49 protein-coding genes (2 of these 49 cut by a window edge) are annotated in these 57479 nt (G+C 63.4%); 29 read left to right on the top strand and 20 right to left on the bottom strand.

Annotated features, from left to right (window positions below; genetic code table 11):
• Positions 1-471, bottom strand: partial view of an efflux RND transporter periplasmic adaptor subunit gene (locus ACS5Q0_RS12330; RefSeq protein WP_473126927.1) — the 5' portion only. 663 nt of this gene lie to the left of the window's left edge; the window shows 471 of its 1134 coding nt (coding positions 1-471); it begins with the start codon at positions 469-471; its stop codon lies off the left edge, out of view.
• Between the two features lie 142 nt (positions 472-613).
• Between ACS5Q0_RS12330 and ACS5Q0_RS12325 the strand changes: the two genes are divergently transcribed.
• Positions 614-1183: a TetR/AcrR family transcriptional regulator gene (locus ACS5Q0_RS12325; protein ID WP_473126926.1), complete on the top strand. Its 570-nt coding sequence runs from the start codon at positions 614-616 to the stop codon at positions 1181-1183.
• Positions 1184-1271: 88 nt separating this feature from the next.
• On the opposite strand, the gene ACS5Q0_RS12320 is transcribed toward ACS5Q0_RS12325, so the two are convergent.
• The 3 genes from ACS5Q0_RS12320 to ACS5Q0_RS12310 all read right to left on the bottom strand — a co-directional run bounded on the left by ACS5Q0_RS12320 (position 1272) and on the right by ACS5Q0_RS12310 (position 4549).
• Positions 1272-2444 (bottom strand): CaiB/BaiF CoA transferase family protein, encoded by a 1173-nt coding sequence (locus ACS5Q0_RS12320; protein WP_473126925.1) that lies wholly within the window; start codon positions 2442-2444, stop codon positions 1272-1274.
• A 5-nt stretch (positions 2445-2449) separates the two neighbouring features.
• Complete coding sequence (gene dapB, locus ACS5Q0_RS12315) at positions 2450-3256, bottom strand: 4-hydroxy-tetrahydrodipicolinate reductase (protein WP_473126924.1); 807 nt, start codon at positions 3254-3256, stop codon at positions 2450-2452.
• Positions 3257-3349: 93 nt separating this feature from the next.
• On the bottom strand, positions 3350-4549 hold the full coding sequence (locus ACS5Q0_RS12310) for an acyl-CoA dehydrogenase (protein WP_473126923.1): 1200 nt from the start codon (positions 4547-4549) through the stop codon (positions 3350-3352).
• Between the two features lie 144 nt (positions 4550-4693).
• Here ACS5Q0_RS12310 and ACS5Q0_RS12305 point away from each other — a divergent pair, with 144 nt between their 5' ends.
• Entirely contained in the window at positions 4694-5590 is an 897-nt protein-coding gene (locus ACS5Q0_RS12305; protein WP_473126922.1) for a LysR family transcriptional regulator, read from the top strand.
• Here ACS5Q0_RS12305 and ACS5Q0_RS12300 read toward each other — a convergent pair.
• Entirely contained in the window at positions 5581-6768 is a 1188-nt protein-coding gene (locus tag ACS5Q0_RS12300) for a multidrug effflux MFS transporter (protein WP_473126921.1), read from the bottom strand. The genes ACS5Q0_RS12305 and ACS5Q0_RS12300 overlap by 10 nt on opposite strands.
• 343 nt (positions 6769-7111) lie before the next feature.
• Between ACS5Q0_RS12300 and bcsN the strand changes: the two genes are divergently transcribed.
• The 10 genes from bcsN (at position 7112) to ACS5Q0_RS12250 (ending at position 22185) form a co-directional block, all read left to right on the top strand.
• Positions 7112-8071, top strand: a complete 960-nt coding sequence (gene bcsN / locus ACS5Q0_RS12295) for a cellulose biosynthesis protein BcsN (protein WP_473126920.1) — start codon at positions 7112-7114, stop codon at positions 8069-8071.
• A gap of 172 nt (positions 8072-8243) precedes the next feature.
• On the top strand, positions 8244-10439 hold the full coding sequence (gene bcsA / locus ACS5Q0_RS12290) for a UDP-forming cellulose synthase catalytic subunit (RefSeq protein ID WP_473126919.1): 2196 nt from the start codon (positions 8244-8246) through the stop codon (positions 10437-10439).
• A gap of 9 nt (positions 10440-10448) precedes the next feature.
• On the top strand, positions 10449-12989 hold the full coding sequence (locus ACS5Q0_RS12285) for a cellulose biosynthesis cyclic di-GMP-binding regulatory protein BcsB (protein WP_473126918.1): 2541 nt from the start codon (positions 10449-10451) through the stop codon (positions 12987-12989).
• The gene (locus ACS5Q0_RS12280; protein WP_473126917.1) at positions 12986-14083 is read left to right on the top strand and encodes a family 8 glycosyl hydrolase; all 1098 of its coding nucleotides are present in this window, start codon (positions 12986-12988) and stop codon (positions 14081-14083) included. Before ACS5Q0_RS12285 ends, ACS5Q0_RS12280 begins: the two co-directional genes overlap by 4 nt.
• Positions 14074-16170: a tetratricopeptide repeat protein gene (locus tag ACS5Q0_RS12275; protein WP_473126916.1), complete on the top strand. Its 2097-nt coding sequence runs from the start codon at positions 14074-14076 to the stop codon at positions 16168-16170. The genes ACS5Q0_RS12280 and ACS5Q0_RS12275 overlap by 10 nt, the downstream gene beginning before the upstream one ends.
• A 431-nt stretch (positions 16171-16601) precedes the next feature.
• Positions 16602-18203, top strand: a complete 1602-nt coding sequence (locus ACS5Q0_RS12270) for an ABC transporter substrate-binding protein (RefSeq protein WP_473126915.1) — start codon at positions 16602-16604, stop codon at positions 18201-18203.
• 64 nt (positions 18204-18267) lie between these two features.
• Complete coding sequence (locus tag ACS5Q0_RS12265) at positions 18268-19278, top strand: ABC transporter permease subunit (RefSeq protein ID WP_473126914.1); 1011 nt, start codon at positions 18268-18270, stop codon at positions 19276-19278.
• On the top strand, positions 19275-20186 hold the full coding sequence (locus ACS5Q0_RS12260; RefSeq protein ID WP_473126913.1) for an ABC transporter permease subunit: 912 nt from the start codon (positions 19275-19277) through the stop codon (positions 20184-20186). The genes ACS5Q0_RS12265 and ACS5Q0_RS12260 overlap by 4 nt, the downstream gene beginning before the upstream one ends.
• Before the next feature lie 2 nt (positions 20187-20188).
• Positions 20189-21205 (top strand): ABC transporter ATP-binding protein, encoded by a 1017-nt coding sequence (locus ACS5Q0_RS12255; protein WP_473126912.1) that lies wholly within the window; start codon positions 20189-20191, stop codon positions 21203-21205.
• Complete coding sequence (locus ACS5Q0_RS12250; protein WP_473126911.1) at positions 21202-22185, top strand: peptide ABC transporter ATP-binding protein; 984 nt, start codon at positions 21202-21204, stop codon at positions 22183-22185. The genes ACS5Q0_RS12255 and ACS5Q0_RS12250 overlap by 4 nt, the downstream gene beginning before the upstream one ends.
• Before the next feature lie 2 nt (positions 22186-22187).
• Here ACS5Q0_RS12250 and ACS5Q0_RS12245 read toward each other — a convergent pair whose 3' ends face one another.
• Positions 22188-24209, bottom strand: coding sequence for an AI-2E family transporter (locus ACS5Q0_RS12245; RefSeq protein ID WP_473126910.1), 2022 nt, complete (start codon positions 24207-24209; stop codon positions 22188-22190).
• 285 nt (positions 24210-24494) lie between these two features.
• Between ACS5Q0_RS12245 and ACS5Q0_RS12240 the strand changes: the two genes are divergently transcribed.
• Positions 24495-25187, top strand: coding sequence for a dienelactone hydrolase family protein (locus tag ACS5Q0_RS12240; protein WP_473126909.1), 693 nt, complete (start codon positions 24495-24497; stop codon positions 25185-25187).
• 48 nt (positions 25188-25235) lie between these two features.
• Positions 25236-27296 (top strand): M3 family metallopeptidase, encoded by a 2061-nt coding sequence (locus tag ACS5Q0_RS12235; protein ID WP_473126908.1) that lies wholly within the window; start codon positions 25236-25238, stop codon positions 27294-27296.
• A gap of 312 nt (positions 27297-27608) precedes the next feature.
• Here the strand turns inward: ACS5Q0_RS12235 and ACS5Q0_RS12230 are convergent, their stop codons facing one another.
• The 3 genes from ACS5Q0_RS12230 to ACS5Q0_RS12220 are packed head-to-tail and all read right to left on the bottom strand — an operon-like array spanning position 27609 to position 30816.
• Positions 27609-28622 (bottom strand): aldose epimerase family protein, encoded by a 1014-nt coding sequence (locus ACS5Q0_RS12230; protein ID WP_473126907.1) that lies wholly within the window; start codon positions 28620-28622, stop codon positions 27609-27611.
• A gap of 4 nt (positions 28623-28626) precedes the next feature.
• Positions 28627-29508: an SMP-30/gluconolactonase/LRE family protein gene (locus ACS5Q0_RS12225; protein ID WP_473126906.1), complete on the bottom strand. Its 882-nt coding sequence runs from the start codon at positions 29506-29508 to the stop codon at positions 28627-28629.
• A gap of 57 nt (positions 29509-29565) precedes the next feature.
• Positions 29566-30816: an amidase gene (locus ACS5Q0_RS12220; RefSeq protein WP_473126905.1), complete on the bottom strand. Its 1251-nt coding sequence runs from the start codon at positions 30814-30816 to the stop codon at positions 29566-29568.
• Positions 30817-30910: 94 nt separating this feature from the next.
• On the opposite strand from ACS5Q0_RS12220, the gene ACS5Q0_RS12215 reads away from it, so the two are divergent.
• From ACS5Q0_RS12215 to ACS5Q0_RS12180, 8 genes are all read left to right on the top strand, one after another.
• Entirely contained in the window at positions 30911-32116 is a 1206-nt protein-coding gene (locus ACS5Q0_RS12215; protein WP_473126904.1) for an ABC transporter substrate-binding protein, read from the top strand.
• Positions 32117-32164: 48 nt separating this feature from the next.
• Positions 32165-34012 (top strand): ABC transporter permease, encoded by a 1848-nt coding sequence (locus tag ACS5Q0_RS12210; RefSeq protein WP_473126903.1) that lies wholly within the window; start codon positions 32165-32167, stop codon positions 34010-34012.
• Positions 34009-34785 carry an ABC transporter ATP-binding protein gene (locus ACS5Q0_RS12205; protein WP_473126902.1) on the top strand — a complete coding sequence of 259 codons (777 nt, stop codon included), beginning with the start codon at positions 34009-34011 and terminating at the stop codon, positions 34783-34785. The genes ACS5Q0_RS12210 and ACS5Q0_RS12205 overlap by 4 nt, the downstream gene beginning before the upstream one ends.
• Entirely contained in the window at positions 34782-35495 is a 714-nt protein-coding gene (locus tag ACS5Q0_RS12200) for an ABC transporter ATP-binding protein (RefSeq protein WP_473126901.1), read from the top strand. The genes ACS5Q0_RS12205 and ACS5Q0_RS12200 overlap by 4 nt, the downstream gene beginning before the upstream one ends.
• A 132-nt stretch (positions 35496-35627) precedes the next feature.
• Positions 35628-35942 (top strand): 2Fe-2S iron-sulfur cluster-binding protein, encoded by a 315-nt coding sequence (locus ACS5Q0_RS12195; RefSeq protein WP_473126900.1) that lies wholly within the window; start codon positions 35628-35630, stop codon positions 35940-35942.
• 73 nt (positions 35943-36015) lie between these two features.
• Entirely contained in the window at positions 36016-37059 is a 1044-nt protein-coding gene (locus tag ACS5Q0_RS12190; RefSeq protein ID WP_473126899.1) for an NAD(P)/FAD-dependent oxidoreductase, read from the top strand.
• Between the two features lie 85 nt (positions 37060-37144).
• Positions 37145-38383, top strand: coding sequence for an allantoate amidohydrolase (locus ACS5Q0_RS12185; RefSeq protein ID WP_473126898.1), 1239 nt, complete (start codon positions 37145-37147; stop codon positions 38381-38383).
• Positions 38380-38823 (top strand): GNAT family N-acetyltransferase, encoded by a 444-nt coding sequence (locus ACS5Q0_RS12180; protein ID WP_473126897.1) that lies wholly within the window; start codon positions 38380-38382, stop codon positions 38821-38823. Before ACS5Q0_RS12185 ends, ACS5Q0_RS12180 begins: the two co-directional genes overlap by 4 nt.
• A 7-nt stretch (positions 38824-38830) precedes the next feature.
• Here the strand turns inward: ACS5Q0_RS12180 and ACS5Q0_RS12175 are convergent, their stop codons facing one another.
• On the bottom strand, positions 38831-39346 hold the full coding sequence (locus ACS5Q0_RS12175; RefSeq protein ID WP_473126896.1) for a GNAT family N-acetyltransferase: 516 nt from the start codon (positions 39344-39346) through the stop codon (positions 38831-38833).
• A gap of 74 nt (positions 39347-39420) precedes the next feature.
• Between ACS5Q0_RS12175 and ACS5Q0_RS12170 the strand changes: the two genes are divergently transcribed.
• Positions 39421-39726 carry a hypothetical protein gene (locus ACS5Q0_RS12170; RefSeq protein ID WP_473126895.1) on the top strand — a complete coding sequence of 102 codons (306 nt, stop codon included), beginning with the start codon at positions 39421-39423 and terminating at the stop codon, positions 39724-39726.
• 50 nt (positions 39727-39776) lie between these two features.
• Here ACS5Q0_RS12170 and ACS5Q0_RS12165 read toward each other — a convergent pair whose 3' ends face one another.
• The 5 genes from ACS5Q0_RS12165 to ugpB form a co-directional block, all read right to left on the bottom strand.
• A complete protein-coding gene (locus tag ACS5Q0_RS12165) occupies positions 39777-41408 on the bottom strand; it encodes an HAL/PAL/TAL family ammonia-lyase (RefSeq protein WP_473126894.1) in 1632 nt (543 codons plus the stop codon).
• A gap of 114 nt (positions 41409-41522) precedes the next feature.
• On the bottom strand, positions 41523-42593 hold the full coding sequence (locus ACS5Q0_RS12160; protein WP_473126893.1) for a sn-glycerol-3-phosphate import ATP-binding protein UgpC: 1071 nt from the start codon (positions 42591-42593) through the stop codon (positions 41523-41525).
• 117 nt (positions 42594-42710) lie between these two features.
• Entirely contained in the window at positions 42711-43556 is an 846-nt protein-coding gene (gene ugpE, locus ACS5Q0_RS12155; protein ID WP_473126892.1) for a sn-glycerol-3-phosphate ABC transporter permease UgpE, read from the bottom strand.
• The gene (gene ugpA / locus ACS5Q0_RS12150) at positions 43556-44437 is read right to left on the bottom strand and encodes a sn-glycerol-3-phosphate ABC transporter permease UgpA (RefSeq protein ID WP_473126891.1); all 882 of its coding nucleotides are present in this window, start codon (positions 44435-44437) and stop codon (positions 43556-43558) included. The genes ugpE and ugpA overlap by 1 nt, the downstream gene beginning before the upstream one ends.
• Positions 44438-44561: 124 nt before the next feature.
• Positions 44562-45869 carry a sn-glycerol-3-phosphate ABC transporter substrate-binding protein UgpB gene (ugpB, locus tag ACS5Q0_RS12145; RefSeq protein ID WP_473126890.1) on the bottom strand — a complete coding sequence of 436 codons (1308 nt, stop codon included), beginning with the start codon at positions 45867-45869 and terminating at the stop codon, positions 44562-44564.
• Between the two features lie 209 nt (positions 45870-46078).
• On the opposite strand from ugpB, the gene ACS5Q0_RS12140 reads away from it, so the two are divergent.
• Entirely contained in the window at positions 46079-46801 is a 723-nt protein-coding gene (locus ACS5Q0_RS12140) for a hypothetical protein (RefSeq protein ID WP_473126889.1), read from the top strand.
• A 24-nt stretch (positions 46802-46825) separates the two neighbouring features.
• Here ACS5Q0_RS12140 and ACS5Q0_RS12135 read toward each other — a convergent pair whose 3' ends face one another.
• Both ACS5Q0_RS12135 and ACS5Q0_RS12130 read right to left on the bottom strand, forming a co-directional pair.
• Positions 46826-48034 (bottom strand): NAD(P)/FAD-dependent oxidoreductase, encoded by a 1209-nt coding sequence (locus tag ACS5Q0_RS12135; RefSeq protein WP_473126888.1) that lies wholly within the window; start codon positions 48032-48034, stop codon positions 46826-46828.
• On the bottom strand, positions 48031-48459 hold the full coding sequence (locus ACS5Q0_RS12130; RefSeq protein WP_473126887.1) for an Lrp/AsnC family transcriptional regulator: 429 nt from the start codon (positions 48457-48459) through the stop codon (positions 48031-48033). The genes ACS5Q0_RS12135 and ACS5Q0_RS12130 overlap by 4 nt, the downstream gene beginning before the upstream one ends.
• A 117-nt stretch (positions 48460-48576) precedes the next feature.
• Between ACS5Q0_RS12130 and ACS5Q0_RS12125 the strand changes: the two genes are divergently transcribed.
• The 3 genes from ACS5Q0_RS12125 (at position 48577) to ACS5Q0_RS12115 (ending at position 53227) form a co-directional block, all read left to right on the top strand.
• Positions 48577-49710 carry a saccharopine dehydrogenase family protein gene (locus ACS5Q0_RS12125; RefSeq protein ID WP_473126886.1) on the top strand — a complete coding sequence of 378 codons (1134 nt, stop codon included), beginning with the start codon at positions 48577-48579 and terminating at the stop codon, positions 49708-49710.
• A 210-nt stretch (positions 49711-49920) separates the two neighbouring features.
• Entirely contained in the window at positions 49921-51468 is a 1548-nt protein-coding gene (amaB, locus tag ACS5Q0_RS12120) for an L-piperidine-6-carboxylate dehydrogenase (protein WP_473126885.1), read from the top strand.
• Between the two features lie 79 nt (positions 51469-51547).
• Positions 51548-53227 (top strand): thiamine pyrophosphate-binding protein, encoded by a 1680-nt coding sequence (locus tag ACS5Q0_RS12115; RefSeq protein WP_473126884.1) that lies wholly within the window; start codon positions 51548-51550, stop codon positions 53225-53227.
• A 67-nt stretch (positions 53228-53294) separates the two neighbouring features.
• On the opposite strand, the gene ACS5Q0_RS12110 is transcribed toward ACS5Q0_RS12115, so the two are convergent.
• Positions 53295-54824: an integrase catalytic domain-containing protein gene (locus tag ACS5Q0_RS12110; RefSeq protein WP_473126883.1), complete on the bottom strand. Its 1530-nt coding sequence runs from the start codon at positions 54822-54824 to the stop codon at positions 53295-53297.
• A 256-nt stretch (positions 54825-55080) separates the two neighbouring features.
• On the opposite strand from ACS5Q0_RS12110, the gene ACS5Q0_RS12105 reads away from it, so the two are divergent.
• A complete protein-coding gene (locus tag ACS5Q0_RS12105; RefSeq protein WP_473126882.1) occupies positions 55081-55338 on the top strand; it encodes a YjhX family toxin in 258 nt (85 codons plus the stop codon).
• Between the two features lie 71 nt (positions 55339-55409).
• Here ACS5Q0_RS12105 and tal read toward each other — a convergent pair whose 3' ends face one another.
• The gene (gene tal / locus ACS5Q0_RS12100; RefSeq protein WP_473126881.1) at positions 55410-56381 is read right to left on the bottom strand and encodes a transaldolase; all 972 of its coding nucleotides are present in this window, start codon (positions 56379-56381) and stop codon (positions 55410-55412) included.
• 69 nt (positions 56382-56450) lie between these two features.
• Complete coding sequence (locus tag ACS5Q0_RS12095) at positions 56451-57341, bottom strand: LysR family transcriptional regulator (protein WP_473126880.1); 891 nt, start codon at positions 57339-57341, stop codon at positions 56451-56453.
• Between the two features lie 112 nt (positions 57342-57453).
• Between ACS5Q0_RS12095 and ACS5Q0_RS12090 the strand changes: the two genes are divergently transcribed.
• Positions 57454-57479 carry the 5' end (the start) of a CoA-acylating methylmalonate-semialdehyde dehydrogenase gene (locus ACS5Q0_RS12090; RefSeq protein ID WP_473126879.1) on the top strand. It continues 1471 nt past the right edge of the window, so 26 of the gene's 1497 nt are visible here — the first part of the coding sequence; the start codon lies at positions 57454-57456; its stop codon lies off the right edge, out of view.

Genomic DNA, 57479 nt, shown 5'->3' with positions numbered 1-57479 from the left:
TGCAAGGCGGGAGCGTGCGGCTGCGAGCAGGGCACTCGCCTGATCGAGGTTGGCCTCCGTACCATAGCCGCGCGCGGACAGGGTCTTGGCGCGCTCGAAGGCGCTCTCCGCGGTCTTCACCGCTGCCTGGACGTCCTGAATGTCCGCGCGCTCGACGGTATCGTCGAGCTGAACGAGAACGTCGCCTTCACGGATGCTCTGGTTCGCTTTGAACTTGATCTCCTTGACGATGCCCGGCGTCTCAAAGGCGAGTTCGACACCATTCGCCGCCCGAGCCGTGCCGATGGCGCTGATGCTCGGCGTCCAGGTCTTGGCCTCGACCTTGGCAGCGGTCACGGCCTGCGGCGGCTGCTGCATGTTGGCGAAGAACTGGGTGATCATCTTGTCCCGGAAGATGTTGAACCCCACCAGGCCGGCACAGAGCAAGATCGCAAAAATGAAGACGAGACTAACGATGATGCGCCGTTTCATAGGCTTCTTCCAGGAGTTACAGGCCCGCCGAGCGGGTTTAAAGATGAAGATGGGGGTGCGGCATTAGCTCAACTTGCCCTTGACGCCAATGCTGCGGCAGCATTTATATACCGACTGGACGGTTTAGTTGCAAGAGTAGCGAATGTTCGAGAATGTTCGAGGCCGCAAGAGTTCCCGCGAGAAGATTCTCGACGCGGCCGCGGAACTTGTCGCTGAAATCGGGGCCGGTCGCCTTACGCTCGACGCAGTGGCCGAAAGGGCCGGCCTCAGCAAGGGGGGGCTTCTCTACAACTTCCCGAGCAAGGACGCGCTGTTGCAGGCGATGATCCAGCGCATGATCGATCAGGTCTCGGAGGCCAAGGAGGCTCTGCGCGACCAGATGGAGCCCGGGCCCAACCTGGAAGCCCGCGTAGCCACCACGAGCCTGCTGAACATGTGCTGTGGTGGCACGATGCAGGAGATCGCCACCGGCATGATGGCCGCCGCCGCCGAAAACCCTCGCCTGCTCGACCCGGTGCGTCAGGTGATCGCCGCAACAGTGGAACAATTGAAGACACGGTCGGACGATGTCGAGGCGGCCCTCCTCGGCTGGCTTGCTGTCGAGGGCCTCAGCAATCTGGAAATGCACAGGCTCAGCCCGTTCTCGGATCAGGACCGGGAGCGGATTGTCGGCATGATCAACCGCCTGCTCACCAAGGGCATTGCGCCATAGAACTGTTCCCTTTCGTAGAAACAGCTCCTTTTCTTCCGCTTGGCCGCATTTCTTGGCAGCGAACCGGATCTCCTTCGCCGAAAGTCCTCTAAGCCATCCAGCCCGGATCGCTCAGCACCTCTTCTGTATGCTCTCCGAGGCGCGGCGAGGGACGCGCGGCCGCCATGGGTTCGCCATTCATGACGATCGGCGAACGCACGGACGGGATCGCACCACCCTTCGCAACGGCAGAAGGAAGGTCGATCTTCATGCCCCGTGCGATCACCTGAGGATCGGCGAACACATCCTCCACGGTGTTGATGGGCCCCGCCGGAACGCCTTGCTTTTCAAGCGCCGCCAGCAGAGCCTCGCGCGTAGTCTGAAGCGTGAGCTTGGTGAGGATCGGCACGAGTTCGGCACGGTGACGCACACGTCCCGCATTGGTGGCGAAACGTTCGTCCTGCACGAGCTCGGGCTGCCCCAGGACGGCGGCGAAACGGGAGAACTGCCCATCGTTGCCCACCGCTACGATGACATGGCCATTGGATACCGGAAACACCTGATAGGGCACGATGTTGGGATGCGCATTGCCCATGCGGCGGGGCGACTTGCCGGAGGCCAGGTAATTCATGGCCTGATTGGCCAGTACGCTCGTCTGCACGTCGAGAAGCGCCATATCGAGATGGGCCCCCTCTCCCGTCTGATCGCGACGGCGCAGGGCCGCGAGAATACCGACGACGGAGTAGACGCCCGTGAAGATATCGACATAGGCCACGCCGATCTTCTGCGGCTCGCCCTCCGGGTCGCCGGTGAGATCCATGATCCCGCCGAGGCCCTGGATCATGAAGTCGTAGCCAGCGCGCGACGCATAGGGTCCGCTCTGACCGAAGCCCGTGATGGAGCAATAGACGAGGCGCGGATTGACGCTTTTGAGGCTTTCGTAATCGAGTCCGTATTTCTTCAGCCCGCCGACCTTGAAGTTCTCGATCACCACATCGGCATGGGCCGCGAGCTTGCGCACGAGCGCCTGCCCCTCCGCGTTCTCGAAGTCGACCGCGATGGAGCGCTTGCCCCGATTACAGGAATGGAAATACGCCGCCGACAGGTCGCCGCCATCGGCGGCCTCCACGAAAGGAGGTCCCCACCCGCGCGTGTCGTCGCCCGCGCCGGGGCGCTCCACCTTCACCACGTCCGCGCCGAGATCGGCGAGCATCTGACCAACCCAGGGGCCGGCGAGAATGCGGGCAAGTTCGAGGACCTTGAGACCTGCAAGCGGCTTCATGAAAATCAATCCATCACGGCATCGAGGCCGCGCTTCAATCCGATGAACGAGGAGACACGGCGTGCCGCCAGCAATGTGCCGGCGACGTAGGGAGCGGCAGACGATCCGGCATCGTGGCGGATCACGAGGCGTTCGTTGTTCGCACCGAAAACGGCCTCGCAGGACAGAACGAAGGACGGCATGCGCAGAGAATGGACCTGCACCGGCTCCTTAGCGCCGAGAGCGCCACCGCGCGTTTCACGCACACCGGCCAGCTCGCCGACCGGTTTCGATGTCGCAGGCTGGCGCATGTCGCTCAAGAGTTCGGCGAGTTCGCGCGCCGTGCCGGAAGGTGTATCGGGTTTCGTGGCGGATGCGTAGTCGATCACCTCCACGTCCGGCACATAGCGGGCGGCCTCCAACGCGAAACGGCGCAGCAGCGTCGCCGTGATCGAGAAGTTGCCCGCTGCGAGCACGCCCCGCTCGGCATCGATGGCATGACGGTCGATCTCCGCATAATCACCGGCGGAGAGGCCCGACGTGCCGATCACGACGGAACGGCCATGAGCCAGCGCAGTCAGAGCATGCCCTTTGACGGCGTCGGGCTTGGTGTAGTCGATCACTACGTCGGATGGTGCTTCCAGGGCCTCTTCGAGCGTCGCGCTGACCTTAACGCCGAGCCGGGCGAGGCCAGCGGCTTCGCCGGCATCCTGCCCCGCCGCGCTGCGACTGACCGCGCCGACGAGTTCCAGATCGTCGGCGGCGACGATCGCCTCCACCAGCGCCCTGCCGACCCAGCCCGTCGATCCTGCCAGAGTGATCCGAAGAGACATGTGGCTCACCATTTCCTTTCACGACGAAGCGAAGAGGGCTCCTCGATGTCCCCTCCCCACGAGGGGGAGGAGAGGTTTCGGCGCAGACTTGTTTTAGAAGAACGCCTGCAGGCCCGTCTGCGCGCGGCCAAGGATGAGAGCGTGCACGTCGTGCGTGCCCTCATAGGTGTTCACCGTCTCCAGGTTCTGCGCGTGGCGCATCACATGGTACTCTTCCTGAATGCCATTGCCGCCGTGCATGTCGCGGGCCGCCCGGGCGATCTCGAGAGCCTTGCCGCAGTTATTGCGCTTGACGAGCGAGATCATCTCCGGAGCCATGCGGCCTTCGTCGAAGAGACGACCGACGCGAAGGGACGCATGGAGGCCGAGGGTGATCTCGGTCATCATGTCCGCGAGCTTCTTCTGCACGAGCTGAGTGGCCGCGAGCGGCTTGTCGAACTGCCTGCGGTCGAGCGTGTATTGGCGCGCCCGGTGCCAGCAATCTTCCGCCGCCCCCATGGCGCCCCAGGAAATGCCATAGCGCGCGCGGTTGAGGCAGCCGAACGGACCTTTGAGGCCGGAGACGTTTGGCAGCAGCGCATCCTCGCCGACCTCGACCCCGTCCATGACGATCTCGCCGGTAATGGAGGCGCGTAGCGAGAGCTTGCCGCCGATCTTGGGCGCGGAGAGGCCCTTCATCCCCTTCTCCAGCACGAAGCCGCGGATCTGGTTGTCATGAGCTTCCGACTTCGCCCACACCACGAACACGTCCGCGATGGGAGAGTTCGAAATCCACATCTTCGAACCCTTCAGGCGATAGCCGCCGTCGATCTTCTCGGCGCGGGTCTTCATGCCGGCCGGGTCAGAGCCTGCGTCCGGCTCGGTCAGACCGAAGCAGCCCACAAACTCGCCCGAGGCGAGCTTGGGCAGGTACTTCCGGCGCTGTTCTTCGGAGCCATATGCATAGATGGGATACATGACGAGGGACGACTGCACGCTCATCATGGAGCGATAACCGGAATCGACGCGCTCCACCTCACGGGCGACAAGGCCGTAAGAGACATAGGAAGCGCCTGCGCAGCCATATTCCTCCGGCAGGGTCACGCCCAGGAGGCCGAGCTCGCCCATCTCGTTAAAGATCTCGCGATCCGTACGCTCCTCGCGATAGGCCTCGATCACGCGCGGCAGGAGCTTGTCCTGAGCGTAGGCGCGGGCCGTGTCGCGGATCATGCGCTCGTCATCGGTGAGCAGATCGTCAAGGAGAAGCGGATCGTCCCACTTGAGCTTCGCGATTTCCTGGTGTGCACCTGCCATGATGAGCAATCCTCTTACGTGTAGCGCGGGAGGTTATTCCGGAACCCGGTCAAACCTATTGAATTTTGCCGGAAAAATCGCGCTGGACAGAGGAGAAGTAAAGCGACATCTTCGCAGCAGGTTATTCGAAAACGGAATGAACTGGTGCTCCGTCGCGGCTTTCTGCCCAATATCGGCAATCTCCTCGCCTTCGAGGCCACGGCCCGTCATGGCAGCGTCTCCCGCGCGGCGGAGGAGCTGAACCTCACTCAGAGCGCTGTCTCCCGGCAGATCCAGCAGCTCGAAGACTCCCTTGGCGTGTCTCTGTTCAGCCGCTCCCGCCAGCGGGTAGTACTGACGGATGTCGGCCGTCTCTATGCGTCGCAGGTCCGCAACACCCTTACGGAGCTCTCAGATGCCACTCACCAGGCTATCGCGCTTTCGGGCACGAGCGGGGTCCTGAACCTCGCAACGCTGCCGACATTCGGCACCCGCTGGCTTATTCCCCGCATTTCGCACTTTCTGGCCAAGCACCCGAGCGCAACCGTGAATTTCGGCGTGCGCCTCGTTCCGTTCGACTTCTCTGCAGAGCCCTTCGATGCGGCGATTCATTTCGGCGAGCCTCATTGGCCCGGCGCGGTTTGCGACCTGTTGCGGAGGGAGGAAGCCGTTCCCGTCTGCAGCCCGGCTTACCGGGAGCGGGAGAAGATCGGCTCCCCGCAGGACCTTTCCCGGGCGACCCTGCTGCAGCAGAGCACCCGACCGACCGCCTGGGCGGAATGGTTCGCGAGCGTGAGCGTGGATGCCGGCAACCCCATGCGCGGTCCTCGATTCGAACAATTCGCGATGGTCGCGCAGGCTGCCGCCGCGGGGTTGGGGGTCGGCCTGATCCCCCATTTCCTGATTGCGGACGAGCTCGCCGCAGGACGTCTCGAGATTCTTTTCCCGCAAAGCATCCTGAGCGTCGGAGCCTATTATCTCGTCTACCCGGAGCACAAGGCAGAGGCCCCCCTGGTGCGCTCCTTCCGCGATTGGATCCTCGCGGAAAGCGGTCAGGGATAGGCGCGCTGCGGCTTCAGGATGCGCATGCTCAGGGTGAAGGCCACCCAGCCGCAGACGGCGATGCCGCCGACCATCGACAGCGACGTGCCGTCGTAGAGGACGCTGACCAGCGCGATCAGGACCGCACCGGTGCTGAGCTGCAGAGTGCCCATGAGCGCGGATGCCGTTCCTGCAATCGGTCCGTGCTCCTCCAGAGCCAACACCGCCGTCGACGGGATGACGTAGCCGAGGCAGCCAAACGAGAGGAACAGGAGCCCCCACAGCATGTAGGCGTTGTCCGCACCTGCGAGGGTCAGGGCGAGCAGCAGGCTCACCAGAGCAGCGAAAGCAGAAATGGCGATTCGCACCACCCGCTCGGCGCCGAAACGGCGCATGAACACGCTGTTGAACTGTGCGCTGCCGATGAAGGCGATCGCATTGGACGCGAAGATCATGCTGTAATGCGACGGGGACAGGCCGAAATGCTCGATGAAAATCACGGAGGAGCCCGCGAGATAGGCAAAGAAGCTCGCCTGGCTGAATCCGCCGATGAGGGCGAGCCCCCGAAAGCGCTGATCCTTGAGAAGCCTCCTGTAAGCGGTAAACGTCTGGGTCAGGCTCTGCCGGCCTGCATCGGCGGGCCTCGTTTCAGGAAGCAGGAATAGAAGAACCGCCAATCCTCCAAGGCCGATCGCCGCGATGGCCCAGAAGATGAAGCGCCAGCTGAAAAACTCGGTCAGGGTGCTGCCGGCGAGCGGAGCAAGGATCGGCGATACGCTGAAGACCAGCATCATGGTCGCCATCAGGCGCGCCGCCTCATGGCCCGTATGCAGATCGCGAATGATCGCCCGCGGGATCACCATGGCCGCGCACGAGCCGACTCCCTGCAGAAAACGAAACGCAATCAGCGTTTCCACATCCGGGGCGTAGCTGCAGCCGATGCTCCCGAGAATGAACAGCCCCAAGCCGCCATAGAGAGGGGGCTTACGCCCGAAGCGATCAGAGAGCGGGCCATAGGCCAGCTGGCACACGGCCACTGCCAGGAAGAAGCTCATCAGGCTCATCTGGACAGCGCCCACATCGACCTGGAATTCGCGCGCGATCGCCGGGAAGGCCGGCAGGTACATGTCGATGGCGAATGGGCCGATGGCGGACAGCATGCCGAGAACGAGCGCATTGCGCAGAAAAGCGGATCGCATGGGGTAAAGGCTCTCAGGCCTGGGTTCTTGAAGCGGAATCGAGAGACGGCCCGGCCCCAGATCTCAGGTCGGGGGAAGGACTTTTGAAGTCGCCTAGGCTGGCGGTCAAAGCCGCGCAACGGAGAACGTGCCCCTGCTTTTAGGCTCTGACGGTCTCCCGTCAAGCAGGTTCCCGGAGGTTTTCAAGGACAACAATCCCGTAGCCCGGTCGGTGCTTACGTTTCGTTAACTATGTTTGGCCATGTCTGGGTAAGGACTCCTCAGATGCGTCGGATCCTTGGGGTGAAGCCTTCCTGGACAAGCCCATTCCGAAAGCCGGCCAGCCGCCAGAAGCGACCTCCTCATGCTGTTCTTCCGCCCCCGTGATCCAAACGACCTCTGCGCCCCGACGCTTGAGGCGCGCACTGGTTCGGAAGGAGGTTGGGCCAGAGGCATCAAGGCGGCCTTCCTGATGCTGCCTCTACTTGCAACCGCTTGCACGACGCGATCCGAGCTCGGCTTCGCCACCCTCATGAGCGAGGTTCCCTCCACTCGCGCGGTTATCGTGCCGCCCCCGGGTGGGCCCTCCATCGTGGCCGTCCTGCAACGTAGTTACAAAAATGGCGTCTCGCAGGAAATCGCTCTGTCGACAGCCTCCCTCACTCCCGGACAAAACGCCTTCTATGCGAGCCTCGCCAGCGGAACCGCCCCCCCGTCCGAAATCGAGGATGTCCTCAATCTGCCGCCCATGACGGAGGATCGGATCCAGAGGGAAATGGAAGAGCGTCTACCCGGCATTGAGATGCAGACCTCCCTCGTCTACGTGCAGAACAAGTACGGCCCCTTCGGCTTCGCCACTGGCCGGTCCGCCAGCGGCGACATGTGCCTCTATGCCTGGCAGCGGATCGAACCCGATAAACCCGCCATCCTGGTGCCCGGCGGAATCATATCCGTTCGCCTGCGACTGTGCGATGCGGCAGCCACTCCCGAGCAGCTCCTGCGTAGCATGTACGGTTTCACCATCTCGGCCTATTACACGTCCGGCTCCTGGAACCCCTATGGCGAACCACCTCAGGTGCCTGCGCATCTTGGCGAGATCGACGCGCCGATCTATCCGCTGGGCATGAACAGCGCGGCACCCGCAACCGTCATCCGCGAGCGGCGGGTGCAGGTGCGGACCGGCCCAGGCACGGCGCAACGCATGGTCGATAAGGATACCCTCCTTCCTTCACAGCCTCCGCAGACCACGGTTCCTGCACCTCAGGAGCCGGTTGCATCTCCCCAGACCGGATATCCAGTGGTGCCGCCACCGCCTTCACAGTAAAAGCCAAGAGACGCTACGGTAATTAAGTTTCATTACATCAGAAAAAATTTACCAGCACGACAAAAACTCCTAAAGAACACAGGAACAATATTGTATCGATAGCGATAGACCTTCAGCAGTTCCTCGCTTATGCGTGAGGTCAAGCATATAACAACCTAGACTGAGAACATGGATGCGTAGGGGTGCACTCGTAGCCTTATGGGCGGTGGCGGCGATGCTCATCGTCCTGCTGGTCGCCCTTCCCATCAGCCTTCAGACTCATCTCGTGGCAGGCCTTGTCGTCGTGGCCTGCATGATCGTGCTGAAATTCTTCAGGGCGCAGGGCGTCTGGCGTGTCATTGCATTGTCCTTGGGCACGGCCATTGTGCTGCGCTACGTCTTCTGGCGCACGACGAGCACCATTCCACCTGTCACTGAGCTTGCGAACTTTATTCCTGCAATCCTGCTGTACATCGCGGAGATGTACAGTGTGATGATGCTCTTCTTGAGCCTCTTCGTGGTGGCGAGCCCGATGCCCTCGCGCAAGTCACCGCAGATCGATCCCGAGAATCTTCCGACCGTCGACGTTTTCGTACCCAGCTACAACGAGGATGCAAGCCTTCTGGCGACAACCCTCGCTGCCGCGAAAGCTATGAGCTATCCGGCGGAAAAATTCACCGTCTGGCTTCTCGACGATGGTGGAACCGACGAAAAGTGCAATTCGGACAATGCCAACGCAGCCGAAGCGGCCCGTGCGCGGCGCGCTGAACTCCAGACGCTCTGCACGGCCCTCGACGTCAAATACCTGACCCGTGCCCGCAACCTTCATGCCAAGGCAGGCAACCTCAACAATGGCCTCGACCATTCGACAGGCGATCTCGTTGCCGTCTTCGACGCGGATCATGCACCGGCTCGCAGTTTCCTGGAGGAAACCGTCGGTTTCTTTAGCGCCGACAAAAACCTATTCCTAGTCCAGACGCCACACTTCTTCATCAATCCCGATCCGCTCGAGCGCAATCTCGGCACCTTTCAGACGATGCCCTCGGAGAACGAGATGTTCTACGGCATCATTCAGCGTGGCTTGGACAAGTGGGACGCGGCATTCTTCTGCGGCTCTGCCGCCGTGCTCCGGCGCGAGGCCCTGCAGGAGACGAACGGCTTCAGCGGCTTGAGCATCACCGAAGATTGCGAAACCGCGCTCGAACTGCATTCACGCGGCTGGAGCAGCGTCTATGTCGACAAGCCGCTGATTGCTGGCCTTCAGCCTGATACCTTCGCCAGCTTCATCGGCCAGCGCTCCCGCTGGGCGCAGGGCATGATGCAGATCCTGCGTTTCCGCTTCCCTCCCCTGAAGCGCGGACTGAAGTTCACGCAGCGCCTGGCCTATATGTCCAGCACTCTGTTCTGGCTCTTCCCGTTCTCGCGGTTCTGCTTCCTTGTGTCCCCGCTCTGCTATCTTTTTTTCTCACTGGAGATCTTCACGGCGTCGGGTGGTGAGTTCCTGGCCTACACGTTCACCTACATGATGGTGAACTTCATGATGCAGAACTATCTCTACGGTCGTTACCGCTGGCCTTGGATCTCCGATCTCTACGAGTACATCCAGACCATCTATCTCCTTCCCGCGATTCTGTCGGTGATCGCCAACCCGAAGAAGCCGACCTTCAAGGTCACGTCCAAAGGCGAGTCCATGCTGGAGAGCCGCGTCTCGGAACTCGGCATGCCCTACTTCGTCATCTTCGGCATCTTGCTGCTCGGCGTCGTCGCCACCGGCATCCGCGTGTGGCTGGAGCCTTACAAGGCCGATCTGACTCTGGTGACGGGCGCCTGGAACGTGCTCAACCTCATCATTGCGGGTTGCGCATTGGGCGTCGTATCGGAGCGCGCGTCGCGACGCATGAGCCACCGCGTGCACATCGACCGCACTTGCCGTTTCCTGTTCGGCGACGAGATCATCGAGGCGTCGGTGCGCGACATTTCCGTGGGTGGCGCGCGTCTGCATGTAGCGCCCTCCCACGAACCAAGCCTCAAGAGGGGCGCGCTCGGAACCATTGAGTTCATGCCCCACGCCGACCTTCCGACGCAGCAGATGCCAATCGAGATCCGCAAGGTCGGCATGGACGACAAGGGCCTGTTGCTGGGCTGTCGCTTCCTCATCGAAACACCTGAGCACCACAAGCTCGTCGCCGATCTCGTCTTTGCGAATGCGGATCAGTGGAGTGCGTTCCAGAAGCGCCGCCATCAGGACATCGGCGTACTGCGCGGTACGCTTTGGTTCTTCATGGTCTCTCTCTATCAGACAGGACGAGGCCTTTCCTATCTCTTCGGCCTGCAACGAATTGGTTTGTCCAAGCCGCCGGTTCCGTCCGTTGCATCGACCGTGAAATAGAGGCCTGCCGTGCGCTCCCTTCTGATCCCTCTCCTCATCACCTTCGAACTGCTTGGGGTACGAATGGCAGCGGCGCAGGGCGCTCCCTTCAACATGGGAACCTCCCCTGCCACGCCGCCGGCGAGTGCGAACCAGCCCGCACAGCCTCAGACGCCTCAGCGGGTGGCTCCGCCTGCCACGTTCGACATGCGCGGCTCCTCCCCCGCGCCGCAGGTCCCGGCCCCACAAAGCGCGCCCTCAGCACCGAAAAACTCCGCAGCGCCCTTTCAGATTGCGCCGAGCGGGTCGGCGCCGCCCCTCTCATCCGGGCCCTCCGTTCCGACGATCCCCGCCCGGCCCGCCGTCGTTCGCATCGAACGGCCGATCCTGCCCTTCGAGACCATTCGCCTGGAGGGCGAAACGGATGCGCAATCCTGGACGTTTCACCTGACTCAGGATGAGGCGTCGAGCGGCGCATCGATCGCGGTCGGATACAAGAACGCCGTCGTGGTCATGCCGGAAGGCTCTCGGCTGAGGATCGTGATCAACGGCGAGACCGTGGTCGACACGCCCATCAAGTCCTCCGAAGACATCAAAAGCGTGACCGCCACGATACGGCCGGGTCTCCTGCGCGCCGGATTGAACTTCATCCGCATGGAGGCCTTCCAGCGCCACCGGACGGACTGCACCATCGCTGCCACCTATGAGCTCTGGACCGACGTGGATTCGGCATCGACCAAGCTCATCTTCGCCGAAGGCGCCACGAAAACTCTGCGCAGCCTCGAGGACCTTCCTGCTGTCGGTGTCGATGCCTCCGGCATCACGACGATCCGCGTGGTCGCCCCCAAAGTCTACCGCCCCGAAATCCGTGACCGCCTGCTGCGCCTCGTTCAACTGATCGCCTTGCGCGGACGCTATGCGCGCCCTGTGATTCAGGTGGTGGAAGCAGATCCCGGCCCCTCGCCTGTCGGCACGATCAAGGTGGTGACGGGGCTCGCCGGAGAATTGCGCGGGATGCTCCCGGGCGTACCGGACAGCGCTTTGGCCCAGCCCCTGACCATGATGCTGCAGGAGCCGGGCTCGATAGGATCGACCCTGGTTGTGTCCGGTCCGAGCTGGGGTGATCTGGATTCCGCTATCACCGTCATCGGTTCGCAGGCCATCAATATGGGGAAAGTGGACCAAGGCATCGTCGACACCGCCTCATGGCACTGGCCCGAAGTTCAAACCGCCTTCGGCCGACATTCCTTCCGCTTCGCAGATCTCGGCATCGCCACGCAGGAGTTCTCGGGCCGGCGTCTGAAGAGCCGGTTCATCCTGAATCTCCCTCCTGATTTTTATGCGACGGAGTACGGCGAGGCGCTCCTCTACATCGATGCGGCCTATACCGCGGCGGTGAAACCGGGCAGCCACGTGAACGTCTTCGTCAACGACAGGATCAGCACGCAGCTCGTGATCACGGCGCAGGGCGACATCGTCAAGCGCCACGCCATCAGGCTGCCGTTGAAACACTTCAAGTCAGGCCTCAACACCGTCTCGGTGGAGGTGGGGCTCCTGACCGATGCGGACGATCGCTGCGCGCCGGGCGAGACATTGTCGGAGGCCAACCGTTTCGTCCTCTTCGATACCAGCAGTCTCGAATTCCCCGAGTTCGGGCGCATTGGACGTCAGCCTGATCTTGGTGTGCTGAGCGCCGGTCATTTCCCCGACGAGGACATCCCGACGACTGTGGTGCTGGCCCGTCCAGATACGCTGAATATCGCTGCCGCCGGTACGTTCCTGGCCCGCATGGCGCGCAGCGCCGGCACACCCATGCGCACGCAATTCGCCAATGCCGCCTCTGCCGAGGATGCATCCGTCGTCTTCATCGGCGCCGTCGAACAGATTCCTGCCGGCCTCCTCAGCCGTGTGCGGGTCTCCGAGCACCTGCGTCTGGTCTGGCCGGCGACCCCCCTTCAGGCGGAATCGTCTTCCCATCAAGCCGCCAATTCGGACTTCACGATGGCCGTGAAGCCAACCTCGGCGGACCGCAGCAGCACCGCTTCAACCGACGAAATCCGGAAACGCTGGTCGGAGTCCTTCCGCCGACAGGGATTCCTGCAGCAGACTCTGGGCACTTTCCAGGACTGGATGGAGCGCACTTTCAGCTTGTCCCTCAACTCCCTGTCGCTCAACAAGCGTCTCGACAGTCCCTATGAACCGCCACAACGGTCGACCCTCCTCATCGCACAGAACCGGACCCCGGAAGCGGGCGTCTGGACACTCGTGACCGCCCGCACGGAGGAGGCCCTGGCCGAGGAAATGGCCCGCATGGCCGATCCGCTTCTATGGTCCAAGATTTCCGGTCGCGCGGTCGCCCTCGACCCGCGCGAATTCAAGCTGCAGGTCGAGCCGATCCAGGATTACGTCTTCGTTCAGACGCAGCCGTTTTCCCTGTCGAACATGCGCCTCGTCGCGGCAAACTGGATGTCGGCCAACATTCTCCAATATGCGCTGCTCATGGTGGCGTGCTGCCTGCTGCTGGGAGCTGGAACCTATCTGCTCCTCAAGCGTCTGGGACGGCCTTCATGAGAATTCTCGCTGGGCGCAGCTCGCCGTTCCTGTCCTGGCTTCTCGCCGGGCTTCTCGCGATCACCACTTCGACATCGCCGTCCTGGAGCCTGTCCGTGCAGCCTCTGAACGTGATCGGTACGCTTGCTCCAGCAGAGTGGGAAGCCTATCGCTCCCGCTTCATCGAGGACAACGGGCGCATCGTCGACAATGCCAACGGCAATATAAGCCACAGCGAGGGCCAAGGCTACGGCCTCCTGCTGGCACTGGCCGCCAACGACCGTGTCACTTTCGAACGCATCTGGACCTTCGTCTTCACCGAATTGCTGATCCGCGACGACGGGCTGGTCGCATGGAAATGGGACCCCAAGGCCAAGCCTCGGGTCACGGACCGCAACAACGCGACCGATGGAGACATTCTCATCGCCTATGCGCTGGCGAAGGCCGGCACCGCCTGGAAGGAGCCCAGATATACGGCGGCCGCGCAGAAGCTTGCCAAAGCCATTGGCAAGAACACCTTCGGGCGCGATCGTGGATCCGTCTTCCTCCTTCCGGGCGCGGAGGGCTTCAACGAGGGCGAGCGCCCGGACGGGCCGGTCGTCAACCTGTCCTATTGGGTCTTCGAAGCATTTCCCGTGCTCGCGGGCCTCGCGCCGGAATACGAGTGGAATCGCGTCTGGCGGGAAGGCGTGGAGCTGCTTCAGCAAGCCACGTCCGGCCGCATCCGGCTTCCTGCCGACTGGATCTCCATTCAAAGCAGAATGCAGACCAAGCCCGCTGACGGCTTTCCTCCGGAGTTCGGTTACAACTCGTTAAGGATACCGCTTTACCTTCTCAGAGCAGGAATGACCGATTTGGAGTGGCTACGAGCTCTCAAGCAGCGTTGGTCTGCAGAGAACGAGGGGGTCGCCATCGTCAACGTCGTGACGGGAAGCATCCGGGAGCGGCCGAACGATCAAGGCTACGCTCTCCTTTCCGCCGCACTGGCCTGCGCGCTGGACGGAACACCTGTTCCCGAACCGCTGAAGACCTTCGAGCAGCAGCTCTACTATCCGTCGACCTTGTATTTGATAACGAAGTCCTGGCTTGGTGAAAAACATCCGCAATGCGTTTAGTTAGCAGCGCCATAACGATTGCGATCCTTGTTCTGGGCTTCGCGGCAATCGCGCAACAGGATGGAAAGGAGAGCGGCCAATCGCCTTCCTCGCCGCCTCCTGCGCCTGCCCCATCGAGCAACCAGCCGCAGGTGGACGAATCGGCCCTGCGCTACTTCGCATCCCAAGGCGACACGCGCCGGGTGAATGCGGAGATCGCCCGGCTACGCGCGCTCTATCCGAACTGGACGCCGCCGAGCGACCTGTCCCAGCTCTCCGGAGCGGTCACGGTCGATCCGATCATCGACCGGCTATGGAATCTCTACAAGGAAGACCGCATCGCCGAGGTGCGCGCGGCCATTGCGGAACGCCAGTCCACGGACCCGAACTGGAAGCCCCCGGCGGAACTGTTGACGGCGCTCGAAACCGTCGAGGCCCGCCGACGGCTCACGAACGCGTCCGATTCCGGCCAGTGGCGCACGGTTCTCTCCGTCGCTACCGAAAATCCGAACCTTCTAACCTGCGTGAACGTGGACGTGCTCTGGCGTGTCGCCGAGGCCTTCGCCAAGACGGAGCAGACCGACCGCACGCGCGACGTCTATACCTATCTCCTCACCAACTGCTCCAACCCCGGTGAACGCCTGGCGACTGTGCAGAAGGCTCTCGGCCTCGTGCCGGACAACCAGGTAGCGGATCTGCTGCAGTTCGAGCGCAAAACCGGCGACGAGCCCGACAACTTCGATTCCATTCGCGAGGAGCTGGCGCGCCGCCGCGCCGAGCGCGCATCGAACGACGAGAAGATGACGGCCACCGCGGAGGATCTTGCCGTCGTCGAACGCCTGACCCGCAACTCGGACGAACCCGGCCCGGTCCTGGTCCTCGCTTGGTACAATTATCACCACGGCAATCCCGCGCGAGCGCTCGAGCTGTTCAAGACCGCGCTCGACCGCAAGGGCGGGAACAAGGCCGCGGAAGGATACGCCATGTCTCTGCGCGCGCTCGAGCGCCTCGCGGAGGCCGAGGCCTTCGCCTATGACTGGCGGGACAAGGCCCCAGAGAACATGAAGGTCTATCTCGACGTGGCGACGGCCCTGTTGTCTCAGGATCCGCCGCCGCGTCTCGAGACACGCATCGTATCGCGCATCGTTCCCGTGGTCATGAGCCAGCGCTTTCCCGACGGAGCCCAGGCGCTCGGCTGGTACGCCTATAATACGAGCCAGTTCCCGACCGCGCGAGGCTGGTTCCGTCAGGCCCTGGACTGGAAAGCCGACGACGAGCCATCGGCTTATGGCCTCGCCCTCACGACCCAGCGCCTGAACGACCGGGCCAGCTTCAGCGCCATCCTTGCACAATGGCGCGACCGGTCAGAGCGGATCGCGGATCTTGCAGACGGGACCGTTTCCCGTGCCACTCAAGCGCGCATGACGACAGTCCGGACGGCGCAGCCGGAGGAAAACCTTCCGCGAGCCTCGACGCATCCTGCTCCGGTTCGGACAGAAACCCCGCGCACCTTTGTGGATTCCACTCCTGTTCCGGCTGAGCCCCGCCTGCGCACCGTGACGGTCGAAACTCGGACAAGCGGACGCCGCGGCTGCGTCATGACACGCAATCCGGACGGGCTTGCTCCCGATGCTGCCCTCACCCTCGGCTGGTGCCTGATGGAGGCCAATCGCCCCCTGGAGGCGGTCGGCGCCTTCGATGAGGCCATCAAAAGGGGCAGCGCCCGCACCCGCGAGGAAGCGGCCTACGGAAAATCTCTCGCTTATCTGCGGAAGAACCTGACATCCGAGGCCGCCGTGGCCGCAGCCCAGGCGCCGCAGACAGGCGAGCGGCGCGTCGAGCTGAGCGCCTCGATTCTCGGCCAGCGGGCCCTCGCAGCCTATCGCGACGGGCGCTATGTCGAGACCATCCTGGCCTTGAGCGAGCGCGCCCGGATCGTGCCGGAGCAGACCGATCTCATGCTGATCCGTGGCTGGTCCTACTACAAACTTGGCCGCCACCAGGATGCCGAGAAAGTATTCCGTGCCGTTCAACGCACCGGCTATTCGGATGAAGCCAGCATCGGCTTGAACGCAGTCATGGAAGCGAAGTATCCGGCCCGCCAGTAGGCAAGTGTATCGTGCGGCCCTTCGGTCCGCTTTCGGCGGTACGTCGATCCAAGCCGGAAGCATGGGAGGAGCCTCAAAAGTGAGATCCCTTTCCCTCGACGTTCCTGGACACTCGCGCCAGGGTTAGGCCCTGTCGAACGCATTCTTGACGTTACGGAAACTACGCCTCGCACCCTCTTCTTAGGGCAGGATCCATCGCGGCCAGAGCCGGCTGTGGATGGCTTGTGATCCGGTGCGCCTCAAATCCCGTAGAATCTCGGAAATTTGAAAAGGCCAATTTCTTAAAAGAAACTGCGTGAGCGGGCACAAAATGGTAAATTTATTCCAAAAATTAGCCAAGGTTGTTGGGACAGATTGACATTATTGGGGCTTCGCACCTTAACTTCGTCACAGAACGGCCACGAGTAGCGCCGTCTCAGAGGACCATGATAATGAAGAAATCAGCCCTTTTCGCAGCGATCTGCGTCCCGGCATTCCTGGCCGCGGCTCCGCTGGCCGCCAAAACCCTCGTATACTGCTCCGAGGGCAGCCCGGAGAACTTCTATCCCGGCGTGAACACCACCGGCACGTCGTTCGACGCCAGCGAGCAGATCTACAACCGCATCGTCGAGTTTGAGCGCGGCGGCACGAAGGTCAATCCGAGCCTTGCCGAGAAATGGGACGTGTCCGCTGACGGCACGGTCTACACGTTCCACCTCCGCAAGGGCGTGAAGTGGCACTCCAACAAGAGCTTCAAGCCGACCCGCGACATGAACGCCGACGACATCGTGTTCATGTTCGAGCGTCAGTGGAAGGAAGATAATCCGTACTTCAAGGTCACCAGCCCGAACCACTCCTACTTCGGCGACATGGGCATGCCCAAGCTACTGAAGTCGGTCGAGAAGGTCGACGACTACACCGTTAAGGTGACCCTGAACCAGCCTGAGGCTCCGTTCCTGGCCGACCTCGCCATGATGTGGGCGAGCGTCCAGTCGAAGGAATATGCCGATGCCATGATGAAGGCTGGCACACCTGAAAAGATCGACCAGGATCCGATCGGCACTGGCCCGTTCTACCTGGTGCAATACCAGAAGGACGCGATCATCCGCTACAAGGCGTTCCCGGAATACTGGGCCGGCAAGGCAAAGATCGATGACCTCGTCTTCTCGATCACTCCGGACGCATCGGTGCGCTGGGCGAAGCTCCAGAAGGGCGAGTGCCACGTCATGCCGTATCCGAACCCGGCTGACCTCGAGGCCATGAAGAAGGACCCGAACGTCCAGATCCTGGAACAGCCCGGCCTGAACATCGGCTATCTCGCCTATCAGACCACCAAGAAGCCGTTCGACGACGTTCGCGTCCGCAAGGCGGTGAACATGGCCATGAACAAGAAGGCCATCGTCGACGCCGTGTTCCTCGGCTCTGGCATTCCGGCCAAGAACCCGATCCCGCCGTCCATGTGGGGATACAATAATTCCGTCAAGGAAGACGAGTACAACCCGGACGCGGCCAAGAAGCTTCTGGCTGAGGCCGGTTACCCGAACGGGTTCGAGACCGACCTCTGGGCCATGCCGGTTCAGCGTCCCTACAACCCGAATGCCCGCCGCATCGCCGAGCTGATGCAGGCTGATCTCGCCAAGGTCGGCGTGAAGGCCGAGATCAAGAGCTTCGAGTGGGGCGAGTACCGCAAGCGCGCTCAGGCCGGCGAGCACCAGATGGCTCAGCTCGGCTGGACGGGCGACAACGGCGATCCGGACAACTTCCTGCACACCCTGCTGGGCTGCGCCTCTGCGCAGAGCGCTTCGGGCTCGAACATCGCCAAGTGGTGCTACAAGCCGTTCGACGATCTCGTCACGAAGGCGAAGGTCACGACCGATCAGGCCGAGCGCACCAAGCTCTACGAGCAGGCTCAGGTGATCTTCAAGGAGCAGGCTCCGTGGTTCACCATCGCTCATGCTGTCCAGCTGAAGCCGGTCCGCAAGGAAGTGGTTGACTTCAAGCTCTCGCCGTTCGGCCGTCACACCTTCTACGGCGTGGACATCAAGGGCAAGTAAGCCTTCCCACTCAACCTATGGCGGAGCGGCTCGTTCAGCCGCTCCGCCTTTTTACGTTCAAACGATGCTCAGATTCATTCTTACCCGCGTCAGCCTGATCATCCCGACCTTTCTCGGGATCACGCTGCTTGCCTTCTTCCTGATCCGCCTGGTGCCAGGCGATCCCATTGAAACCCTCGCCGGCGAGCGCGGCATCGATCCCGCCCGCCATGAGCAACTGCTGAAGGAATACGGCCTCGACAAGCCTGTCTTCGTGCAATACGGGATCTATCTGTCCCGTGTCCTGCAGGGCGATCTCGGCAAGTCGATGATCACGCAGGAACCAGTTCTGAGCGAGTTCAAGGCCCTGTTTCCGGCAACCGTCGAGCTGGCGCTTTGCGCCATTCTCTTTGCCCTGATCCTCGGCCTCCCCGCAGGGATCATCGCGGCGCTGCGACGAAATTCCATCTTCGACCACGGTGTGATGGGCATATCGCTCACGGGCTATTCCATGCCGATCTTCTGGTGGGGCCTCATCCTCATCCTGGTCTTCTCGGTGCAGTTCGACCTCACGCCCGTTTCCGGGCGGATCGATGTTCTCTACTACATCGAACCGACCACCGGCTTCCTGCTGATCGACACCCTCCTCTCCGACGAGGACGGCGCATTCTGGTCGGCGGTCGAGCATCTCATCCTGCCGACCATCGTGCTCGGCACGGTGCCGCTCGCCGTGATCGCGCGAATGACCCGGTCCGCAATGCTGGAGGTTCTCGGTGAGGACTACATCCGAACCGCCAAAGCCAAAGGCCTCTCCCGTTTCCGCATCGTCGCCCTGCACGCTCTGCGCAACGCCCTCATCCCGGTCGTGACCGTGATCGGCCTGCAGATCGGCGTGCTCTTCACCGGAGCGATCCTCACCGAGACCATCTTCTCGTGGCCGGGTGTGGGAAAATGGCTCATCGACGCCATCTTCCGGCGCGATTATCCCGTCCTGCAGGGTGGCGCCCTGCTGCTCGGCGTCGTGGTGATGAGCGTAAACCTGCTTGTCGACCTCGCTTACGGCCTCATCAATCCTCGCATCAGGCATACGCGATGACCACTGAAACCATGGAAACTCCGGCCGTCGCGGCTCCGACGGCCACCCCTCCGCATCCCTTGCGTGAGTTCTGGGGCTATTTCAGCGCCAATCATGGCGCCGTCGCCGGCCTCGTCATCATTGTCGCGGTTGTACTCGTCGCCTTGCTGGCGCCGGTAATCGCCCCGCACGATCCGAACCTCACGAACACCGCCATCGCCCTGAGGCCACCGTTCTGGCAGGAGGGCGGGTCGATTGCCTACCCCCTGGGGACCGATCCGATCGGGCGCGATATTCTCTCGCGGCTGATGTTCGGCGCGCAGCTGTCACTTCTGATCGGCATCGCGGTCGTGACGCTCTCCATCATCATCGGTACGGTGCTCGGTCTCGTGGCGGGCTTCTTCCGGGGCCTGACCGAGATCTTCATCATGCGCCTGATGGACATCGTCCTCACGCTGCCGAGCCTTCTGCTCGCCATCGTCATCGTGGCCGTTCTCGGCCCCGGCCTGATGAACGCGATGCTCGCGGTCGCCCTCGTGATTTTGCCGCATTATGTGCGCCTTGCACGTGCAGCCGTGATCACCGAAACATCGAAGGACTACGTCATGGCGGCCCGCGTGAGCGGCGCCGGCACGACACGCCTGATGTTCAAGGAAGTGCTGCCGAACTGCACGGCTCCTCTCATCGTGCAGGCCTCGCTCGGCATCTCCACGGCGATCCTCGACGCCGCGGCCCTGGGCTTCCTCGGCCTGGGTGCGCAGCCGCCCTCGCCCGAATGGGGAACCATGCTGGCCGATGCCCGCGAGTTCGTGCTCCGTGCGTGGTGGGTCGTGACCTTCCCTGGTCTCGCGATCCTCATCACGGTTCTTGCCTTCAATCTTCTGGGCGACGGCCTCCGTGATGCCCTGGATCCCAAACTGAAGCGCTGATCATGGCTCTTGTCGAAATTGAAAATCTGTCGGTCGAATTTCCGACCCAAGGCGGCATCATGCGTGCCGTGGACGGGGTCAGCCTCACCCTCGATGAGGGCGAGGTTCTCGGCGTCGTGGGCGAATCCGGCTCGGGCAAAAGCGTGACGATGCTGGCCCTCATGGGCCTCATCCCCTTTCCCGGCCGCGTGAAGGCGGACAAGCTCACCTTCAACGGCCGCGACCTCCTCACGATCTCCGAGCGCGAGCGCCGCAGGCTCACGGGCAAGGACGTCGCGATGATCTTCCAGGAGCCGATGACGAGCCTGAACCCGTCCTTCACCATCGAGTTTCAGCTCACGGAGACGCTGCGCCTGCATGAAGGCATGGACCGCAAGGCCGCGCGCCGCAGGGCGATCGAGCTGCTGGAACAGGTAGGCATTCCCTCACCCGAAAGCCGCCTGTCCGCGTTCCCTCACCAGCTCTCGGGCGGCATGAACCAGCGCGTGATGATCGCCATGGCGATCGCCTGTAATCCGAAGTTGCTCATCGCGGATGAGCCCACCACCGCCCTTGACGTGACGATTCAGGCGCAGATCCTGGATCTGCTCATGACTCTCCAGAAGGAGCGCAACATGGGCCTCGTCATGATCACCCACAATATGGGGGTCGTCGCCGATACCGCCCAGCGCGTGATGGTGATGTATGCGGGTCAGATCATGGAGGAGCGCTCGGCCGCCGATCTCTTCGCCTCGCCGCAGCACCCCTATACGGCGGCCCTGCTGGCGGCTCTGCCGGAGCGTAGCGAAGGCGGGCGGCTTGCAACGATTCCGGGTGTCGTGCCCGGCCTCTACGACCGCCCGAAGGGTTGCCTGTTCAGCCCGCGCTGCGCCTATGCGACGGAGCATTCGCGCAACGTGCGGCCGGAGCTGCGCCCCTGGGCCGGTGGCAAGATCCGCTGCCACTATCCGCTCGGCGATCCGAACCGGAACGCCGCCATCCAGCACGATCATCCCATTAGAACGGAGACTGCGTCGTGAGCGCTCCCGTTGTTGAAGCCAAAGGCCTGAAGCAGATCTACAAGGTCAAGCGCGGGCTGTTCAAGGAGCCGGCGGCTCTGCAGGCCGTGGGCGGCATTTCGTTTTCCATCGAGCCGGGCAAGACCCTGGCCGTAGTGGGCGAATCCGGCTGCGGCAAGTCCACCCTCGCCCGCATGGTGACTCTGATCGAGAAGCCGACCGAGGGCCAGCTCTCCCTCGACGGCATCGATGCAGTCAATCCGCCGTCGAACTACACGAAAGAGCTGCGCCGCATGGTGCAGCTGGTGTTCCAGAATCCTTACGGCTCGCTCAACCCTCGCAAGAAGGTCGGCACCATCCTCGAGGAGCCGCTCGTCATCAACACCAACCTCTCCTCCGCCGAGCGCAAGGACAGGGTGCGTGCGATGATGGCGAAGGTGGGTCTGCGCCCCGAGCACTACAACCGCTATCCTCACATGTTCTCAGGCGGTCAGCGCCAGCGCATCGCCATCGCGCGTGCGCTGATGCTCTCGCCGAAGCTCGTGGTGGCGGACGAGCCGGTCTCCGCGCTCGACGTCTCGATCCAGGCGCAGGTGCTGAACCTTCTCGCCGATCTGCAGCAGGAGATGGGCCTTGCCTATCTCTTCATCTCACACGATCTCGGCGTGGTCAGGCATATCGCCCATGACGTGCTCGTCATGTATCTCGGCTTCGCGGTCGAGCACGGGCCGAAGGAGAGGATCTACGCGCGTCCGCTGCATCCCTACACGCAGGCGCTCCTCTCCTCCACGCCCGGCATTACCGGCGTGAAGCGCAAGCGCATCGTTTTGAAAGGCGAACTTCCGTCGCCCCTCAATCCGCCGAAGGGCTGCGTGTTCTCGACTCGCTGCCCCTATGTGACGGAGCGCTGCAAGGTGGAACGCCCGCAGCTGCGGGAGCTCGATGAGCGGCTGGTAGCCTGCCACTATGCCGAGGACTTCCTGAAGGAAGCAGCGGCTTGACCTCAGGCAGGCAGCGGCAGGCGCTTTCCAGCCGCTGCCTCCTTCGCAGCCTTGCCGGTCGTGACGGCCTGCGGCAGTTCCTCCTCGCCCGTGGCGACCTTCAGACATTGCACCACCGCGTCACGCATCGCGGAGACATAATAATCCGCACCCAGCATCGCGCGCATGCTCTCGCTCTTCAACACCACATCCTCAGCGGGCCACAACCCCACGAGAATGGGAGCCTTGGGCACCTGCCGTCTCAAGCGCCGCAGCAGATAGCGCAGATGAGCGGGCGTCCCGCTGATTTCCAGATAGCTGATGCAGATCATCTGAACGCCGGCCATATCGAGATTGTAGATCGCCGAGCGTGAAACGGCCTCGTGCGGCACGAGGCGACTGCCGAGCCCGTGCTTGTTCAACAGCTGGGCCAGCATCTCGGAGGCTGCCTCGTCGAGCGGGCCCCGCCCTGCGATGCACATGATGGCGCCTTCCCTCCTCCATTCCTCCCCGATCCTGTCCTCGTGGGGCATTTCCCCCACGACGGCAGGCTCCTTGATGGCAGGCTTTTCGCTCTGCGGGGAAGCAATCGGCTCGTCCCTGGTCTCATGTGGAGGAGGCTCGATATCCTCATGGCTGCCGAGATCCTCCACGAGGGCATTGATGACCTCGCGCACCTGATCGAGCTGTCGGTGGGTGAGCACGCCCCGCGTGGCATCGTTGGCGGCAAGCTGCAGTCCTTTGAGCGCAACCTCATCGTAATAGGACGTGAGCGACCGCTCCTTCAGGAGAACCTCTGCCGAGTCCAGCGCCTCGTCGGGATCGCCCGCGAGCATGCGTTGGTAGAGATTTTCAGCGGGCGTCAACGCCGGCCTGTCGCCGAGCAGCACATCGAGAAACTCAAGCCGCTCCACATGGCGCCCGAGCACCACGAGGCAAAGCGTGAGCGGCGTCGCGATCAGGAGGCCCACAGGACCCCATATCCAGGTCCAGAAGATGGCCGAGATGACGACGGCGAAAGGCGAGAGTCCGGTGCTCTGTCCGTAGACGATGGGCTCCACCACCTGTCCCATGAGCGGCTCGCCGAGCACGAACAACGCCGCCGCCATGATCGCCATGGACCAGCCGGGATCGACAGCGGCTGCAAGCAGAATCGGCGGCGCCGCCGCGAGGAACGAGCCGATGTATGGAACGAAGCGCATCAGCGCCGCGAAGACTCCCCACAAGGCAGGGCTTGGCACTCCGATCAGCCACAATCCGACACCTGCAACGAGGCCGAAGCCGGCGTTCAACGCGAGTTGGGTGAGGAAATAACGACTGAGACGTCGCGCGGCATCGTCCATGGCAACCGTCGTCCGATGCAGATCGCTCGATCCGAAAAGGCGGATCATGCGGTCGCGCAGGTCTTCCCGCTGCATGAGGATGAAGACGAGGGCCACGAACACGATGCCCATGGTTGCGAAAGGCTTGAGCAGCGGCAACAGGAAGTCGCGGGCGACCTGAAGCGGCGTTGGTTCCGGCTGATGAACCTCCACGGGCATCGGCTTCGGCTCTTCGGGCGAGGGCTCGGATGCTCCGGGCGTGGCGGGGCTGGCCTCCGTCTGCTGCTGCTCGCCGACAGCCTTATCGAACCGGCGACCGAAATCGCGGAGCATGTTCGGCAGCTTGCCTAGGCTCCCCTCACGCAGCGAGCCGATCTTCCTCTCGATCGTGGTCTGATAGCGCGGCATGTCCGAGGCGAGGCCAGCAAGCTGAAAGCCGATCACGCCGGCGATTGACGCAATGATGCCGATGGCGACGAGGACAGCGATAATGACGGACGGCACGCGCCCCAGATGCCATCTGCGCATCAGATCGACAAAGGGTGCGATGACGAAGGCGAGCAGGATGGCGAGCACCACTGGCAGGAACACCTCGCGCCCCACGTAAAGCCCAGCCAGAACGACGACGCCCACGGCCAGCGTCATCAGCCCGGACAGGCCTGGAACGCCCGGTGGTTCGATTTCCTGATTGGGGGGCGGCACAGGGGCGGAGGCAGGGGGCATCGTTTCAAGATCTCTGCTGCCCGCGAGGAAATCTCGCTGGTCAGCAAACAACGTGCGGACCCGTCAAATCGATCCTTAGCTGTTGCTCCGCTGAAGCAATTCCCGAAGAACTGGGACCTTTTGCCATCTGCAACCGGGGCTGTCCGCCCCCATTTCAAGGGAAATCTTGGCTCATTCCCACGAAGTCCAGCCTTCATGTCGCTCACGAGACGCAGCCTTCTGGCTGGCGCGGCGCTCGCCGCCTCCCCTTCCCTTCCTCATGCCCAACAGGATCAATCTCACTCGATGCCAGTTCAGCAAAAGCGCAACGCCTTTACCAGCGGCGGCAAGACGATTGCCGTCGACACCTTTCAGACCTCGGGAGCGACGCAGCAACCTGCCGTCCTGATGCTGCACGGTGCGGACGGCTTGAGCTACAACGCCCAGTACCACGAAGGCGCCCGGGGTGTCGCAGCAGCAGGCTTTCAGGTGCATCTTGTCCATTATCTTGACCGAACCGGCGAGAAGCGGGCCTCCTTCGCCACCCTGTTCCAGAATTTCATGCCCTGGATGGACACGGTAGGGGATGCTCTCACCTTCGCATCCAGCTACCCCGGCACGGATGCGCATCGCATCGGGATCATCGGCATTTCGCTCGGCGCGGTCCTCGGGCTTGCGGTCTCCTCGACGGATCGGCGGGTGAAAACTCTGGTCAACTACTTCGGCCCCCTGCCCCAGGGCGCCATCGCCACCACCCCACGCCTGCCCCCGACCCTGGTCCTGCACGGATCGGCGGATCCGATCGTGCCGGTGGCGAACGCCTATGCGGTGGAGGCGCTCCTCAGGCAGCAGAACGTGCCCCACGAGGTAAAGGTCTATCCCGGCCAGGGCCACGGCTTTAGGGGCGCCGCCGAGAAGGACGCCACCCACAGAGCGCTCGCCTTCCTGCGCCGCTATCTGACCCGCGCCGACGCCACGCCTCTTCCGATGAGCGGCTGACGCCGCTAAGACTTGAAACAGCAACCGATCAGGCGGAGCACGACAACAATGGCATCCAGCGCGAATCTCTCGAGCAATCCTCTCCTTGCCACCTGGAATACCCTATTCGGCCTTCCTCCCTTCGAGAGCATTGCGCCTGAGCATTACAAGCCGGCCTTCGATCAGGCCCTCGCCGAGCAGCAGACCGAGATCGCAACCGTTGCCGGGAGCGAGGAAACTCCCACCTTCGTCAACACCATCGAGGCTCTGGAGCGCAGCGGCACAGCGCTCAAGCGGGTGGGCGGCGTGTTCTTCAACCTCGCAGGCTCTCACACGAACGAGGCGATCCAGGCCGTTGAACGCGAGATGGCGCCGATCCTCGCCAAGCACCGCAACAGCATCTTCATGAACGAGGCGCTCTATAAGCGGGTCTCAGCCCTCTACGAACAGCGCGAGAACCTCGGCCTGAATGCGGAGCAGGCGCGGGTGCTCGACCGCTACCACACGATCTTCGTTCGAGCGGGAGCCAAGCTCGGACCCGATGAGAAGAAGCGCCTTGCCGGCATCACAGAACGCCTGGCGAGCCTCGGGACGCAATTCTCGCAGAACGTGCTGGCCGACGAAAAATCCTATCAGCTCGTCCTGGAGCACGAAGAGGATCTCGCGGGTCTTCCCTCCTTCCTGCGGGAGGCGGCGGCGCAGGCCGCGGAAGAGCGCGGGCTGAACGGGAAATACGTCATCACCCTCTCGCGCTCCAGCATCGAGCCGTTCCTGCAGTTTTCCAAGAGACGCGACCTGCGCGAGCAGGCCTTCAAGGCCTGGGCCTCGCGCGGAGACAACAACGGTCTGACAGACAACAAGGCGATCATCGCCGAGATGGCGGCGCTTCGCGTCGAGCGGGCGAAGCTGCTGGGTTACGAGACCTTCGCCGATTTCAAGCTGTCCGACACCATGGCGAAGACGCCGGAAGCGGTGCTGAAGCTCCTGAACGATGTGTGGGCGCCAGCCCGCGCCCGTGCCGAGGCCGAGCGGAACGATCTGCAGGCTCTTGCACAAACTCAAGGAGACAACATCGCGATCGAGCCGTGGGACTGGCGCTTCTATGCGGACCAGGTGCGGATGGCCCGTCACGATCTCGACGAGGCGACAATCAAGCCCTATTTCCAGCTCGACCGGATCATCGAGGCCGCCTTCGAGACGGCGCACCGCCTCTTCGGCCTGAGCTTCCGGGAGCTCGAAAACTTCCCGAAGTATCACCCTGACATCCGCGCCTGGCAGGTGTTCGATACCGACGGCACGCACGTGGGCACCTTCATCGGCGATTACTTCGCGCGCTCATCCAAGCGCAGCGGTGCCTGGATGAGCGCCTTCCGGTCTCAGGAAAAGCTCACCGGCGATGTGCGGCCCATCATCGTGAACGTCATGAACTTCGCGAAAGGCGCGGCGGGCGAGCCCTCCCTGCTCAGTTTCGACGACGCGCGTACCCTCTTCCATGAATTCGGTCACGCTCTGCACGGGCTTCTCTCGAACGTGACGTATCCGCTGCTCGCGGGCACGGCCGTTTCGACGGATTTCGTGGAACTGCCGTCACAGCTCTTCGAGCATTGGCTGTCGCAGCCTGAGACCCTTCGCCGCTACGCCACTCATTACCGGACGGGCGAACCGATGCCGGAGGCACTGCTCGAACGTCTGATGGCGGCGAGAAATTTCAACCAGGGCTTCGCCACGGTGGAGTATCTGGCTTCCGCCTTCGTCGATCTCGAGCTTCATCGCCGCAAGGACGTAGCGGATCTCGACGTCGCCGCCTTTGAGAAGGAGACGCTGGACAGGATCGGCATGCCGCACGAGATCATCATGCGCCATCGCACACCCCACTTCACTCACGTGTTCTCGGGCGACGGCTATTCCTCAGGCTATTACAGCTATCTCTGGTCGGAGGTTCTGGACGCGGACGCCTTCACCGCATTCGAAGAGACGGGGGACGCCTTCAACAAGGAGACGGCGGAGAAGCTCAAGCGTTTCATTTACTCCGCCGGAAATCTTCGCGACCCAGCCGAGGCCTACACAGCGTTCCGGGGGCGTCTGCCGACCGCCGACGCGCTCTTGGCCAAGCGCGGACTGGCAGCTTGAGCGGCAGGGCAGGCGCGTGACGAGCGCCTGCTCAGACCAGATCGGGCATGAACTGCTTCATCCGGGTGGGCAGGCGGAAATGCATACGAACGTTTTGAGGGACGCGTCTCGTCTGAGCAGCCTCCTTCGGCTCCGTCGCGGGAGCGACAGGATCCGGACGCAATACGCTCAAGAGGAAAGCCATTCCCTTGGGATCGATTTCGAGAGCTTTCGCGTCGAGCACAGGCATAGGGAGCATTCCCTTCTGGTTGGTATTATTTTTGAACGCAACACCGCAGGGAAAAACGGCCAATGAATGGTGAAGTTCCCACGTTAACTTGAGAACCTCAATTCGCTGACCTGGTTTGAAACCTGCCCCGGCTCCAGAATTGACGATGGAAAATGGGCTTTATTGGGGCTATCGGGAAATCTCTGAGGCTCCAGGCACAGGCCCGAATGAGGCCGGTACTGCGCGCCATTCAAGCCCGGAACCGGTATCCTGATCAGGTGACCGTCATAGAATTGCAGGCCGGGCTCCGTTGTCCAAAGCTCCATTCGAAGGCCATTTCTCATCGAAGCGAGCATCGCAGCCTGACGGAGTACCCCGTAAGGGCCATGCAACACGAAGTTCGTGTCGTAGAGCGTCGGCTCCGGCATGAATTCCGCCGCGCCGATCGGTCTGAGCACCGTAAAATCGTATGCCGTGTCCGCCACGCGCCTGACCTCCCCGGTCGGGATCAGATCCGGATGTGTCGGAGTGATGTAATCGGCCGCGATCATGAGATGATGGGACAAAATGTCAGCGCTGCCGTCGAGGTTGAAATAGCCGTGCGTGGTGAGATTGATGGGGGTCGGCTGGTCAGCAATGGCCGTGAGTTCGATCCTCACCGTCGCAGACGCCAGAAGGCTGTAGGTGCAGGTGGCGACGAGACGTCCGGGATATCCCATGTCGCCATCCTCGGAGACGAGACTCAGGGTGACGCTGGACGGCCTCTGCTCGATGATGTTCCAGAGCCGCGTTCCAAAGCCCATGGCGCCGCCGTGGAGCTGATTGGCTCCCTCGTTGGCATTGAGCCTGTACGTCCGATCCCCCAGCGTGAACCGCGCTCTCCCGATGCGGTTTGCATAGCGGCCGACGATGGCGCCGAAATAGGGAGAGTGGGCGATATAGTCATCGATGGAATTCAAGCCAAGCAGAACACTCTGCGGCCCGTTCGCGGTGGGCACGACGAGGTCGCGGATCACCGCGCCCCAGGTCAGCACCCGCATCTCGGCTCCGTCGGGGCCGGTCAGGGTGATCTGCAGGATATCCTGTCCCTCCGCGGTTCCGAACCGTTCGGTGGTCATGATCTCACCCCTCGAAAAAGTTGGCTTTCAGCCCGCGGATGCCGCCGGTCTCGACTTTGAAGAGATGGCCCGCCATGGGATCCACATGGGGATCGTGCCCGATGGAAGCCGTGGTGATGTAGAGCGTCGTCAGATCCGGGCCGCCAAAAGCACACTTGGTCACCTGGGCGGTCGGCACAGGTACGGTGCGCTCGACCGATCCGTCCGGTTTAAAGCGAGTGATACGCGAGCCACCCCAGTGACAGACCCACACATGGCCTTCCGCGTCGACGGCCATGCCGTCCGGGTGGCCCCATCCTTCCTCGAAATGCACGAATCGCCGCCGCTCGCCGACACGACCTCCACTGAAATCGAAGGCATAGATCATGCCGTCCACCGTGGCGGTGGCGTACAGCGTCTGCCCGTCAGGGCTGAAGGCAGGGCCGTTGGTGACGATGAAGCCGGAATGGAGTTCAGTCAGCTCCTTGCCGTCCCAGCGCCAGAAGGAGCCGCTCTCCTCCATCTCGTCATCATGCATGGTGCCGAAATAGACCGCCCCATCCGGCCCCACGCAACCGTCATTGATGCGATTGCCCGGCTTGTCCCTCTCAGGTGCGATGACGGGCTCCGCCTCCCCTGTCTTCAGGTTGAAGCATGCGAGGCCTGATTTGAAGCCTGCGATCACCACATCGGGATCGGGCGTCAGCGCGATGAAGCCGATGCGTTCGGGAGCGACAACGCACGCGTGCTCGTTCGTCTCCGGATGATAGCGCCAGACAGCCGGGTTCTTGATGTCGACCCAGAAGAGGGTGTTCGAGCGGTCGTCCCACACGGGCCCTTCGCCAAGCAGGCAGGCGCTGGCGACGGCCACATGCGGCATGTGAGGGTGGACGATGGGGTTGGTCATGATGTCCCCTTTTCGGATCAGTCTGCCGGTAACGAGGACACGGCGGGCGCGGTTCAATCAGGCGAATGCCCCGTCCGCGATCCGACGCGCCAGACCTACCAGGCTCAGGTCGGAACCGGGCGGGCCCATGAGAGACAATCCGAGCGGGGCGCCTTGGCGGGATGCGAGCGGGATCGACACCTGCGGCAGGCCGGAGAGCACCGACAGGCAGAGCAGGTTCAGCGACTTGTTCCGGTAATCGTTGAGCGCATCGTCGCTCTCCGAGAGGAGCGGCGCCACATCCGGCATGGTCGGGAGGATGAGCACCGTATTCTGTGCCAGGAGGGCATTGAAACGAGCCCGGAAGGCGCTGCGAATCACCTGGGCTTCGGTCACCTGAGAATCGGTGACGGCCCTCGAAAACTCGAACCGATCGGCGACGCCCGATCCCAGGGGCGGGTGGTAGCGCTCGATCATGGGCCCATCCGTGACCCAAGCCTCCCGGCTCTGGATGTAGCGCATGGCCCAGTAAAGGGAGGTGAAGCCCTCGGTGGCGACCGTCACGGCCTCAGGCGCGCCGAGAGCCGCCTCGACCTGATGGACCGCCGGAACCAACGCGTCCTTCACCTCCTGACCGAGAAGTCCGAATGCATCCTTGGCCAGAAGTACGGTGGGAGCGGAGGAGAGCGGGTTGCTGTCATTGCCGAGCAGAACCTCGCCCACGCGTACGAAGGTGGCGCCGTCCCGGGTGAAATACCCGCACGTATCGAAGGAGGGGGCGAGATCGTGACAGAGTTCCAGGCTCACGCGGCCATGGGTGGGGCGGATCCCGAAGAGTCCGCAATGGCTGGCCGGAGCGCGCACGGAGCCGCCCGTATCCGTCCCGAGAGCGAAATCGCACAGGCCGTTGGAGACGGCGGCGGCCGAACCGGAGGACGACCCGCCAGGGATGCGATCGGGCGCCCCGCCATTCACGGGCGTCCCGAAATGAGCGTTCTTGCCGGTCATTGAAAAGGCGAGCTCGTCCGCGATGGTCTTGCCCACGAGCCGCGCCCCTGCATCGAGCAGCTTCTGCACGCTCGGCGCGGTGCGGGTCTTGAGACCCGACATCGCGAGCATGTGGGGGGATCCGCAGCTGGTCGGATAGCCTGCCACATCGAACAGGTCCTTGGCGGCGAAGGTCAGCCCTGAAAGGGCGCCACGCTCCGCCTGAGGCACGGAAACGGCTGGGTACGGCATGAAGGCGCGGGCAGGATCGGCATCGAGAAGCATGGCGTCACGGCAGTTGAGGAACGGGACAGAGAATGTGTCATTCCTCTCCTGAAACATGCAAGGTATGAATCCGGCAACCTTGGCAGTTTGGCCTTTCTTCGGGTAGCGATAGACCCTACATCCACGCCGATCCTCGAACAGGAACCGCACAATGACGAAGGCATCGATGACCCGCTGGCTGGCCCTTGGATTGGCTCTCGCGCTCTCAGGTCCGGCAGCCCAGGCGCAGCCGGCCCCCATCAAGCTCGGCGAGCTCAACTCCTATGCCCGGTGGGCCGCGTTCACCGTGCCTTATCGCAACGGGTGGCAGATGGCGCTGGACGAGATCAACGCCAAGGGCGGCGTGCTCGGCCGCAAGCTCGAAATCGTCTCCCGCGACGATGGGGCGACCACGGGCGACGCCACCCGCGTCGCCGACGAGCTGGTCAACCGCGAGGGCGTATCGCTGCTGTTCGGATCCTTCCAGTCGAATGTCGGGATCGCCATGGCGGATTATGCCAACCAGAAGAAGATTCTCTACATCGCCGCCGAGCCGCTGACCGACGCCATCACCATGGCGCAGGGCAACCGCTACACCTTCCGGATCCGCCCCAGCAACTACATGCAGGTGGGCATGCTGGTGGACCGGGCGAAGGCCTCCGGCGCGAAGCGCTGGGCCATTGTCGCGCCGAACTATGAATACGGCCAATCGGCGGCGGAGGTATTCAAGCGCCTCATCAAGGAGCGCGTGCCCGGGGCCGAGATCGTCGCCGAACAATACCCGGCGCTCGGAAAGATCGAGGCGGGCTCCACCGTCTCGGCACTGGAGCAGGCAAAGCCCGACGGCATCTTCAATGTTCTCTTCGGCCCTGACCTCACACAATTCGTGCGCGAAGGGAATACCCGCGGTCTCTTCGAAGGCGCGACGGTGCTCTCACTGCTCACCGGTGAGCCCGAGTGGCTGCTGCCGCTGAAGGACGAGGTTCCCGAAGGATGGACGGTTACCGGATATCCCTGGGACGAGATCACCAATCCCAAGCACAAGGCCTTCGTCGATGCCTACCGCGCGGCATTCAAAGACACGCCGCGCCTCGGCTCGCTTCTGGGCTACATGGTGGTCTACATGATCCGCGACACCATCGAGCGCGCGGGCTCGGTTGAGACCGACGCCATGATCAAGGCGCTGGAGGATGCGAAGTTCGATACCGTCATCGGTCCCGTTACCATGCGCGGCATCGACAACCAGTCCTCCATGGGCGCCTGGGTCGGCAAGCTCGTGCTCAAGGGCGCCAATGGCGGCATGACAGATTGGACCTACGAGGACGGTACGTCCTTCATGCCGAGCGAGGCCGAAGTGAAGGCCGTGCGGAAGGACTGACGGATTGACGGCAGAGCGCACGATCGGCACCCGTTGAGAGAGCAGGCCATGGACCCCTCCTTCCTCGCCATTCAGGCTCTCAACGGGCTCTCCAGCGCGTCGTCCCTCTTCATCACCGCCTGCGGCCTCACGCTCGTCTTCGGCGTGACGCGGATCGTGAATTTCGCGCATGGTTCGCTCTACATGATCGGCGCCTACACGGCCGCGACGCTCGTGCCGCGGCTGCTCGAACTCTCCTTCGGCCCCGTGACCTTCTGGGCCGGAATTCTGGCCTCCGCCGTCATCGTCGGCCTGATCGGGGTGCTGATCGAGGTGCTGCTCCTGCGCCGCATCTATGGCGCGCCGGAACTCTTCCAGCTGCTCGCCACCTTCGGCGTCGTGCTCGTGGTGCAGGACGTGACGATCCTGGTCTTCGGCCCCGAGGACATCCTCGGCCCACGGGCACCAGGCCTTCGCGCCCCCGTCGAAATCTTCGGGCGGCGGTTCCCGTCCTATGAACTCGTGCTGATCGCGGCCGGTCCCGTCGTGCTTGGTCTGATCTGGTTCCTCCTGCGCAGGACCCGGTTCGGGGTTCTGGTGCGAGCGGCCACGCAGGATCGTGAGATGATCGCGGCCCTCGGCGTGAACCAGGCCCTGCTTTTCACCGGCACGCTCTTTCTCGGCGCGTTTCTCGCGGGTCTCGGCGGCGCATTGCAGATCCCACGCGTTTCGGCCCATGCGGGCATGGACCTTTCGATTATCGCGGAAGCCTTCGTCGTCACCGTGGTTGGCGGCATGGGAAGCGTACCGGGCGCATTCCTGGCGGCTCTCGTCATCGGGCAATTGCAGGCCTTCGGCATCCTGATCTTTCCCAAGAGCACGCTCGTCGTGGTGTTCCTGCTCATGGCGGTCGTGCTCGCCGTTCGTCCCTATGGTTTCTTCGGTCGCCCCGAGGTGATCGGCGGCACGCATGCGGTCGGCATCGCAAGTCGCGAGCGATCGCCTTATGCCCTGCTGACTGCCCTTGCCGCCATCGGCATTCTCGGGGCTCTGCCTCTGATCGGCGACGCCTATGTGCTGAAGGTCGCCACTGAGATCCTGATATTCGCGCTCTTCGCCTTCAGCCTGCAGCTTCTCATCGGTGTCGGCGGCCTCGTGAGCTTCGGCCATGCGGCGTTCTTCGGCCTGGGCGCATATGGTGCGGCGCTCGCCGTGAAGTGGCTCGCCCTGCCCATGGAGGCGGCGCTTCCGGCAGGGCTGCTGCTCGCGGCTGTCGGCGCAGCCATCATCGGCGCGTTCGTCGTGCGGCTGTCAGGCATCTATCTCGCCATGATGACCCTCGCCGCCGCGCAGATCGTCTTTGCCGTTGCCTTCCAATGGGTCGACGTGACCGGAGGCGATAACGGCATCGTCGGGGTTTGGCCTTCCGCTTGGGCGAGCGGCCAGACGGCTTACTATCTCTTCACGCTCGCTCTCACGGCGACCGTGGTTCTGCTGCTGACGCGCATCATCGACGCGCCCTTCGGCTATTCGCTCCGCGCCGCGCGCGACTCCGAGGCGCGCGCCGAGGCCATCGGCCTCGACATTCGAGGCCATCGCTGGCTCGCCTTCACCCTCTCCGGCGCCGCCGCAGGCCTTGCCGGCGGAATCTATGCATTCTCGCGCGGTTCGGTGGACCCGACGCTGCTCGGCATTCCCACGTCGGTCGATGCGCTGACCATGCTGCTCATCGGCGGCATCCAGACGATCGCGGGCCCCCTCGTCGGCGCGGGCGTTCTGCACGTGCTGCGCGATCAGATCATGCCGCTGACATCCCTCTGGCGCCTTTTTCTCGGCTTGAGCATCATCGCGATCGTGCTCGTTTTCCCACGCGGCCTCGTCGGCACGCTTCGCGCATGGCGGGAGGAGCGGGCATGACCCTTCTGTCCGTTCAGCACCTGAGCAAATCCTTTGGCGGCGTTGCAGCGGCGCGGGATGTGAGCTTCACGCTCGAGCGCGGCGAGATGCTCGCCATCATCGGCCCCAATGGAGCCGGTAAGTCCACCGTCTTCAACATGGTCGGCGGGCAACTGCGCCCCGACCGAGGCGCCGTGATGCTCGATGGCCAGAACATCACCGCCGCCTCGCCACAGAGGCGCTTCAGGCTCGGCGTCGGGCGCACGTTCCAGGTTGCGCAGACGTTCCTCTCCATGAGCGTGGCCGAGAACGTTCAGATGGCGCTCGTCAGCCGCCGCCGTGAGAGTCGGGCGCTGTGGGCTCCCGCCCGCGGCCGGTACCGAGAAGAAGCCATGGTCCTGCTGACACAGGTCGGCATGGCGGAGGCGGCGGATCACCCCTGCTCCGCCTTGGCCTATGGCGACGTGAAGCGCGTGGAGCTGGCCATCGCACTGGCGGGCAAGCCGAAGCTTCTGCTCATGGACGAGCCCACTGCAGGCATGGCGGCGCGCGAAAGAGCCGATCTGATGGACCTCACCGCCTCCATTGCGGATGCGGAAGGCATCGGCGTTCTCTTCACTGAGCACGACATGGATGTGGTGTTCGGCCACGCCGAACGGGTGATCGTCCTTGTGCGCGGCCAGATCATCGCTACCGGATCGCCGGAGGAAATCCGGCGAAATCCGGATGTCCGGCGCGCCTATCTCGGAGACGAGCACGCGCTGGAAAATCGGAAAGGGTTGAACCCCGCATGAGCGAGCCGCTTCTGGAAATCTGGAATCTGACCGCATCCTATGGCCGCGCCCAGGTGCTGTTCGACCTGACGTTCCGTCTGCACCCGGGCGAGGTCCTGGCGCTTGTCGGCCGCAACGGAGCGGGCAAGACCACGACGTTGAAGGCCATCATGGGGCTTGTGCCCGCCACCGCCCAGAGAGCCAGTTTCAAGGGGCATACCCTCTCGCACCTGCCGACCTACAAGATCGCCCGCCTGGGTCTCGGCTATGTGCCCGAGGACAGGCGCATTTTCACGGACCTGACTGTGGAGGAAAACCTGGAGGCGGGGCGGAAGGAGGCGAGCGGAGGCCGCTCCCCCTGGACGCCGGAGCGGCTCTTCAGGCTTTTCCCGAATTTGGCCGAGATGCGCGGGCGGCGCGGGAACCAGATGTCCGGGGGAGAGCAGCAGATGCTCGCCATCGCCCGGACCTTGATGGGCAATCCTGACGCCATTCTCCTGGACGAGCCGTCCGAGGGGATCGCGCCCGTGATCGTTCAGATGATGGCGGAGGCGATCCGGACCATGAAAGCCGAGGGCGTGGCCGTGCTTCTGTCCGAGCAGAACTGGGCCTTTGCGGCCGGTATCAGTGACCGGGCCATCGTGATCGAACGCGGAGAGATGCGCTTCCAGGGCTCCATGGCCGAGCTGATCGCCGACGAGGCCCTCAGGGCAGAGACGCTCGGGGTCTAGACGCTGCTCCGCTTCGGGCAACAAACGAAGCCCTAAGACATTGACGCGACGGGCCGAAAGGTCGATATCCAGCCCAACCGGCGCGGGCTCCCGCGCCTTTTCCCCGACCTTATGCGAAGGAATTCCCGCTTCATGGGCGTCATCCATGTGACCGACCGGGCCGGCCAGCGCCATACTCTCGAGGCCATCGAGGGCTGGCGGGTGATGGAGATCATCCGGGACTGGGGCCTGCCCATCGAGGGTCTGTGCGGCGGAGCCTGCGAGTGCGCCACCTGCCACGTCTTCGTGGGCGAGCAGTGGGTGGACAAGCTCTATCCCCCTACGGAGGAGGAGGAGGATCAGCTCGACACGGTGGTCACGAAGCCTAATTCCCGCCTGTCTTGCCAGATCATCTGGACTCCCGAACTCGACGGCCTGGAGGTCACCCTCGCCCCAACAGGGAACTGACCGTCAAGCCTGCCGTATTGCCAAGACCCTTAGGACTGTGCTTTTCCAGACGGTCTCTCGAAGGAGCCTGTTCATGACCGACCATATCGAAACGGACGTCGTCATCATCGGTGCCGGGCCTGTGGGCCTGTTCGCCGTGTTCGAGCTGGGCCTCCTCGATATCAAATGCCATCTGATCGACATCCTGCCGAAGGTCGGCGGGCAGTGCGCCGAGCTCTATCCGGAAAAGCCGATTTACGACATTCCGGGCTTCCCCATGGTCACGGGCCAGGGCCTCGTCGACAATCTCATGGCGCAGATCGAGCCATTCCACCCGACCTTCCACCTCAACGAAATGGTGGAGAGCCTGGAATCGATCGGCACGCCCGAGGCGCCGCGCTTCCGCGTGAAGACCACGGAGAACGGCACGACTTTCGAGTGCAAGTCCGTCATTATCGCGGCGGGCGGCGGCTCGTTCCAGCCCAAGAAACCGCCGATCGACAACATCGAGGCCTATGAGGGCACCGGCGTCTTCTATGCTGTGCGCAAGATGGAGATGTTCCGGAACAAGAAGGTGCTGATCGTCGGCGGCGGCGACTCCGCCCTCGACTGGACCGTGAACCTGCAGCCCGTCGCCAAGCGCCTCACCCTCCTCCACCGCCGCGACGCCTTCCGGGCCGCTCCGCATACGGTGGAGAAGATGCGCTCCCTCGTGGCATCCGGCGACATGGACCTGCATCTCGGTCAGGTGAGCGCCCTGAAGGGCGAGGCGCCGGTACTGGAAGGCGCCGTGATCCGCAAGGACGACGGCTCCGAGTTCATGGTGGATTGCGACGTGATGCTGCCCTTCTTCGGGCTCACCATGAAGCTTGGCCCGATCGCCGATTGGGGCCTGAACCTTCATGAAAACCTGATCCCCGTCGATACGGAGAAGTTCGAGACTAACGTTCCGGGCATCTTCGCCATCGGCGACATCAACACTTATCCGGGCAAGCTGAAGCTTATTCTCTCCGGCTTCCATGAGGGCGCGCTGGCGGCCCAGAAGGTGCACCGCTACGTGTATCCTGAGAAGAAACTGCTCTTCCAATACACCACGTCCTCCACGAGCCTGCAGAAGAAGCTGGGCGTCGCGGCTTAAGAGACATCCGGCAGGCAGCTGTCAGGAGATCCGGAACGGGCCGTCCCCTCTTGCGAACCAAGCCCGTTCCTGAAACTCTGTTCCCATGAAACATCATTCGGATCTCTCCCTCGGCCGACGCGTGATGGCGATGATCGAGGACCTGGCCCGGCACACGGACGAGGCCGGACGCCTGACGCGTCTCTACCTCTCACCGGCCCACCGCGCCGCTGCCGACACGACGCTGGCACTCATGCGCGAGGCCGGGCTCAGCGCTCATATCGATGCCCTCGGCTCCGTCGTCGGGCGATGGGACGGCGCCAATCCTGACGCCCCTGCCCTGCTCATCGGCTCTCATATCGACAGCGTCGTGGATGCGGGCCGCTACGACGGCAATCTCGGGGTGGTGCTCGGCATCGCCGTCGTCGAGGCCCTGAAGGCGGCCGGGATCATGCCGGCCTGCCCCATCGAGGTCGTGGCCTTCGGGGACGAGGAGAATGTCCGCTTTCCCACCAATCTCTCGTCATCCCATGCCCTTGCGGGTCGTTTCGACCCGGCCTGGCTCGACGGCAAGGACGCGGACGGGATCACCCTTCGTGACGCGCTGATCGCGTTCGGCGGCGATCCTCTCGGGATCGCGGCTCTCGCCCGCGACCCCGCACGCTATCGCGGGTATCTCGAAGTCCACATCGAGCAGGGCCCGCAGCTTGAAGCCAGCAACCTGCCCGTCGGCATCGTGTCCGCCATCAACGGAATCACGAGCGCCCGCGCTCATGTGATCGGCGAAGCAGGGCACGCCGGCACCGTGCCCATGACCATGCGCCGAGATGCTCTGGCGGCCGTCGCCGATATGATCGGAATCGTGGAGCGCGCGGGCTCGACGCGGACCGACACCGTGGCGACCGTCGGCGTGGCGCAGGTCCAGCCGGGTGCGATCAACGTCATTCCCGCGCGTGTCGATTTCACACTCGATGTCCGCTCGCCGGCCGATGCCGCGCGTCGTGCCTTGGCACAGGACATCGTGGCCGAATGCGAAGCCGCCGCTCTGCGGCGCGGCGTGGCTTTCACGATCGAACCCTTCATGGAATCCCCCGCGACTCCCATGGACAAGCATCTTATGGAGCAACTGGAAGAGGCGGTGAAAATCACCGGCATCGCCCCGATGCGCCTTCCCTCCGGCGCTGGCCACGATGCGGTGGCCATGGCCAATCTCTGCCCGTCGGCGATGCTTTTCGTGCGCTGCAAGGGCGGAATCAGTCATAACCCGGCCGAATCGATCACGGTCGAGGACGCAGACACGGCAGCCCGGGTCCTGCTCGAAGTCGTCAGAAGGATCGCTGCTTGAACTACCACCTGGAGCTTCTCGCCAAGCCGCACAAAATCGTGCGGCAGATCATCCTCAGCGGCCTGACCGACTTCAACCGGACAGCCTTGATGCCGGATCTCCAGGTCGAGGATCTGGCGGTCGTGATCCGCCATGTCGAGTCCAAGGAGATCCTGGGGGGATTGTGGGGCCGCACGGGCTGGGAATGGCTCACGATCGAATACGTCTTCGTGCCCGAGGCCCTGCGCGGGCGGGGACTCGCGACGCGGCTGATCGAGGTGGCGGAAGAAGAGGCCGCCACGCGCGGCTGCCATTCCGCATGGCTCGATACGCTCAATCGTGAGGCGCTCAATCTTTATGAACGGCTGGGATACGAGCGCTTCGGGGAGTTGAAGGACTATCCGAAGGGCGGAAGCCGCTTTTTCCTGCAGAAAAAACTGACGAAGCCTGCTGCTGCATGATGCCGGCTCAGCCGCGCCAATCCTCAGACAGGATTGCCCAACGTTCGTGATCGCGCCATTCGCCACCGATCTTGAGGTAGCGAGGCGAATAACCCTCCTGCTGGAATCCCAAACGCTTCACCAGGGCGCGTGAGGGCTCATTGCCCGGCTGGATATTCGCCTCGACGCGATGAAGCCCAAGCTCCAGAAAGGCATGGGCTACGACGAGGCCGACGGCTTCGCTCATCAGGCCGCGACCCGTCATACCTGCGACCGCGTAATAGCCCATATAGGCGCTCTGGAAGAACCCTCGCACGATCTCACTCAGGTTGATGACGCCGACGATGCGGTTGCTGGTCCGCTCGCGTGCGATGAAGCCGACCGACCTGTCGCCGTCGCAGCGAGCGAGGTAGGCCTGAAAGCTCGCCCAATCGCGACATGGCGCAACCCATGGCTCGTGCAGGTCGAGGCTGGCCAAGTTCGCGGCGATCAGCTCGGCTCCGTCTTGTGGCCGGGTATAATCGATGACGATGCGCTGAGCCATGCATTCATCCTCATTTCAGGAACCAGGACCTAAGCATTCCGTTATCGTCAGTCTCAATCACGAAGGATAGGATCATGCGCGCCTTCATCATCCCTGCCGTCGCAGTTGTCTTTGGTGCTACCCTCTTTGGTACCGCTCCCGAGGCACAGGCCCGTTTCAGCCCGCAGACGATCGAAACACCTTCGCTTGTCGACAACGTGGCCTGCGTCACGCGCCGCGTCCGCACCGTGCGCCCCAACGGCCGGGTGGTTTACCGCACCGTGCGCCAGTGCGGCGTACCCGCCTGGCAGCGCCGTGCCGAACGCTGCCGCGTCGTTCGGGAGCGCGTCTATCGCCCGAACGGCAGCGTGGTCGTACGCGACGTCCGCCGCTGCCGCTAGACGGGAAGACGGATACACTTCAGGGGCTCGGGTCATTCCGAGCCCCTTTCTTATTCCAAAGCCCCGACGGCGCTCTCAACGGCTTCCACGACGGCACCGGAGCGCACAAGATCGAGAGCTTGGCACATCTCGGTGGCATACCACCGGTCGCCGTCGAGAGCGGGCGGAATGACGGCGCGAATTGCTTCCATGGCAGCGCGCGAGCCCTTGCCGAGCGGATGATCCTTTGCGATCGGCTCCACGAGCGTCAGCGCCTGCGCGGCCATCAGCAATTCACCCGCCACGATCTGCTCCACGTTTTCCACGATGGTCCGTGCCTTGCGCCCGCACCATGTCGAACTGGAAACGTGATCCTCCGCATTGGATTTGCCGGGGATCGAATCGACCGAACCCGGTGTCGCAAGTCCGCGGTTTTCCATGACGAGGGCCGACATGGAGCATTGCACCGTCGCGAAGCCCGTGTTCAGTCCGCGCTTCCCAGCGAGGAGGTTGCGCGGCAGGCCATAGGACATGGTGGGATCGATGAGCCGCGCGAGGCGACGCTCGGAAATCGCACCGAGGTCGGCCATGGCGATGCTCAAGAAATCCATGGCCTGCGCCATGTACTGTCCGTGGAAGTGGCCGCCCGAGATCGACACGTAGCCGCCCTGCCCATCGTCGAAAATGAGCGGGTTGTCGGTGGCCGAGTTCATTTCGGTGCCGACGATGCGCTCCACGTACTCGATCGCTTCCACGGCGGGCCCGTGGACCTGCGGAGTGCAGCGCAGCGAATAGACATCCTGCACGCGAGGGCTTGCGGGCGCTCCAGGCTGCCGCGGCTCGTCGGGGAAGACGATGTCACGCGCGCTCTGGGAGCAGCGTTGTGAGCCTTCGAGGACCCGAAGGAGGTTGCGCGCCACGCGCGCCTGTCCGGGATGTGGACGCGCTTTGTGCACGCGTGGGTCGAAGGCGGCCAACTCACCGCGCATCGCCTCGAGCGACAGGCACATGGCGATATCCGCATGCTTCAGAACGCGGCGCGCATCGCTCGTGGCGAGAGTGGCGAGAGCAAGCGAAGCTGTCGAGCCGTTGATGAGCGCGGAGGCGTCCTTCGCTCCCAGTTCGAAGTCCGGATCGAACCCTGCCAGGCGGATCGCCTCCCGGGCCGGCATCAGCCGCCCCTGATAGATCATCTCCGCTTCCTCGAAGCCGCAGACGGCGCCCGCCATATGGGCGAGCGGCGCGAGATCGCCCGAGGCCCCAACCGAGCCCTTCTGTGGGATGACCGGATGCAGGCCCGCATTGAGGAAGGCGAGCAGGCGCTCGACCAGCTCGACACGCGGTCCGGAATAGTTGGACGCGAAGGCATTGGCGCGCAGCAGCATCATGGCCCGCGTGACGTCCGCCGCAAAGGGCTCGCCGACGCCCGTGGCGTGGGCATAGACGCTCTTCCTCTGGTAAGCCGCCATGTCGGAGATGAGGACCCGCTGATCCTTGAACAGGCCGACACCCGTATTGAAGGCGTACATGAGCGGTGCATCGTCATGCATCCAGTTGCGGTCGATATAGGCGCGCGTCGCCGCGATCCGCTCGCGCGCCTCGGGCGCCAGCTCCGCCCGCGCGAAGCGTCCCTGGGCATCCGGGCGGGCGACCCGCACCACATCCTGAATCCGAAGCGTCGTTCCATCGAGCTGGACCGTCATCGCTGTTCCTCGCGTTCTTCGTCAAGGGATAATGGGGCGGTCCACAACGCGCAACAGCCGCCCCGAGATACCTCGGGGCGGCTGTTGCGGCCAAGCTCGGATGCGGAATTCCCCTCACAGGCGCTTCGTGGTCTCGGGGTCGAAGAGGTGGACGTTGGCAGGATCGATGGACAGGGTCAGCTTGCGGATATCGGCTGCGATCTGCCCCGTGGAGGCCTGCACCACGAATTCCGTGCCTGCCACCTTGCCGTGGAAGAGCTGGGTCGCTCCGAGTTCCTCGACGAAGTCCACATCCATGGAAAGGCTGCTAGAGCCCGCAGCGCCGCCCGCCTGCACGTCCTCGGGGCGAAGACCAACTTCGATGGCGGAGCCTGGGGCGAGGCCGTCGCGCATGTCCGTGACCGCAATCGTCTGGCCGCCCACCGACACGCGGCCGGGACCTTCCACCTTGCCGGGGAGGATGTTCATGGGCGGGGAGCCGATGAAGGTCGCGACGAACCGGGTCTCGGGACGGCGATAAACCTCCGACGGGGAGCCCACCTGCTCGATCTGACCGCCCGACATCACCACGAGCTTGTCCGAGAGCGTCATGGCTTCGACCTGATCGTGCGTCACGTAGATGGAGGTCACGCCGAGAGCTTTCTGCAGACGCTTGATCTCCACGCGCATCTGGACACGCAGCTTGGCGTCGAGGTTGGAGAGCGGCTCGTCGAAGAGGAACACCTGCGGCTTGCGCACGATGGCGCGGCCCATGGCGACGCGCTGGCGCTGGCCGCCCGAGAGCTGGCGCGGCTTGCGGTCGAGGAAGGGCTCGATGGCGAGGATGCGGGCTGCTTCCTTCACCCGCTTCTCGATCTCGTCCTTCGGCGTCTTCCGGTTCTTCAGTCCATAGGCCATGTTGTCGTAGACGCTCATATGCGGATAGAGCGCATAGTTCTGGAACACCATCGCGATGTCGCGATCGGCGGGCTCCACCTGGTTGACCACACGGTTGCCGATCTTGATCTCCCCGCCGGAAATCGTTTCCAAACCGGCGATCATGCGGAGAAGCGTGGACTTGCCGCAGCCGGACGGGCCGACCAGCACGCAGAACGACCCGTCATCGATCCCGAGCGAGACGCCTTTCACGGCCTCCACATTGCCCGCATAGATCTTTCGGACAGTATCGAGTGTTACCCCAGCCATTGGTTCATTCCTTTTCACGCCAGCCCGTGCAGCAGGGGGCACCAGGCCGGACAATTCCGATATTTCCTTGAAGCCCCTCCCGATGCAGCGGGAAGGGCGACGCGCGTTTCCCGCGCGTCACTTTTCCGTTTCGACGAGCCCCTTCACGAAGAGGCGCTGCATGAAGATCACGACGAGGACCGGCGGCACCATGGCGAGCACGGCCGTGGTCATCGCGATCTGCCATTCGGTCAGCGCGTCCGTGGTGGTGATCATCTTCTTGATGCCGATGACGATGGTCTGCATCGAGCTCTTCGTGGTGATCAGCAGCGGCCAGAGATACTGGTTCCAGCCGTAGATGAACTGAATCACGAACAAAGCCGCGATGGTCGTCATGGAGAGCGGAAGCAGCGTATCCTTGAAGAAGCGGAATGCGCCCGCCCCGTCGATCTTGGAAGCTTCGAGAAGCTCGTCCGGGACCGTCATGAAGAACTGACGGAAGAGCAGCGTGCCGGTCGCCGAAGCGATCAGCGGCATGACGAGACCCGTATAGGTGTCGAGGAGCCCCAAATCGGCGACGATCTTATAGGTCGGGTAGATGCGCACTTCGACAGGAAGCATCAGGGTGATGAAGATGACCCAGAAGGCCGTCTTGCGGAACGGGAACTTGAAGTAGACCACCGCGTAGGCCGACAGGATCGAGATCAGAATCTTACCGAACGCGATGCCCAGCGCCATGATCATCGAATTGACCATCATGCCGATCACAGGCTCACGGGCCGTCTTCCCGCCATAGAAGAGCGTGCGGGTGTAGTTCTCGACCGCCTGGTCGCCTGGGATCAAGGGCATGTTGCCGTTGATGATGGTGGCCGCATCGAAGGTCGACGCCATGATGGCGAGATAGACCGGGAAGGCCACCACGACGACGCCGATGACCAGCGTCAGGTAAGCCATGAATTGTGCGAAGGGACGATTCTCGACCATCAGTACTGCACCTTGCGCTCGACATAGCGGAACTGGACGGCGGTGAGCGCGATCACGATGACCATGAGGATCACCGACTGCGCGGCCGAGCCGCCGAGGTCACCGCCGAGGCGGCCGTCCGCATAAACCTTGTAAACGAGAGTCGTCGTCTGACCGGCCGGGCCACCGCCCGTGACGGCATCGATGATGCCGAAGGTCTCGAAGAACACATAGACCACGGTCACGACGAGCAGGAAGAAGGTGGTGGGCGAGAGCAACGGGAAGATGATCGTCCAGAAACGGCGCATGGGTCCGGCCCCGTCGATGGCGCCGGCTTCGATCACGCTCTTCGGAATCGCCTGCAGGCCCGCCAGGAAGAACAGGAAGTTGTAGCTGATGTGCTTCCAGGTGGCGGACAGCACCAGCAGGATCATGGCATGCGTCCCGTTGAGCATGGGATTCCAGTCGATCCCGGCCGCGCGGATCGGGCGCGCCAGCGTACCGAGCGTCGGATGGAACATGAAGATCCACAGCACGCCTGCAATGGCGGGGGCCACCGCATACGGCCAGATCAGCAGGGTCTTGAACGCATGGCCGCCGCGGATGCTCTTGTCCGCCTGGGTGGCGAGAAGCAGAGCGCAGGACAGCGAGAAGAAGGCCACCAGGGACGAGAAGATCACCGTGGTCACCATGGCCCGGTAGTATTCGGGCTGCTCGAAGAGGCCGAGATAATTCTCAAATCCGACGAATTCGGAGGACAGGCCGAAGGCATCCTCCCGGAGGAAGGACTGCCAGATCGCCTGAGACGCAGGCCAGTAGAAGAAAATGACGGTGATCGCCATCTGCGGAACAATCAGCAGAAGCGGCAGCGTCCAACCTGAAAAATGAGCTCGTTTTTCCATCGCTCTAGGGTCGTCCGGTGAGGGTGCAGATGACGGCATCCACCGGTCTGCGAGGTTATCTATAAGATCATCCCGGGCAGCTTTCGGCCGCCCGGGATGACAAGTCGTTTTTGGTCAGTCGGTCTTAGCGAACGGTGCGCTCGAACTGACGCAGGATCTGGTTGCTGCGCGACACCGCAGCGTCGAGCGCATCCTTGGCAGGCTTCTGACCGGCGAGAGCCGCCTCGATCTCCTCGGAGATCACGTCGCGGATCTGGACCATGTTGCCGAAGCGCAGGCCGCGGGAGTTCTCGGTCGGCTCCTTGTTGGTCAGCTCCTTCAGAGGCGTCTCGAGGACCGGGTTCTTCTCATAGAAGCCGGAAGATTTGGTCTTCTCGTAGGCGGCCTTCGTGATCGGGAGATAGCCCGATTCCTGGTGCAGCTTCGCCTGACGGTCGGTATCCGAGAGGAAGGCGAAGAACTTGGCGACGCCCTTGTACTCCTCGGCCGACTTGCCGCCCATCACCCACAGCGAAGCGCCGCCGATGATCGAGTTCTGCGGAGCGCCCTGAACGTCCGGGTAGTAGGGCATCGGAACCGAGGTGTAGTCGAACTTCGCGTTGGCCTTCACGTTGCCGTAGAAGCCCGACGACGTGAGGAAGATCGCGCATTCACCGGAGGTGAAGCGGCCTTCGCTCTTCGAGTCGCGGCCCGAATAGTCGTAGGTCTTGTCCTTCTGCAGGTCGATGAGGTTCTGCAGGTGCTTCACGTGCAGCGGCGAGTTGAACTTCATCTCCGTGTCGAAGCCGTCGAGACCGTTGGCCTTCGTGGCCATCGGCACGTTGTGCCAAGCCGAGAACTGCTCGATGTTGGCCCAGCTCGCCCAGGCGTTCGAGAAACCGCAGGTGTCGTGGCCGGCAGCCTTGAGCTTCTTGGCGGCGGCGAACACATCAGGCCAGGTCTTCGGGATCTCGTTGACACCGGCCTTCTTCAGCTCGTCCTTGTTGATCCACATGACCATCGAGGAGGAGTTGAAGGGGAAGGAGAGCATCTCGCCCTTCGCCGTGGAGTAATAGCCGGTGATCGCGGGCAGGTAAGCCTTCGGATCGAACTTCTCGCCGGCATCGGCCATCAGCTGGTAGACCGGCTTGATCGCGCCCTTCGCGCCCATCATGGTCGCGGTGCCGACTTCGAAGACCTGCAGGATGTGCGGAGCATTGCCCGCTCGGAACGCGGCGATACCGGCGTTCAGGGTGTCGGCATACTGTCCCTTGTAGCTGACGACGACCTTGTAGTCTTTCTGCGAGTTGTTGAATTCTTCGGCCAGGCGGTTCACGACCTCGTTATTGGCACCCGTCATGGCGTGCCACCATTGGATCTCCGTCTGCGCGAAAGCGGAAGTGCTCGTCGCGAGACCGAAGGCCAGGGCGCCGAGAAGGGATTTTTTCATCATACTAGTCTCTCCCATATCATCCCCCTTGGGGATGTTATTGTCGTTCACCACCCCTGCACGAAGGCCGGATGACGCTTTAATGACACAAACATGACAATCATAGCCGGCTTCAAAATGGAAGCCCCTTTCATTGAAAAGACTTAACAACTGGGGATGGGAACAGGCCGGAAGCGCTCTTCGTTGAGGGAATAACTTAACGGAAGAAGCACATGCCCCAGATGATCACAGCCCTGTTCAGGGATCCCGCGCAAGCCCACCAGGCCCTTCAGGCCCTCATGGAAATGGGCATCGCCCAGAGCCGGATCGTCGCCGCCGGCCCGGAGGATGCCCGCGAGATTTCCTCCATCTCGGGCTTCCGGTCTCTTTCGATCCCCAATGACTCCGTAAAAGCCCTCGATGACCTCAACCTCCCGAGGGACGACCGGCGCATCTTCGAGCGCGGCCTGCAGCAAGGCTGCACGCTGATCGCGGCCCGGGTTGATCGGGACGATATGGAAGAGGCAGCGCGGGTGCTGGACCTGTTCGAGCCCCTGGACCTGGACAGCAGCAGCCGGGAATGGCTCAAGGCCGGCGCGGGGCAGGACGCGGGCGCGGATCTCGGCGCGCCCCTGGCCGCAGGGGTGACCGGCGGCTCCCAGGCAGGCCAGACCAATACGGGTTCGCTCCCCGGTATGGGAGCGATGGCGGAAGGCACCGACGATCTCGGCTCCGCCGATCTGCGGACGGGCGAGACCGGCCAGCCGAATGCGGGCGCGCAGACCACCACGGGAACCGGCGCCCGCCACAGTGACGAGCGGGCAGACAGGGAAGGCGTCAACGAACTCGCCGCCGCCTCCCAGCCATCCCCGGATCAGCCCGGCCTGATGCAGCGGCACATGAACCGCGGTGGCCGGATCTGGGCCTATCACTCCCCGGACGAGCGCGGCCTCTAGAGCATCGGACTCCCGTCCGATGCTCTAGATCACGTTACGCTCGAGGAGCGGACGGTTCGCCAGGACGCGCTCGTAGCCGAGTTCGGACAGTTCGAGCGTGCGGTAGCCGCCATGGACGATCAGTTCGGACAAGCCGCGGCCGACCGCAGCGGCCTGCTGTAGGCCGTGTCCCGAGAAACCGTTGCAGAGATAGAAGTTCTCGATCTCGCCCGCCCTTCCGATGATGGCGTTGTGATCGATGAGGCTCATGTCGTAGGGCCCCGACCAGGCGCGGCCCGGCCTGATCGCCTCGAAGGCGGGGACGCGGTGGGCGAGCGACGGCCAGATGAACTCCTCGAAGAAGGAAAAGTCGATCTCCTGGCTTGCCGGATCCTCATCGAACCAATCAGGGTCGACGTCCGCCTCCGGCGAGGCCCCGCAGATGAAGTTCCCTTCGCCCTCGGGCCGCACATAGGCCCCGGAGGTATCGATGAGCAGCGGGCAGTTCTCCACGGCCTCCTTGCAGGAGAAGGTGAACACGTAGCGGCGCTTGGCCTGAACGGGAATGGAGAGGCCCGCCATCGCGGCGATCGCCCGTCCGCCTGAGCCGGCACAGTTGATGAGCGTGCCGCAGGCGATGCGCGTTCCATCCTTCAGTCGCACGGCGACCACGCGGCTGCCGTCGCGTTCCACCTCGGCCACTTCGCCCTTCACATATTCGGCGCCGAGCGAACGGGCCTTCTTGCGGAATGCCTGGAGCAGGCCCCAACCGTCGAACCAGCCCTCCCCCGAGCGCCCCCAGGTGCCGGCTGCCAGATCCTCCACATTGAGCCAAGGGAAACGGCTCTTCAGCTCGTCCGGCTTCAGGAAGAGAATGTCCGCACCTTCCGCGGCCTGCAGCGCTTGGTTCTCCCGCAGGATCGGCTCACCCGCCTCCGACGCGCAATAGAGATAGCCGCCCTCCTTCAGTCCGATCTCGGGCACGTCGCCATCAACGGTGAGATACTCGCCGATATTGCGCAGGAAACGGATTCCATAGAGCGAAATACGAATGTTCACGGCGCTGGAATATTGCTGACGGATCGAGGCCGCCGACAGGGCGGACGCCGAGAGCTGATAGGTGTGATCCTTCTCGATGACGATGACGCGCCCCTTGAAGCCGGAATCGGCGAGGAGATGGTAGGCGGTGGAGGAGCCCATGACGGCGCCGCCCACAATCACGACATCGGCTACGTTTGAAGCTGAAGAGGTCATCGTTCGAATTTCGTTGAGAGGATGATGGAGGATTGCGTGCGCTCCACACCCTCCAACGCGCCGATTTTGTCGATGGCGGCATCGAGGATGGGAACATCTTCTGCCTCTACCACTGCCAGCAAGTCGAAGACACCGGCAACGGAATGAAGCGCGCGCAATTCTGGCATGCGCTGCAGCGCGGTGGCAACGGCGGCGGACGCTTTCGGCGCGACCACGATGGTGACATGCGCGCGCACCATGCGTCGGCTGACCTCTTCGGCCAGCCTCAGCGTATAGCCGACGATCACCCCGCGCCGCTCCAGGCTCTCCACCCTCGCCTGCACGGTGGTTCGGGAGAGCTTCAGACGGCGGGCGGCCTCCGCATGGCCGATCCGGGCGTTTTCGCGCAAGAGCGCAATCAGGGCACGATCCGTGGCGTCGAGCATCACAATGACCAGTCGTTACGGCACTATGCCGACAACTACCCGGCTTTCCGTCAGCTTGTCTATGGCACTTTGCAGCACTTTGCCTTTTTCTGTCCCGATCACAGGGAGACGCACTACATGAAATCCATTCTCGTCATCGGCGCCGGCAAGATCGGCTCGACCATCGTCGACATGCTCAATGAGACGGGCGACTACGACGTGACCGTCGCCGACTCCTCCGCGGAGGCTCTCGAGGCCGTGGCGAAGGACGGCATCAAGACGATTCAGCTCGACTTCAATGACGCGGTGGCCCTCCAGAACGCCCTGAAGGGCCGCTATGCGGTCCTGAGCGCCGCGCCCTATCACCTGACCGGCCACGTGGCCCAAGCCGCGCGCATCGCGGAAGTGAACTATTTCGACCTCACGGAAGACGTCGCCACCACGCGCATGGTGAAGGAACTGTCGGAAGGCGCCACGACCGCCTTCATTCCTCAGTGCGGCCTCGCTCCGGGCTTCATCTCCATCGTGGCGCACGACATCGCCAGCCGCTTCGACAAGCTCGACACCGTGCGCCTGCGCGTCGGCGCGCTACCGCAATATCCGTCGAATGCCCTCTCCTATAACCTGACCTGGAGCACCGACGGCGTCATCAACGAGTATATCGAGCGCTGCGAAGCCGTGGTCGACGGCCGCCTGCGCGAGGTTCCGGCCATGGAAGAGCTCGAGGAGTTCTCCCTCGACGGCACCCGCTACGAGGCCTTCAACACCTCGGGCGGTCTCGGCACGCTTTGCGAGACGCTCGAGGGCAAGGTGCGCAACCTCAACTACAAGACTATCCGCTATCCGGGCCACTGCGCCCTGATGCGCGTGCTTCTCAACGATCTGCAGCTGCGCAACCGCCGCGAGGTCCTGAAGGACATCCTGGAGAACGCCGTTCCCGCCACCATGCAGGACATGGTCATCGTCTTCGTGACCGTGACGGGCGAGCGCGGCGGCCGCTACGTTCAGGAAACCTATGCCCGCAGCATCTACGGCCAGAAGGTGGCCGGCGTGCAGCGCACCGCCATCCAGGTGACCACGGCTGCAGGGATCTGCGCCATGCTTGACCTCCTTGTGGACGGCAAGCTCCCGAAACAGGGTTTCGTTCGCCAGGAAGAGGTCGCCCTCGATGCCTTCCTCGCCAATCGTTTCGGCCGGGTCTACGCGGGCGTGCGCCTGGACGAGAGCCGCGAGCCGGCCGCGAAGAACATCCGCCTCGACGCGGTTGCATGACGTTTCGGAACAGGCTCCCGTCCCCTACGAGCGGGAGCCTGCCCGGCTTCTTTCCGAAATTGCATGATCCTATTCGGGAAAAGCAGTTCCCACCTTTCGCGATCATGCTTTAAGACGGTGGCCTGAAGGCTGCCGTCGTCTTGTTTCAAGAACAGGCGAAGGTAGTGGGCCCGCCCAAACGGCCCGCACCCGATCCATGGGAGAATGATCATGTCCGCCCTGCCATCCGTTTCGACCTCAACTGCCAGCGTGGCGGAGGAAGCCCGCGCCATTCTCGCCCGTCTCGGCGTGCCGGACAGCGCCTTTGCCACCACCGGCCGCCCGGCAAGCTCCCCCATCACGGGCGAGGTGATCGCCCACGTCCGCGAGACCACCCCGGACGAGGCCAAGGCCGCCATCGGCCGCGCCGACGCCGCCTTCAAGGCATGGCGCAAGATCCCCGCTCCGAAGCGTGGCGAGTTCGTGCGCCTGCTGGGCGAGGAACTGCGCGCCGCCAAGGACGACCTCGGCCGCCTCGTCACGCTCGAAGCCGGCAAGATCGTGTCCGAGGGCCTCGGCGAGGTTCAGGAGATGATCGACATCTGCGACTTCGCGGTCGGCCTTTCCCGCCAGCTCTACGGCCTCACCATCGCCACCGAGCGCGCCGATCACCGCATGATGGAAACCTGGCATCCGCTGGGCGTCTGCGGCGTCATTTCCGCCTTCAACTTCCCGGTCGCCGTGTGGTCCTGGAATGCGGCCCTCGCCCTCGTCTGCGGCGATTCCGTCGTGTGGAAGCCCTCCGAGAAGACCCTGCTGACGGCGCTTGCCACCCATGCCATCGCCGAGCGGGCCGCCAAGCGTTTCGGCGGCGTGCCGGAAGGCCTGCTCGAAGTTCTCCTCGGCGGCCGCGAGATCGGCGAGATCCTCGTCGACGATCACCGCGTGCCGGTTCTCTCGGCTACCGGCTCCACGGCCATGGGCCGTCAGGTCGGCCCGAAGCTCGCCGCCCGTTTTGCCCGCGCCATCCTCGAGCTCGGCGGCAACAACGCTGCGATCGTGGCTCCCTCCGCCGATCTCGACCTCGCGCTGCGCGGCATCGCGTTCGCCGCGATGGGCACGGCGGGCCAGCGCTGCACCACGCTGCGCCGCCTCTTCGTCCATGACAGCGTCTACGACCAGCTCGTTCCGCGTCTCGTCAAGGTCTACGGCAGCGCCAAGATCGGCGACCCGCGCGCCGAAGGCACGCTCATCGGCCCGCTGATCGACCAAGCCGCCTTCGACGGCATGGAGCGCGCCCTCGACGAGGCTCGCAACGCGGGCGGCACGGTCCATGGCGGCGGACGCTACGCCGATGTGGCGAGCAACGGCGTCTATGTCCGTCCCGCTCTGGTCGAGATGCCGGAGCAGACCGGCCCGGTGCTGCGCGAAACCTTCGCGCCGATCCTGTACGTGATGCGCTATACGGATTTCGATCAGGTGATCGGGCTGCACAACGCCGTCGGTGCCGGCCTCTCCTCGTCGATCTTCACGCTCAACCTGCGCGAAGCCGAGACCTTCGTGTCGGCGGTGGGTTCCGATTGCGGCATCGCCAACGTCAATATCGGCCCCTCGGGCGCCGAGATCGGCGGCGCGTTCGGCGGCGAGAAGGAGACGGGCGGCGGCCGCGAGTCCGGCTCGGATGCCTGGAAGGCCTATATGCGCCGCGCCACCAACACGATCAATTTCGGCACCTCGCTTCCGCTCGCACAGGGCGTGAAGTTCGACGTGGACGCCTGATCGTCCTGAAAGACCGCGCGGAGGGCAGCGATGCCCTCCGTTTTCTTATCCAAACCTTCTTTTGCATCGTGAGCCTCCCATGACAGCCAACTCCCGCACCGGCGGCCAGATTCTTGTCGATCAGCTTCTCGTTCACGGGGTCGATCACATCTTCTGCGTTCCGGGCGAGAGTTATCTCGCAGCCCTCGATGCGCTGCATGATGCCAGCATCAACGTCACGGTCTGCCGCCAGGAAGGCGGCGCCGCGATGATGGCCGAGGCCTATGGCAAGCTCACGGGCCGCCCCGGAATCTGCTTCGTCACGCGCGGCCCCGGCGCGACCAACGCTTCGCCGGGCATCCATATCGCCAAGCAGGATTCCACACCGATGATCCTCTTCGTCGGCCAGATCGAACGCGGCATGCGTGAGCGCGAAGCCTTCCAGGAGCTCGATTACCGCGCCGCCTTCGGCCCCCTCGCCAAGTGGGCGACGGAAGTGGACGATCCGGCCCGCTTCCCCGAGATCATCTCCCGCGCCTTCCACGTGGCGACTTCGGGCCGCCCGGGCCCGGTCGTGATCGCGCTGCCTGAAGACGTTCTGACCGAGATGGCCGAAGTCGCCGACGCGCCGCGCTATCAGGTGATAGAAGCGCATCCCTCGCTCGCGCAAATGGCCGATCTGCAAAAGCTCCTGCAGGACGCGAAGAAGCCCGTGGCGCTCCTCGGCGGCAGCCGCTGGTCGGAAGCGGCCGTGCAGGATTTCGTGCGCTTTGCCGAGCGCTTCGAGCTGCCCGTCGCCTGCACCTTCCGCCGCCAGATGCTTTTCCCCGCCGATCACGCATCCTATATCGGCGACCTCGGCCTCGGTGTGAATCCGAAGCTGCTCGCGCGCATCAAGGAGGCCGACCTGATCCTTCTCGTCGGCGGGCGCCTCTCCGAGATCCCGAGCCAGGCCTATACGCTGCTGAACATCCCAGCGCCGCAGCAAAAGCTCGTCCACATCCATCCCGATTCCAGCGAACTCGGGCGGATCTATTCTCCGCATCTGGCCATTAACGCCTCGCCGAACGCCTTCACGGCGGCGCTGGAGAGCGTGCAGCCGCCCGCCGCCCTGCCCTGGAGCGAGGGTACGAAGACGGCGCATGCCGACTATCTCGCCTGGAGCAACCCCACCGCCATCAGGCATGCGGGCAATCTGCAGATGGGCGAGGTGATGGCTCACCTGCGCGAGGTGATGCCCTCCGACACGATCTACTGCAACGGGGCCGGCAACTTCGCCACCTGGGTTCACCGCTTCTGGCCTTTCCGGCATTACGGCACGCAGCTCGCGCCGACCTCGGGCTCCATGGGCTACGGCGTTCCGGCAGGCGTGGGCGCCAAGCGCATCAACCCCGACAGCACGGTCGTGGTGTTCGCAGGCGACGGCGACTTCCTCATGAACGGCCAGGAATTCGCAACCGCCGTGCAATATGACCTGCCGATCCTAGTGGTCCTGCTCGACAACGGCATGTACGGCACGATCCGCATGCACCAGGAGCGCGAATATCCGGGCCGCGTCTCGGCCACGATGCTGAAGAACCCGGATTTTGCAGCCTATGCCAAGGCCTTCGGCGGTTATGGCGAGCGCGTCGAGAACACGGAGGACTTCCCGGCCGCCCTCCAGCGGGCGCTTACCTCCGGCAAGCCCGCCATTCTGCACTGCCTGCTGGACCCCGAGGCGATCACGCCCGCCATGTCCCTCACCGCCATCCGCGAGAAGGCGCTGGCGAGCCGCAGCTGATTGACGTGATCGGCCGTATTGCCTCACCGAGAAATGTTCCTGGCCCGGGGTGGTCGTTGCCTCACGTTCATGCTCCCGGCGGACTTAAGGGCTCTGCGAGCTCCAGGCCTTGGTCGGATGCCCCGAAGACCAAGGCCCGCGCCGCGTCCCGACGCCAGATTTTCAGGCGCCTCTGGAGCGTGCGCAGGTGCCTTTCGGCATACTGATCAGGATAGGTCTTTTGGAGCTTGTCCAGCAACTCACGGCCGGTGCGCCACGGCTCAGCCTTGAACCAGTCCTGCAGGTCCGCTGTCACCACCGCCAAAGGATCTGGCCGCCGCCGGCCGCGCGGAACCGGGGGCTTGCGGCGGGCGGTTGGGCGAACTTCGCCCTCTTTCCAGGCCGTGCGCAAACCCTTCAGGAACTGGTCGAGCGTCGCGGGATCCGAGGACGGCACGGGAGTCACTGGAGCATCGGCCAAGTCGACCAGGCGAGCCTGACCTTCACGGATCTGCTGCAGCAACCGGATCGGATCCAAGGTCACAAACAGCTCTGTCAGGTGAGCCTTGACCGCGGCGGGAACGCGAGGATCGTCCAGCAGCCGTTGGCAGGGTGTGGCAGGCGGGTGATAGCGCTTGCGCACCAGGGCACCCTGCCGTTCCTTGCTGGCCAGCTTGAACGAGGGCTGGAAGAAGTTCACGAACAGACGCAGAGAGGCATAAAGCCGGGCCAGGGCTGCAGCCGCCGGGATCCCCTCGAAGCGGCGATACCCGACAACATGGCGGACAATGGCCCCGTTCTTCTGCTCGACAAAGGCCTGGTCATTCTTGCGATAGGGCCGGCTGCGGGTGAAGGCGATCTCCTGATGCTGGCAATAATCCCGCACCGTCTCGTTCATGAAGACGCTGTCATTGTCCGTGTCGAACCCCAGCAGTGCAAAGGGGAGGAGCTTGCGGATCTCGGAGAGCACCTCCGTCAGGAGCCGCTGCTCGCGAAAAAGCAGCGGCGCGCACTCGGTCCAGCCTGAGGCGATATCGGTCAACACCAGGGTCTGGATGAAGCTGCCGCTGGCACTTGGGCCCCCATGCGCCACCAGATCGGCCTCGACAAAGCCGGGCGGGGGATTGTCCCAGTCGGCGAAAGTTCGCACCGGCACGCTGCGCCGCACCGCCAGGGAGGGTACGGACCGGCGCTTGGGTCGGTTGGTGGCCTGCTGCTTGACCGCTTGCAAGGCCCGATCGATGGTAGCCGCGCTCATGCCCAGCAGCCGCTCTCGCACCTCCGGAGCCAACCGAAGATGGCCATGGCGCTCCATCGCCTCGAGCAGAGGCGGCACGAGAGCCTTCAGGCGCTTGCCGCAGATCCGGTCCGAGGCTTCCCAAATCACGACGAGAGCCTCGCGAACCGCATCGTCGTAGATCCGGCGTCCGGGGCGCGCCCCTTGTGCCTTGTCCGGCAAGCCCTGCCGAAGCGCGCGCATCGCATGCTTGCGGGACAATCCTGTTATGGCCACGAACTCATCCAGAATGCGGCCCTTGTCCGGGCGATCACTCTGCTGATAGCGCGCCGAAATCGCTCGGATCAGTTCATTGCGTGTCGTCATGCTCACCTGCCTCATCATCGCCCCCGAAGCTCGCCCGAGCTCGGGAGCAAATCAGATGAGGCAACGATCTAAAATCAGGGAGCAATTCAGGTGATGCAATGCGTCGGCGAACGGCTTCTATAAGGAAGCCGTTCAACCTGGAGCTTTTATGCGCAGAGAGACCGAGTCCCGGTAAAGCCCGCCACCTGACAGGCGGGCGCGGCTGATCCCACAGCCGAATGCGCGCGTGTGCGCGCCTCTCTTGCAATTCAACAAAGCTCAGGGTTTTCCCGTGAACGTTTCACGCAACGGTCAGCGCGTGTTGCACGTGCTCGCCCAAGGCGGTCTCATTCGACATTACAAAGACGAGAACGGCCGCATTTCCGAAATCGAATGCCTCACCCGTGAAGGGTGGCTCATGTCGCTCTGCACGATGGATCTGTTCAAGATGCTGCGCCAGAAAGGGCTCATCGCATCCTCGAACGGAGGGCCCTATCGCATCACGCGGCAGGGGTTGCGGGCGGTGAGAAGCCGGCCGGACAATCGCTGAAGCAGTTCCTCAGCAACAAGAAGGGAGGCGATGGTGTCGCCTCCCCCAATCGTTCGAGCGGTGAGGCGCTCTCAGGCCGCCTTCGCCTCGTCGAGCCGCTTCGCCACGAGGCTGCGCAAGCTGCGCAGATCCTTCACGAAGGAGCGGATGCCCTCGGCGAGCTTCTCGGTCGCCATTGCATCCTCGTTGAGGGCGAAGCGGAAGGTCTTTTCATCCATCCGCGGCGGCGCCGGGATCTTCTCGACACTCTCGGGTGAGAGCTTGCGCGGCAACTCGCCTTCGGCCTTCGCCAGTTCGTCGAGAAGCGCAGGCGAGATGGTGAGGCGGTCGCAGCCGGCGAGCGCTTCGATCTCTCCGACATTCCGGAAAGACGCCCCCATCACCACGGTCTTGATCCCTTGAGCTTTGTACGAGGCGTAGATGTTGCGCACCGAGAGCACGCCCGGATCGGTCTCGCCCGTGTAGGGACCGCCGCCCGCCTTCACGTGCCAATCGAGGATGCGTCCCACGAAGGGAGAGATGAGGAACACGCCCGCTTCCGCACAGGCCTGCGCCTGGGCCATGGAGAAAAGGAGCGTGAGGTTGCAGTCGACGCCTTCCTTCTGAAGGATCTCCGCCGCGCGGATTCCCTCCCAGGTGGAGGCGATCTTGATCAGGATGCGCTCGCGCCCGATGCCGCGCTCCTCATAAGATTTGATGATGGCGCGCGCCTTGTTCACCGACGCCTCGGTATCGAAGGAGAGGTCGGCGTCGACTTCCGTCGAGACGCGGCCTGGCACGATACCGGCGAGTTCTGCTCCGAAAGCCACGGCCAGCCGGTCGCAGATCGCGGCCGTCACGGACTCGCGGGCGCCGCCCTGGCTGCGGCCCCAGGCCAGCGCCTCTTCGACGATGTGGCCATAGGCCGGGGTCTCGACCGCCTTCAGCAGCAGGGTCGGGTTGGTGGTGCAGTCCTGAGGCTTCAGGCGGCGAACCGCATCGAGGTCGCCGGTGTCGGCGACGACGACCGTCATGGCGCGCAATTGGTCGAGCTTGGAGGTCATTCCGGTCTCCGTGGATGTCATTTGTGCCAGACTTAGTGGGTTCAAGTCCCGGCGTGAAGGGAAAATGCGTCACATGAAGAGGCCGCGATGGGCCTTCACCCGGTCCAGAATGAAGGCATGGACCTCGGCGATGCGGTGGAGATTGCGCATCTCGGCATGGGTGACGATCCAATAGGCGCGGGTGAAGGAGATCTCCGGCAGGACGACCTTCAACTCCGGATACTGCCGGGCCGCATAATCATGCAGGATGCCGATGCCGACCCCGGCCCGCACGGCTTCGAGCTGGGCCACGACGCTCGCACACTCGTACCGCCGGGGTCCATATTTCTCGAGACCGGAGAAATATTCCAGCGCCGGGCTGAAGATGAGATCGGCCACATAGGTGACGAGCAGCTGGCCCGACAGCTCCTCAGGCGTGGCGGGAAGGCCATGACGGTCGATATAAGCCTGCGAGGCGTACATCCTCAGCCGGTAATCGGTGAGCTTGCGCGAGACGAGCCGCCCCTCCGTCGGCTGCTCCACGGTGATCGCGATATCCGCCTCGCGCTTGGAGAGCGAGAAAGTGCGCGGCAGGGCCACGAGCTGGATCGTGAGATCCGGGTGACGCTCGGCCAGGGCACCGAGTTCCGCCGCCAGAAAGTAGGTGCCGAGCCCGTCCGGTGCGCCCACGCGCACCACGCCGGAGAGGGCGAGATCCGACCCACCGACCTCGTTGGCCACCGCCAGCGCTTGGCTTTCCATGCTCTCCGCTTTGGCGAGCAGGCGCTCCCCCTGCTCGGTTAGGGTATAGCCTTGGGGCCTGCGCTCGAAGAGCTTGGCCTGAAGGGCCGTCTCAAGAGACGAGATGCGGCGGGAAACCGTGGTATGATCGGCTTCGAGGCGGCGAGCCGCCACGGTCAGCCGGCCTGCGCGGGCGACTGCCAGGAAAAAGCGGAGATCGTCCCAATCGAACGTGTTCATGCCCGTTCAATAACATATTGGGATTTCTGCACAACGCGACCTCATGTTCGCCCATAGCCGTGCAGTTTTGCCAATGCTAGAACAGGGCACCGAAAATCAGGAGAGAAACGCCATGCGCGAAGTCGGACATTTCATCGG

The organism is Microvirga sp. HS2 (assembly GCF_055792805.1).
The sequence above is the reverse complement of the archived record's forward strand: the minus strand, read 5'-3'. Positions and strand labels throughout refer to the sequence as shown.

Coding starts and splice junctions, on each gene's coding strand:
- ACS5Q0_RS12325 (WP_473126926.1), top strand. CDS start 614: ATGTTCGAGAATGTTCGAGGCCGCAAGAGTTCCCGCGAGAAGATTCTC.
- ACS5Q0_RS12320 (WP_473126925.1), bottom strand. CDS start 2,444: ATGAAGCCGCTTGCAGGTCTCAAGGTCCTCGAACTTGCCCGCATTCTC.
- dapB (WP_473126924.1), bottom strand. CDS start 3,256: ATGTCTCTTCGGATCACTCTGGCAGGATCGACGGGCTGGGTCGGCAGG.
- ACS5Q0_RS12310 (WP_473126923.1), bottom strand. CDS start 4,549: ATGGCAGGTGCACACCAGGAAATCGCGAAGCTCAAGTGGGACGATCCG.
- ACS5Q0_RS12300 (WP_473126921.1), bottom strand. CDS start 6,768: ATGCGATCCGCTTTTCTGCGCAATGCGCTCGTTCTCGGCATGCTGTCC.
- bcsN (WP_473126920.1), top strand. CDS start 7,112: ATGCTGTTCTTCCGCCCCCGTGATCCAAACGACCTCTGCGCCCCGACG.
- bcsA (WP_473126919.1), top strand. CDS start 8,244: ATGCGTAGGGGTGCACTCGTAGCCTTATGGGCGGTGGCGGCGATGCTC.
- ACS5Q0_RS12280 (WP_473126917.1), top strand. CDS start 12,986: ATGAGAATTCTCGCTGGGCGCAGCTCGCCGTTCCTGTCCTGGCTTCTC.
- ACS5Q0_RS12275 (WP_473126916.1), top strand. CDS start 14,074: ATGCGTTTAGTTAGCAGCGCCATAACGATTGCGATCCTTGTTCTGGGC.
- ACS5Q0_RS12270 (WP_473126915.1), top strand. CDS start 16,602: ATGAAGAAATCAGCCCTTTTCGCAGCGATCTGCGTCCCGGCATTCCTG.
- ACS5Q0_RS12265 (WP_473126914.1), top strand. CDS start 18,268: ATGCTCAGATTCATTCTTACCCGCGTCAGCCTGATCATCCCGACCTTT.
- ACS5Q0_RS12260 (WP_473126913.1), top strand. CDS start 19,275: ATGACCACTGAAACCATGGAAACTCCGGCCGTCGCGGCTCCGACGGCC.
- ACS5Q0_RS12255 (WP_473126912.1), top strand. CDS start 20,189: ATGGCTCTTGTCGAAATTGAAAATCTGTCGGTCGAATTTCCGACCCAA.
- ACS5Q0_RS12245 (WP_473126910.1), bottom strand. CDS start 24,209: ATGCCCCCTGCCTCCGCCCCTGTGCCGCCCCCCAATCAGGAAATCGAA.
- ACS5Q0_RS12240 (WP_473126909.1), top strand. CDS start 24,495: ATGCCAGTTCAGCAAAAGCGCAACGCCTTTACCAGCGGCGGCAAGACG.
- ACS5Q0_RS12235 (WP_473126908.1), top strand. CDS start 25,236: ATGGCATCCAGCGCGAATCTCTCGAGCAATCCTCTCCTTGCCACCTGG.
- ACS5Q0_RS12230 (WP_473126907.1), bottom strand. CDS start 28,622: ATGACCACCGAACGGTTCGGAACCGCGGAGGGACAGGATATCCTGCAG.
- ACS5Q0_RS12225 (WP_473126906.1), bottom strand. CDS start 29,508: ATGACCAACCCCATCGTCCACCCTCACATGCCGCATGTGGCCGTCGCC.
- ACS5Q0_RS12220 (WP_473126905.1), bottom strand. CDS start 30,816: ATGTTTCAGGAGAGGAATGACACATTCTCTGTCCCGTTCCTCAACTGC.
- ACS5Q0_RS12215 (WP_473126904.1), top strand. CDS start 30,911: ATGACGAAGGCATCGATGACCCGCTGGCTGGCCCTTGGATTGGCTCTC.
- ACS5Q0_RS12210 (WP_473126903.1), top strand. CDS start 32,165: ATGGACCCCTCCTTCCTCGCCATTCAGGCTCTCAACGGGCTCTCCAGC.
- ACS5Q0_RS12205 (WP_473126902.1), top strand. CDS start 34,009: ATGACCCTTCTGTCCGTTCAGCACCTGAGCAAATCCTTTGGCGGCGTT.
- ACS5Q0_RS12200 (WP_473126901.1), top strand. CDS start 34,782: ATGAGCGAGCCGCTTCTGGAAATCTGGAATCTGACCGCATCCTATGGC.
- ACS5Q0_RS12195 (WP_473126900.1), top strand. CDS start 35,628: ATGGGCGTCATCCATGTGACCGACCGGGCCGGCCAGCGCCATACTCTC.
- ACS5Q0_RS12190 (WP_473126899.1), top strand. CDS start 36,016: ATGACCGACCATATCGAAACGGACGTCGTCATCATCGGTGCCGGGCCT.
- ACS5Q0_RS12185 (WP_473126898.1), top strand. CDS start 37,145: ATGAAACATCATTCGGATCTCTCCCTCGGCCGACGCGTGATGGCGATG.
- ACS5Q0_RS12175 (WP_473126896.1), bottom strand. CDS start 39,346: ATGGCTCAGCGCATCGTCATCGATTATACCCGGCCACAAGACGGAGCC.
- ACS5Q0_RS12170 (WP_473126895.1), top strand. CDS start 39,421: ATGCGCGCCTTCATCATCCCTGCCGTCGCAGTTGTCTTTGGTGCTACC.
- ACS5Q0_RS12165 (WP_473126894.1), bottom strand. CDS start 41,408: ATGACGGTCCAGCTCGATGGAACGACGCTTCGGATTCAGGATGTGGTG.
- ACS5Q0_RS12160 (WP_473126893.1), bottom strand. CDS start 42,593: ATGGCTGGGGTAACACTCGATACTGTCCGAAAGATCTATGCGGGCAAT.
- ugpE (WP_473126892.1), bottom strand. CDS start 43,556: ATGGTCGAGAATCGTCCCTTCGCACAATTCATGGCTTACCTGACGCTG.
- ugpA (WP_473126891.1), bottom strand. CDS start 44,437: ATGGAAAAACGAGCTCATTTTTCAGGTTGGACGCTGCCGCTTCTGCTG.
- ugpB (WP_473126890.1), bottom strand. CDS start 45,869: ATGATGAAAAAATCCCTTCTCGGCGCCCTGGCCTTCGGTCTCGCGACG.
- ACS5Q0_RS12140 (WP_473126889.1), top strand. CDS start 46,079: ATGCCCCAGATGATCACAGCCCTGTTCAGGGATCCCGCGCAAGCCCAC.
- ACS5Q0_RS12135 (WP_473126888.1), bottom strand. CDS start 48,034: ATGACCTCTTCAGCTTCAAACGTAGCCGATGTCGTGATTGTGGGCGGC.
- ACS5Q0_RS12130 (WP_473126887.1), bottom strand. CDS start 48,459: ATGCTCGACGCCACGGATCGTGCCCTGATTGCGCTCTTGCGCGAAAAC.
- ACS5Q0_RS12125 (WP_473126886.1), top strand. CDS start 48,577: ATGAAATCCATTCTCGTCATCGGCGCCGGCAAGATCGGCTCGACCATC.
- amaB (WP_473126885.1), top strand. CDS start 49,921: ATGTCCGCCCTGCCATCCGTTTCGACCTCAACTGCCAGCGTGGCGGAG.
- ACS5Q0_RS12115 (WP_473126884.1), top strand. CDS start 51,548: ATGACAGCCAACTCCCGCACCGGCGGCCAGATTCTTGTCGATCAGCTT.
- ACS5Q0_RS12110 (WP_473126883.1), bottom strand. CDS start 54,824: ATGAGGCAGGTGAGCATGACGACACGCAATGAACTGATCCGAGCGATT.
- tal (WP_473126881.1), bottom strand. CDS start 56,381: ATGACCTCCAAGCTCGACCAATTGCGCGCCATGACGGTCGTCGTCGCC.
- ACS5Q0_RS12095 (WP_473126880.1), bottom strand. CDS start 57,341: ATGAACACGTTCGATTGGGACGATCTCCGCTTTTTCCTGGCAGTCGCC.